The organism is Arthrobacter sp. AL05 (assembly GCF_029960715.1).
Classification (GTDB): Bacteria; Actinomycetota; Actinomycetes; order Actinomycetales; family Micrococcaceae; genus Arthrobacter.
On sequence record NZ_JASBRC010000004.1, the window covers coordinates 247,818 to 303,128 of the forward strand.

Genomic DNA, 55,311 nt, shown 5'->3' on the forward strand with positions numbered 1-55,311 from the left:
TCGGTGGCCAGCGAGATCGAGGCGCCCGCAACACTGAGCCGGCGCGGTTCGGCGGAGAAGTTCATGGCGACCTCCACACTGCCGCGGCGCAGGCGGAGCCAGCCTTCGGCCTCGCTGAAGGCGACAGCGGTGTCTTCGAAGCCGAGTCCGGCGAGCTCAGGCGTCGTGCGCCGCAGCGAGATCAGCTTGCGGTACAGCTCCAGCAGACGGGCATGCTCACCCGCGGCGGCTTCGGCCCAGTCGAGCTTGGAACGGGTGAAGGTTTCCGGGTCCTGCGGGTCGGGGACGACGGCGGGGTCCCAGCCCATCCGTTCGAACTCCCTGATCCGGCCCTCCGCAGTGGCTTTGCCGAGTTCCGGTTCGGGGTGCGAGGTGAAGAACTGCCAGGGTGTGGTGGCGCCGTATTCCTCACCCATAAAGAGCATCGGCGTGAACGGCGAAGTCAGGGTCGCGACGGCCGCCAGCGCCAGCTGACCGTATCCCAGCGTCTGGGACAGCCGGTCGCCGGTGGCCCGGTTGCCGATCTGGTCGTGGTTCTGGCTGCAGACCACCAGGGCCGCGGGATGCACCACACCGGTGTTGATCGGTCGGCCGTGGTGCCGCCCACGGAAGCTGGAGTAGCCGCCGTCGTGGAAGAACCCGTCCACCAGGACCTTGGCCAGGGCTTCAATGGACTCGAAGTCGGCGTAGTAGCCGGTGGCTTCGCCGCTCACGTTGACGTGCACCGCATGGTGGAAGTCATCGCTCCACTGGCCGGCCAGGCCGTAGCCGTTGATGCCGCGCGGGTAAAGCAGCCGCGGATCGTTGAGGTCCGATTCGGCGATCATGGTGGCAGCGCGTCCGGTTTCGGCGGAGATGCTGTCCGCAAGCGCACCGAACTCCTCCAGCAGGTGGACGGCCCGCTCGTCCTTGAGGGCATGCACGGCGTCGAGCCGAAGCCCGTCGACGTGGTAGTCCCGCAGCCACATGGCGGCGTTCTCCAGGATGTAACCGCGCACCACGTCGGACCCGGAACCGTCGAGGTTCACCGAGTCGCCCCAGGTGTTGCCCTCGCCCGATTTCAGGTACGGACCAAAGCGCGGAAGGTAGTTCCCGCTGGGTCCGAGGTGGTTGTAAACCACGTCCTGGATCACACCCAGACCGGCAGCATGGGCCGCGTCCACGAACCGCTGGTACGCGGCAGGGCCGCCGTAGCCCTCGTGCACGGCGTACCAGAGAACGCCGTCGTAGCCCCAGTTGTGGGTTCCATTAAAGCCGTTCACCGGCAGCAACTCCACAAAATCAATACCAAGCTCCGCCAGGTAGTCCAGCTTGCCGGCCGCGGCGTCCAGGGTGCCTTCGGGGGTGAAGGTCCCGATGTGGAGCTCGTAGATCACCGCTCCCTGCAGCCCGCGGCCCTGCCAGTTTCCGTCCGACCACGTGTGGCTGCCTGCGTCGAAGGTCCGGGAGAGCGAGTGCACCCCGTCGGGCTGCCGGCGGGACCGGGGGTCCGGCAGCGGTGTGGTGTCGCCGTCGAGCAGGTAGCCGTAGTCGACCTCCCCGCTGGCCGGGGCGTCCGGTGCGGTCCACCAGCCGTCAGCGGCATCGGCAGGTGCCCGGCGGGTCATCGGGTACTGCCGACCGTCGGCCAGCAGCGTCACGGCGGCCGGTTCCGGCGCCCAGAGGTCAAAGCGTTCATTTCCATCGGCAGGCAAAGTGATCACAGCTTTCCGTTCGCTTTTCGGAGGTTACGTCAGTGCTCGGCGGGAACCAGCAAGGCGACCGGGTAGCGGCCCAGGATGGCTGCCAGTTCCACGGCACCCGGGCCGAACGTGGCGCCGGTCAGTTCGTCGGTCATGGCTCCGGGCAGGTCAATGGCGGTCTCCCGCCAGCCGCCTTGCTGCTCCAGGGTGCGGGGCAGCCGGGTGGCGAGCGTCACCGCGCCCGGTCCCGCCGCTGAGCCGCGGTCAAAGCCGACCAGATGCCCCGCAGCCGGCCCTGCAGCCACCACGGGGCGGTACCCCGTGAACAGCCCGGGCCGGCCGCGGCGCAGCCGCAGCGCCCTCGAGGTGACCAGGAGTTTCGCCGCGTCATCGGTGTACGACGCCGGACGTTCGCCGGCGTCCAGCGCGGCCAGTGCGGCACGCCGCGCACCGTAGTCGAAGGGCCGCCGGTTATCCGGATCGGTCAGCGAGCGGTCCCAGAACTCGGTGCCCTGGTAGACATCGGGGACTCCGGGCATGGTCAGCTGGACCAGCTTGGCCCCAAGCGAATTGACGGCACCATAGGGATTCAGGAGCTGCACCAGGGATTCCAGTTCCGCCACAACCTCAGGGTTGTCAAAGGCCGCGTCGACGACGGCGGCCAGCTTCTCCTCGAAGCCCGCGTCCGGATCCAGCCAGTCGGTGGAGTTGCCGGCCTCACGGGCGGCCTTCAGTGCATAGGACTGCAAACGCTCACGGTCCGCGGGCCAGGCTCCGGCGATGGCTTGCCACAACAGGTTGGCCAGCGGTCCGTCCGGCAGCGGTGCAAGGTCCTGAAGCCGGGCCAGGGCAGCCCGCCATTCCGGTGCCAATTCGGCAAGCACAGAGATCCGTGCGCGGGTGTCTTCGCTGCGCTTGGTGTCGTGGGTGCTCAGCGTGGTCATGGACAAAGGGAGCTCCGCCTGCCGGCGCGCCATCCGGTGATGGAATTCTTCCGCTGCGAGGGAGAACTCGGTAGGGTCGGCGCCGACCTCCGTCAGGGTGCCCAGCCGGGTGTAGCGGAAGAACGCGGTGTCCTCCACCCCCTTGGCCATGACCATGCCGGAGGTCTGCTGGAAGCGGCGCCCCAGCTCGGCATCGGGCTCCGGGCCCGCGTCAAGCAGCAGCGGGAGCAGCATCGCAATGGCGTCGGCGAGGTCAGGACGCCGGCCGGCTGCGAGTTCGCACGCTTCCGCCAGGACGTCGGCGCCCACGGGCAGGTAGCTGCGGTAAACGGGGAAAGCGGCGATGATCTCGGACAGGGCGTCGGCGCTCTGGTCTGCCCTGAGACCGGTACCGGCCGGGACCAGCCGGGCCAGCCGAAGCATCTCGGAGTGCAGGATCCCGTCCGTGATCCGGCGCTTGGTCCCCCGGATCATGTCCTCGTAGTCCGCCGCCTGGCCGCCGCGCAGCCCGGTGTCGAGGGCGTCGAGGTCTGCCTGCCCGGCGGGGTCGACGAAGAGCCGGTCCACGTCCGCGAGGGCGTCGTACCCGGTGGTTCCGTCGCAGTCGAAGCCGGCTGGAAGCTGCTCTCCGGGCTCGAGGATCTTCTCGATCAGCAGGTAGCTGCCGCCGGTCACTTCGCGGAGCCGGTGCAGGTAACCCTCCGGGTCGGCCAAGCCGTCCGGGTGGTCGATCCGGAGACCGTCGACCAGGCCCTCGCGGAACCAGCGGACAATCTCGGCGTGGGCCTCATCAAAGACCTCCGGGAGCTCCACCCGGATGCCGGCCAGGGAATTGACGGCAAAGAACCTGCGGTAGTTCAGTTCGTCGTCGGCCCGGCGCCAGCCGATCAGCTCGTAGTGCTGCCGGTCGTGCACCTCGCGGGGGTCATCGGCGGAGGAGTCACCTGCGGTATACGTGCCTTCGGCAAGCGGGAAGCGGTGGTCGTAGTACCGCAGCTCCCCGTCCTTGATCTCCAGCGCGTCAACGTCGGAGTCCTCCCCGAGTACTGGGATCCGGATCCTGCCTGCCCCAAAGTCCCAGTCGACGTCGAACGCCGGGGCGTAACGGGACTGCTGTCCCTCCTTGAGCAGGGACCACCACCACGGGTTCTGGGCGGGGGTTGCGACGCCGACATGGTTGGGCACGATGTCAACGAGCACACCCATGCCGGCGTCCCGCGCCGCCTTCGACGCCGCGATCAGACCCTCGGTGCCGCCGCGGTCGGGGTCGATCGCGGCGGGGTCGGTGACGTCGTAGCCATGGTCCGATCCCTTTTCGGCGGTGAGGATCGGCGAGAGGTAGATCCAGTCCACGCCGAGCGATTTCAGGTACGGCACGGTCTCGGCAGCATCCTGGAGGGTGAACCCGGGCCGGACCTGCAGCCGGTAGGTGGAGACAGGAGTCCTCATTCGGCGGCAGCCTTCGAAGCGCTGGTAGCGGCGGCTTCCTCCTGGGACTCCACCATTTCCTCGAGGGCGTCCTCGTGCTCGGCCATGGAGGCCAGCGACGCGGCTGCGGAGTAGTCCACTTCCACCTCGGGACCGGAGTGGGCGCGGAGCACCACCATCGACTTGGCCGCGAGCTTCACCACCGCACCAGCCTTAAGCGGCTCCTCGGTGTCAGCCTGGTCTGCGGTGTCCACAAGCACGTCCCAGAAACGCGAGTACTCCGCGGACGGCAGTGCGAAGTCCACGTCGTCGTCGTGGGCGTTGAAGCACAACAGGAAGCTGTCGTCGGTGATGCGGCGTCCGCGGGAGTCCTGCTCCTGGATGCCGTCTCCGTTGTAGAACACACCGATGGTCCGCCCGAAGCCGCTGTCCCAGTCCTCCGGGAGCATTTCGGTGCCGTCCGTTTTCAGCCAGACGATGTCCGGGAGCTTCTCGCCCTCGCCGCGGCGGACCGGGCGGCCGTCGAAGAAGCGGCTGCGCCGGAACGTCGGGTGGTCGTGCCGGATCTTGTTGACGACGGCGGTGAACTCGACCAACGGCTGGTCCATCGCCTCCCAGTGGATCCAGCTCAGTTCCGAGTCCTGGCAGTAGGTGTTGTTGTTGCCCTGCTGGGTGCGGCCCAGTTCGTCGCCGTGCAGGAGCATCGGGACGCCCTGCGAAAGCAGCAGGGTGGCGATGAAGTTGCGCTGCTGGCGGGCGCGGAGGGTCAGTACGTGGTCGTTGTCCGTGTCCCCCTCCTCGCCGCAGTTCCAGGAGCGGTTGTGGGATTCGCCGTCGTTGTTGCCTTCGCCGTTGGCGTCGTTGTGCTTTTCGTTGTAGGAGACGAGGTCGCGCATGGTGAAGCCGTCGTGGGCGGTGACGAAGTTGATCGAGGCCACCGGGCGCCGGGCAGAGCTTTCGTACAGGTCCGCCGAGCCGGTCAGACGGGACGCGAATTCACCCAGGGTGGATGCCTCACCACGCCAGAAGTCGCGGACCGTATCGCGGTACTTGCCGTTCCATTCGGTCCACTGCGGCGGGAAGTTGCCCACCTGGTAGCCCCCGGGGCCGATGTCCCACGGCTCGGCGATCAGCTTCACCTGGGAAACAATCGGATCCTGCTGGATGAGTTCGAAGAAGGTGGAGAGCTTGTCGACGTCGTAGAATTCTCGGGCCAGGGTGGAGGCGAGGTCGAAGCGGAAGCCGTCGACGTGCATTTCCGTCACCCAATAGCGCAGGGAGTCCATCAACAGCTGCAGGGAGTGCGGGTGCCGGACGTTGAGGGAGTTTCCGGTTCCGGTGTAATCCATGTAGTGCTTCTGGTCGTCGTCAACGAGCCGGTAGTAGGCCTGGTTGTCGATGCCCTTGAAGGAGAGCGTGGGGCCCAGGTGGTTCCCTTCCGCGGTGTGGTTGTAAACCACGTCCAGGATCACCTCGATGCCGGCCCGGTGCAGATCGCGGACCATGGCCTTGAACTCCTGGACCTGGTGCCCGACGTCGCCGGAGGAGCTGTAGGTGTTCTGCGGCGCGAAGAAGCCGATGGTGTTGTAGCCCCAGTAGTTGTTGAGGCCCTTTTCCTCGAGCGTGCCGTCATTGACGAACTGGTGCACCGGCATGAGTTCGATCGCGGTGACGCCGAGCTTTTTCATGTGATCAATAACCGCCGGGTGCGCGACGCCGGCGTAGGTGCCGCGCTGCTCTTCGGGGATTTCAGGGTGCAGCTCGGTCAGGCCCTTGACGTGCGCCTCGTAGATTACCGACTGGTGGTAAGGGATCCGCAGCTGGCGGTCCCCGTCCCATTCGAAGTAGGGGTTGATGACCACACCGTGCATGGTGTGGGGAGCCGAATCGCTGTCGTTCCGGGAATCGGGGTCACCGAATTCATAGGTGAAGAGCGCCGGATCCCAGTCAATCTGGCCTTGGACTGCTTTGGCGTAGGGGTCCATCAGCAGCTTGTTGGCGTTGAAGCGGTTGCCGTTTTCGGGTTCATACGGGCCGTGGACGCGGTAGCCGTATTTCTGTCCGGGCTGGATGTGCGGCAGGTAGCAGTGCCACACATAGCCGTCCACTTCGGTCAGCTCAACCCGGGTTTCGGTCAGGTCATCAGCGAGGATGCACAGCTCCACCCGATCGGCGCGTTCGCTGAACAGGGCAAAATTGGTTCCGGTGCCATCAAAAGTGGCTCCCAGCGGATATGCCGTTCCGGGCCAGACTTCCATGTGTACTCCTCGTGCGTGGCGAAAATTCTCTAGAAAGACTACTTGTAAGTAAGGTTACTATCTGACGTGGCGCACTCTACGCGCGGTTATATTACATCCTCGACATAACCTCCCGCACGGCCTCCGCAACGTTCGACGCCGTCACCGGCCCGCCGCCCGATGCCAGGCTCCCGGCCCGGCCATGGACGCTGGCTGCCAGCGCCGCGATGGCGGCCCAGCGGTCGGCGGCCGGAATGCCGCGGCGCGCGAAAGCCCCGGCGTGCTCCGACAGCTGCGCCAGGAGGCCGCCGAGAACACCGGCCAGGACGTCTCCGCTGCCGGCCGTTGCCAGCCACGGTGTCGCTTCGGACTGGCTGAAGACGGTCCCGGACGGTGCGGCGACGAGGGTTGTGGCGCCCTTGAGCAGTACCGTGGCGCCGGTGAGGCCGCTGGCCCGCCGGACGGCCGCGAGCGTGGCGCTTTCCACCGCGGAACGGCCGGCTCCGTCGCCGTATCGCGCCAGCAGGGCGGCAAGTTCGCCGGCGTGCGGCGTCAGCACAACGTGCGGGGCGAGGGTCCGCGGCAAAGCAGGCAGCGCCCCGGCATCCGCGATGACCGGAAGGCCGGCGGCGGCGGCGTCGCTGACGCGCTCCAGTTGCGCGTGGGCTTGCTCATCAAGGCCCGGGCCCAGGAGCCACGCCTGGACGCGGGCATCAGCGACGCTGCCGGAGCCGCAGACAACTTCGGGGCAGGAACGCCGGACCAGGTCGGAGACCTCGGGCGGGCCGAGGTAGCGCACCATGCCCGCCCCTGCGGCCAGCGCTCCGCGGCAGGCCAGCACGGCGGCGCCGGGATAGCGCGTCGATCCTGCCACGACACCCAGGACACCGCGGGAGTACTTCTGGGAGCGCCGTTCCGGATACGGCAGGAGGGCGGACAGATCCCCGGCTTCGAAACGGCGCAGGGCCGGCTCCGGCAGGACATCGTCAATGCCGATGCGGACAAGCTGCACGCGGCCGGCGAAGTCCGCGCCGGGATCGGCCAGCAGACCGGCCTTGGCCGCCCCAAAGGTCACAGTGAGTTCGGCGCGCAGCACAGGTCCGCTGACTTCACCGGTATCGGCGTCTACGCCGCTGGGGAGGTCGCAGGCCACCACGAGTCCGGGCCGCGAGCCCGCCAGCTGCTCGAACAGCGCAGCGGCAGGGCCGCGGAGCCCGCCGCGGGCGCCGGTGCCAAGGACCGCGTCGATCACGACGCCGGAACCGGCGGCGTCCAGCGCGGCGGCGGCGGTGTTCTCCGACGACAGCCGCAGCACCCGGCCGCCTGCAGCTTCAAAGGCGGTGAGTGCCCCCGGATGGGCTTCTCCCCCCGTCAGGACGGCTGTCGTCCGCATTCCCCGGCCCGCCAGCATGGCTGCCGCGAACAATCCGTCCCCGCCGTTGTTGCCCTTCCCGGCCAGCACCGTGACGCTGGCGCCATAGAGCCGGCTGCCGCGGGACCGGAGCTCGCGGACTACCGCGTTGGCCAGCCCGTAGGCGGCCCGCTGCATCAGGACAGCGCCCGCGCGGGGTGCCCGGCTGGCGTGGAGAAAGCTCTCTTCAGCCGCACGAATCTGGCTTCCGGTGTAGGCGCTGATCATCGTTTCAGTCCGTTCGCGGTGCACTCGCTGCGGGTAGTCCGGTTCTGGTCAGGCGGGTAACGCTCAGCTTTCGGCGATGACCGTCGCCGTGGCAATACCGCCGTCGTGGCTCATCGACAGGTGCCAGCGTTTAACGCCCTTCGACTCCGCCACGGCAAGCACAGTTCCTTTGACCTGGACGGTGGGCCCGTGCTGGTCAAGTCCGATCCAGCAGTCCTGCCAGTTCATGCCGGCCGGAGCGCCGAGGACCTTGGCCACGGCTTCCTTGGCGGCGAACCGGGCAGCCAGTGAGCGGGTGTTCAGTTCGCGCTCCGCCGGCACAAACAGCCTGTCACGCAGCCCGGGGGTGCGCTCCAGCTGCCGGCCGAACCGTTCAATGTCTACGACGTCTACGCCAATGCCAACAATCATGGCGCTATTCTACGGTCACGCTCTTGGCCAGGTTGCGAGGCTGGTCCACGTCGTAACCCTTGGCGGAGGCCAGGGCAAGGGCAAAGATCTGCAGTGGAACGGTACTGAGCAGCGGTGCCAGCAGCGTGGGGGTCTCGGGGATGTAGAAGACATGCTCGGCGTATGCCTTGACAGCCTCGTCGCCTTCTTCCGCGATGACGATGGTCTTGGCGCCGCGGGCCCGGACCTCCTGGATGTTGGAGACAACCTTGGCGTGCAGCGAGTCGCGGCCGCGGGGCGAGGGAACCACCACGAACACGGGCTGGCCCTCTTCGATCAGGGCGATCGGGCCGTGCTTGAGTTCACCGGCGGCAAAACCCTCGGCGTGGATGTAGGCGAGTTCCTTGAGCTTGAGCGCACCCTCCATTGCCACGGGGAAGCCGACGTGGCGGCCCAGGAACAGGACGGATTTGGCGTCCGCCATGGACTGGCCGAGTTCCTTGATCTGTGCTTCGTTGTCGAGGATCTGCTGGATCTTGGCCGGGATCTTGTTCAGGTCCGCGAGGATGTCCTTGATCTCGCCCTGGAACTTGTTGCCGCGCAGCTGGGCCAAGTAGAGGCCCAGGAGGTAGGCGGCGGTGATCTGCGCCAGGAAAGCCTTGGTGGAGGCGACGGCGATTTCCGGCCCGGCGTGGGTGTACAGCACGGCGTCGGACTCACGCGGGATGGTGGACCCGTTGGTGTTGCAGATCGAGACCGTTTTGGCGCCCTGTTCCTTGGCGTAACGGACGGCCATCAGGGTGTCCATGGTCTCGCCGGACTGGGAAATCGAGACGATCAGGGTGTTCTCGTCCACAATCGGGTCGCGGTAGCGGAATTCGTGCGAGAGCTCCACCTCGGTCGGGATCCGGCACCAGTGCTCGATCGCGTACTTGGCGACCTGGCCGGCGTAGGCGGAGGTGCCGCAGGCGAGGACGATGATCTTGTTGACGTTCTTGAGCAGTTCCGGATCTACCCGGAGCTCGTCGAGGGTCAGCTTGCCGTTGATGTCCGAGCGGCCCAACAGGGTCTGCAGGACGGCGTCCGGCTGGTCGTGGATTTCTTTTTCCATAAAGGACGGGAAGCCGCCCTTTTCCGCCGAAGCCGGATCCCAGTTGACGTGGTATTCCTTGCCCTCGGCCGGGGCGCCGTAGAAGTCGGTGATTTCCACGGTGTCTGCGGTGATGGTGACGATCTGGTCCTGGCCGAGTTCGACGGCGCGCCGGGTGTAGTCGATGAACCCGGAGACGTCCGAGCCGAGAAAATTCTCGCCGTCACCGAGTCCGACGACGAGCGGGGAGTTCCGGCGGGCTGCCACCACAACATCGGGCTGGTCCGCGTGGACGGCGAGGAGGGTAAACGCACCTTCCAGGCGCTGGCAGGCAAGCTGCATGGCTTTGGTGAGGCCGCCCTTGGCGGGGTCGCCCTGGAGTTGGTTCCGGTAGATATCGCCCAGGAGTGCCGCAGCGACTTCGGTGTCCGTCTCGGAGAGGAAAGTCACTCCCTTGTGCACGAGTTCCAGCTTGAGTTCGGCGAAGTTTTCGATGATGCCGTTGTGGATGAGGGCCAGCTTGCCCCCGTCGGAGAGGTGCGGGTGCGCGTTCTGGTCCGTCGGACCGCCGTGGGTTGCCCATCGCGTGTGACCGATGCCGGTCAGCGAGTCAGGCAGCGGGTTGGCCTCAAGTTCGGCGATCAGGTTGCTCAGCTTGCCCGACTTTTTGCGCGATGAAATGGTTCCGTCCGCCACAACGGCGATCCCTGCAGAGTCGTAGCCCCGGTATTCCAAGCGCCGCAGTCCCTCAAGGACAACGTCCAGAGCATTGTGTCCAGTATTTACCCGGCCAGCGGAGTGGCCCACATATCCAACGATTCCACACATGGGCACAAGCCTAGCGGGTTTCCCGGGCCCCCGGCGTAGGATCAGCAGCCCGGCCCGCCACCCCCCTGCTGCGCGGCGGTCCGCTGACGGTCCATTTCGCTCTCGGCCCGGCGGAGGGCAGAATCTCTAGGGTGACTTTGCAACGCAATGATGCGAACGGCGACGGCGTCTCCCCGTTCGTGGAGCTGGACCGGCAGACCTGGTCCCGGCTCGCTGCCCAGATGGAGCAGCCCCTCAACCGGGAGGACGTGCTCCGTCTCCGTGGCCTCGGCGACCCCCTGGATATAAAGGAAGTCCGCGAGGTCTACCTCCCCTTGTCCCGGCTGCTGCATTTGTATGTCGAGGCGGCGGGCCAGCTCCATGCCGCGACCACGACGTTCCTGGGTGAGCAGACCCAGCGCACGCCGTTTGTGATCGGCGTCGCCGGCTCGGTCGCCGTGGGCAAATCGACAATCGCCCGGGTACTCCGCGAGATGCTCCGCCGGTGGCCCGGTACCCCCAACGTGGAGCTGATCACCACCGACGGTTTCCTGTACCCGCTGGCCGAACTCAAGCGGCGGCAGCTGCTGGAACGGAAGGGATTCCCCGAATCCTACGACCGCCGCGCCCTGCTCCGCTTTGTGAGCGAGATCAAGGGCGGGGCCGAAGAAGTCCGGGCACCCTGGTACTCCCATGTAACGTACGACATCGTCCCGGGCAAGGAAGTGGTGGTGCGCCGCCCCGATGTGCTGATCGTTGAGGGGCTGAACGTGCTGGCGCCGGCCAGGCCGCGCCAGGACGGCCGGCAGGGGCTGGCGCTGAGTGACTTCTTCGACTTTTCCATCTATGTTGACGCCAAAACCTCCTATATAGAGGAGTGGTACGTGGACCGCTTCCGCACCCTTAGGACCACGGCGTTCGCGCAGCCGGAGTCCTACTTCCACCGCTATGCCACGCTCTCGGATGCCGAGGCGGAACAGACTGCCCGGGATATCTGGAAACGCATCAACGAACCAAACCTCGAAGAGAACGTGCTCCCCACCAGGGGCCGTGCACAGCTGGTCCTCACCAAGGACGCAGACCACTCCATCCGCCGTATGCTGCTCCGCAAGGTGTAGCACACGTGTGCCATGACGGTTCGGCCGCGCCGCAGCCGGCACCGGAGTCAGCCGCCGGCCCCGGCAGGCGGGCTTTCAGCCGGCTCCTGCTGGCCGGCTCGGGCCTCGCGGTCCTCAGCGCCTGCGCTCCCGAAGGGATCCGGCCGCCGCCGTCCGTGTCGGCAACGCCGCCGGCAGCCACCGGGGGGACGGTTTCGGCGACGGCTGCGGCAGGGATTCTGCCGGACAGTCCCGCAGCCACCGAGCCAACAGCAGCAGCTCCGGCCCCGTCCCCGGCCCCCGCGGTGTCCACTGCGGCACCCCCGGCCCGGCACTCACTCACCGACCCGGCGAGCCCGTGGGTCATCGTGAACAAGCACCGGCCACTTTCCCCCGCCGACTTCGCTCCGGCCGGCCTCGTCCAGCCGCGCGTGCGCCTGGCCACCTCCGGCGAAGCGGCGCTACTGAACAGCACGACGGCGGCAGCAGCGGAAGAGATGTTTGCTGCGGCTGCGGCCGACGGCATCTCCATCACCCTGGCCAGCGGGTACCGCTCCTTCGCCACCCAGATCGCGACTTATAACAAGTGGGTGGCTGCGGAGGGGCAGGCCGGTGCGGATACCGCCTCCGCCCGGCCGGGCTATTCGGAACACCAGACGGGCTGGTCCTTCGACATCGGCGACGGCAGCGGGCAGGACAGCTTCACCCCCGCATTCGCCACGCAACCGGCAGCACTTTGGGCCAAGGCCAACGCCCATCGGTTTGGTTTTGTGGTGCGCTACCCGTGGATGTTCCACGAGCGAACCGGCTACTACTACGAACCCTGGCACCTGCGCTACGTGGGCGTGGAAGCGGCGGTCGATATGAACACCCGGGGCGTTGCGACTCTCGAGGAGTACTTCGGCCTCGAAGCGGCGCCGGGCTACCGGTAGGCCGGGTGCCTGGACCCGAGCTCCGGAGCGGCCGACCGACACGCTACGGGAACTAACCTCCCTGATACGGGGTGTTCACACAGGCGGGCTATTTTGAGTACATGCTAACCGGGTTCAAGAACTTTATTCTCAAGGGCAACGTCGTAGACCTTGCCGTCGCAGTCGTCATCGGCGCCGCTTTTGGCGCCGTGGTAACGGCACTAGTCCAGAGCGTGCTGATGCCGTTCATTGCAGGCCTGGTGGGTTCGCCCAACTTTGACAGTTTCGCCGTTGTTACCTTGAACGGAAATGACATCAAGTTCGGTGTGCTGCTGACCGCGATCGTCAACTTCCTCCTGATCGCGGCAGCTATCTACTTTGTTGTCGTCGTCCCCATGAACCACATGATCGAACGACGCAACCGCCGCCTCGGCATCAACGCCGACGTCAAGGCAGAAGCAGCCGAGGATCCCCAGATCGCCCTGCTCACCGAGATCCGCGACGCGCTCCAGAGCGGGCGCGCCAGCTAAAGGCGCCGCACGCAGTTGTGGCGTGTCCCCGCGGGGGACACGCCACAACTGCGTGCGGGAAAGCTCAGTCGGCGACGAGCTCCAAGGCCAGCTCGGTCCGGACCACCTGGGCAAGGCGCTCCGCGACGTGCTGGGCCGTGTCCTGGGACTCGGCCTCAACCATCACCCGGACCACAGCCTCGGTGCCTGAGGGGCGCAGCAGGACCCGTCCGGTGTCTCCGAGCTCGGCCTCAGCCCGCGCAACGGCTTCAGCCACTGCGCCGTCGCCCTTGACCCGCGCGCGGTCCACTCCCCTGACGTTGATCAGGACCTGCGGAAGTTTGGTCATCACCGCGGCCAGTTCCTTCAACGGACGGCCGGTCAGTGCCACCTGGGCGGCAATCTGCAAGCCGGTGAGGACGCCGTCGCCGGTGGTGGCATGGTCGGCGAAGATCACGTGGCCGGACTGCTCGCCGCCAAGGTTGTAGCCGCCTTCGCGCATCCCTTCCAGGACGTAGCGGTCGCCCACTCCTGTTTCGCGCAGGCTGATGCCGGCTTCGCGCAGCGCGATCTTGAGGCCGAGGTTGCTCATCACTGTCGCGACGAGGACGTCGTCCTTGAGCTTGCCGGAGGCTTTCAGCGCAACGGCGAGGATGGCCATAATCTCATCGCCGTCCACTTCACCGCCTTCGTGGTCAACGGCCAGGCAGCGGTCCGCATCGCCGTCATGCGCAATCCCGAGGTCCGCACCGTGCTCCAGGACTGCTTGCTTGAGCGGTCCCAGATGGGTGGAGCCAACGCCGTCGTTGATGTTCAGGCCGTCCGGTTCCGCGCCGATAACAACAACGTCAGCGCCGGCGTCCTTGAAGACCTGGGGGGAACAGCCACTCGCCGCACCGTGGGCACAGTCCAAAACGACCTTAAGACCGTCCAGGCGGTGTGGGAGGGTGCCGAGCAGATGGACGATGTAACGGTCCTCGGCGTCCGAGAAACGCTGGATCCGGCCAACATCGCCCCCGATCGGCCGGAATGGCTCTTTGCCGAGCTGTTCCTCGATGGCGTCTTCAACGGCGTCAGGGAGCTTCTGGCCGCCACGGGCAAAAAACTTGATGCCGTTATCCGGGGCAGGATTGTGCGAAGCGGAGATCATCACACCGAAGTCTGCGTCGAGATCTGCCACCAGATAAGCCGCGGCCGGGGTCGGCAGCACACCGGCGTCGTACACGTCGATCCCGGAGCTGGAAAGCCCCGCTTCGACGGCAGCTGCGATGAATTCACCACTGGCCCGGGGGTCCCGGGCGACCACGGCACGCGGCCGGGTCACGCTCGTATTACGGTCGTGGCCAAGCACCACTGCCGCGGCCTGGGCCAGCTGCATCGCCAGCTCGGCCGTCAGCAGGCCGTTCGCCAAACCCCGGACACCATCTGTTCCAAATAATCTAGACATCGGGTCAAGTTTAGACGATGGCGGGCCATCTTCCGCCCGTCGGGCCCCGCCGAGCCCGCGGCGCCGGCCGAATACCGGCCGTTGCGGAGGGCAAACGGCGAAAGCCCGCCCCGCCACAATGGGCGGAACGGGCTTTCGCGCCAGCGCAGTTTAGCGCTTGGAGTACTGCTGAGCCTTACGGGCCTTCTTGAGGCCGGCCTTCTTGCGCTCGATGACGCGGGCGTCACGACGCAGGTAACCGGCCTTCTTCAAGGTGGCCCGGTTGTTCTCGGTGTCGATCTCGTTCAGTGAACGGGCGATGCCGAGGCGCAGGGCACCGGCCTGGCCGGAAATTCCGCCACCGTGGATACGGGCGAAGACGTCATAGGCGCCATCAAGATCAAGGATCTTGAAGGGCTCGTTGACGTCCTGCTGGTGCAGCTTGTTCGGGAAGTAGTTGGCCAGTTCGCGGCCGTTGATGATCCACTTGCCGGTGCCGGGCACGATGCGAACGCGTGCGACGGCTTCCTTGCGACGGCCAACTGCTGCACCGGCAACCGTGAGGGCCGGGCGTTCCTTCTTGGGCGCTTCTGCTTCTGCAGGACCGCTTTCCGAGGTGTAGCTGGTCAGGTTTTCCTCAGCCACAACGGCCTCGGTGGTCAGTTCTTCGTTCTGAGCCACGATTCTCCTTGATAAAAAGTTGGTTGGTGGCCAGGACTACTGGGCGACCTGGGTGATTTCGTACGTCTTGGGCTGCTGGGCTGCGTGGGGGTGCTCTGCACCCTTGTAGACCTTCAGCTTGCCCAGCTGCTGTGCAGCGAGGGAGTTCTTCGGGAGCATGCCCTTGATGGCCTTCTCCACGGCGCGAACCGGGTTGGATTCCAGCAGCTCCGCGTAGGTGACCGAGGTCAGGCCGCCCGGGTAGCCGGAGTGGCGGTATGCGCGCTTCTGCTCCAGCTTGGCGCCGGTGAGGGCAACCTTTTCAGCGTTGATGATGATGACGAAATCGCCCATGTCCATGTGGGACGCAAAGGTGGCCTTGTGCTTGCCGCGCAGCAGGATTGCGGTCTGGCTGGCAAGACGACCAAGGACAACGTCGGTGGCGTCAATGACGTGCCACTGGCGGTTGATATCGCCGGGCTTCGGGGTGTACGTACGCACGGTGTTTGCCTCGTTCTTGTTCTGGCGTTCTTGTTTTAGGCGTCACACGAAGGTGCACCTACTATCTATGCGTTACCGGAACAGAGGTGAGGGCTCTATGTAACCAGTCATCCTGAGGTCTCGACTGTGCCCACCGGGTAGTCATCCTGCAACCGGATTCCCACGTGGGCACGCATCATCGAGAAGGACACGCACAACGACTACCAAGAATAGCCGAAGACGTGTCGCTGGGTCAAAATGGGGTGTCCCCGTGCACGGTGCACGGTCAGCCCGGCCCGCCCCCGTGCTGCTCCAGTCAGGGAGTCCTAGTGTCCTTATCAGGTATTGCAGCCAGCGCCGGGCCGCTCCTCGTCATTTCCGCGGGACTGTTCGGCCTGTTCGCGGCGATGCTCTCCGAGCTGGCGATCGCTCGCTCGCTCCCCCGCCTTGGCGTATTGCCGGCCAGATGGACACGAATTACGACGTCGGCCCTGACTGGCCTATTTTGCGTCGCCCTGGCACTCCGGTTCGGTGCGGTCTGGTCGCTGCCAGCCTTTCTGGTGCTTGGCGTGCTCGCCGTCCAGCTGGCCCGCATCGACCTCACTCTCCGCCTGCTGCCAAATCCACTCGTGGGCGCCTTGCTCGTGTCCGGCTTGGCGCTCTTCGCTGTCAGTAGCGTGGCCACGACCGATTGGTTCGGGTTTCTTCGCGCAGTGGCCGGGGCGGCGGTCTTGTTCGTTGTATTCCTGAGCCTGGCGCTCGTGTCGCCGCATGGCATCGGAATGGGCGATGTGAAGCTCGCCGCTCCTGTGGGCCTCCACCTGGGTTTCCTGGGTTGGAGCCAGGTACTTTACGGCGGCGCCCTGGGCTTCGTCATCGGGGGGATTGTCTCCCTAGTCGCGATCCGGCGGCAGGTACCGGGCCGAGCGGCTGAGGTTGCTTTTGGGCCCTCTCTGCTCGCGGCGGCCCTGGGGGTTGTTTTGTTCACGTCGTAGCCCGCGAGGAGCGCTCCATTTCCCAGCGTAGGCACAGGTCCAGCGCAGGAACAGCCCGTACGTCAAGCCTTTGCGCAGCTTGCGCGCAGCACCGGCCCGAAGCGTCCTGGCACGTTCTAACGTATATTCTGGAGCTGGCGCTGGGCCAGCCGCATCTCTCTTCAGGAGTCTTTATGTTCGCTCGTCTGGCAGCAAACCTGCACACCCTCGGTTTCACGCTCCAGTCCCGCCTTCGCAACGATGAAAAGGGCGCCACCGCGGTCGAATACGGCCTCCTGGTGGCCCTGATCGCCGTGGTCCTGATCGTCGGTGTCACCGCTTTCGGCAAAGACCTGAGCGCCTTCTTCACGGGCCTCAGCGCCAAGACCACGCTCAAGTAGCCGGCCCGGCCGGACAGCTGCCTCTCGAGGCGCTGCGGTGCCTCGGTTGATTGTGGCCGCATTCCCTACGTCTGCCGAAAGAAGCAATGGAACGATCATCCTCAGAGCGCGGCGCCGCCGCAGTCGAGTTCGCCTTGATCGTTCCGTTGCTTCTTTTGCTTCTTCTGGGGGTTATCGAGTTTGGCCGGGTCTTCAACGCCCAGCTGCAGCTGAGCGCCGCCGCCCGGGAATCGGTACGGGTGATGGCCATCCAGAAGCTGCCCGGCACGGCGATCAACACGGCGATCGCTGCGGCGCCAAACCTCAATCCCCGGCTCAACGCCGGGAACATCCAGGTCACGCCGGCGTCCTGCGCCGCCGCCACGGATGTAACGGTCACCATCACCTACTCCGTGGATCTGTTGTCCGGCCTCTTCGCCGACTCTGTCCCGCTGACCGGACGGGCGGTGATGCGATGCGGCGGCTGAACAGGCAGCTGAGGAACGGGGAAGACGGCGCCGTGGCCGTGATCATGGCAATTTTTATGGTGGTGTTGCTCGGCATGACCGCAATCGTGGTGGACGTCGGCATGATCTATGCGGAACGGTTCCAGCTACAGAACGGGGCCGACGCTGCGGCTCTGGCCATTGCTCAGGACTGCGCTGCGGGAAGATGCACCAATCCCGACGCCACGGCCACGCTGCTCGCCGGGAAGAACGCCCACGACGGGGTTTCCGCCGCCACGGCCGTCATTTCCGGGAACTCCGTGACGGTCCGGACCAGCACCGCCACCCCGGACGGCGGCAGCGCCGTCCGGCACTGGTTTGCCCCGGTCCTGGGCATCAAGTCCACCACGGTAGAGGCGGAGGCAAAGGCCTCGTGGGGCAGCCCGTCAAAAGCCACCGTTTTTCCGTTCACCGCCCCCCGTTGCATTTTCGATTCGGCACCCAAAGATGTTGAGCTTTGGATCACCAGTACCTCCACCTGCACCGGCGCAGGTGGCCAAACATTACCGGGCGCTTTTGGCTGGCTAGACGCAGACGCAAGGAATGACTGCCAGACTTCCGTCGACGTCCACCAGGTCATCGGCGGCGAGCCGGGCAAGAGCGGCCCCAAGGGATGCCACATTGATGGCACCACCATCCTCCTTCCGGTCTACGCCAGCGCCTCCGGCAACGGAAACAACGTGTCATACGTTATCGACGGTTTCGCCGCCCTCAAAGTGACCGCGCACAGCTGGCCGAGCGAGCAGCGATCGGAGGCTGGCTGCAATAAGTGCACGGGCGTCAAGGGCAAATTCATTACGCTGGTCTCCCTCGCGGATCTCCAGTCTTTCGGCGTTGAGGAGCTGGACGGAAAGTCCCTCAACGCCTTCTTCGTCGCGTTAACCCTGTAGGAGCAATCAGAGTGAACAGCAGAGTCCTGGCATCGGTAGCAGCCGTCGTGCTGGCAGTGGTCGGGAGCATCCTGCTGGTCTCCTACACCAACGGCGCAGAGCAGCGAGCTTTCGCTGGAGTCCAGACCTCCGAGGTGCTCATAGTCAGCGCGGCGGTGCCCGCCGGAACCCCTTCAGCCACGGTGCTGCAGAGCGCCACGCGGCAAGCTGTGCCCGCAAAGACTCTTGCGGCTGACGCCGTGTCCGATCCTGCAGCCATCAGCGGACTCGTCACAACCGTGGACCTGGTGCCCGGTGAACAGCTCCTGCGCACCCGATTCCGGGATCCGGCCACCACGACGGACCCGGGGACTGCCACTGTGCCGGCCGGGATGCAGGAGGTGTCGATCCTCCTGGCGCCGCAGCGCGCGGTGGGCGGACTGCTCAAGGCCGGGGACACCGTGGGGATCTTCATCTCCCTCGGTGCTGGCATAACCAAACCGCCGGCGGAAGTCACGCATCTGACGCTGCACAAAGTCCTAGTCACTGCCGTCCAGGGAGCAACCGCCCCTGTCACGGAAAAATCGAGCTCCGAAGCCAGCCCGGGGGCCGCATCCGAGAACTTGCTGGTGACCCTGGCACTGACCTCGGCAAACGCGGAGAAAGTTGTCTATGGACAGGAGTTCGGCACCATCTGGCTCTCCGGCGAACCCTCAACCGCCGGGGAAGACGGCACCCGCGAACTGAGCCGCGAGGGGATCTACAAGTGAGCCGTTACGTCGTCGTGACCGATGATCCTGGCCTGCCGGGCCGGATCGGGGCAGCCGCCACGGGGCCCTTGCAGGGGGACGTCCACCGCTGGCAGGGCGGCAGGCTTCCGGGGCGCCCTGCCGACGTTCGGAGCCAGTTGGAACGCCCCGCTGATCTCGAGGTTCTGATCCTTGGCCCGGGCATGCCGCTGGAGCTGGCGCTGACGCTCGCGACGGCGTTCGACGTAGAATGCCCCGAAGTGGCGGTACTCCTGGCGGCTCAGCCGGACCCCGGCGTTGTGCTGGCGGCGCTGCGCGCCGGAGTCCTTGACCTGCTGGAACCGGAGGCCGGTGCTGCCGAGATCGCGGCGCTGCTCCACCGTGCCGTGCGTAGCGCCGCTGTGCACCGCAGAGCTGTGCCCGTGGAACAGACCAAGGCTGCGACGCCTGCCGGGCGGGTCATCGCCGTCGTCTCACCCAAGGGCGGCGTCGGAAAGACGACTATCGCGAGCAATCTCGCAGTGGGCCTCGCCAGGTCAGCGCCGCACGGCGCAGTTTTGGTGGATCTGGATCTGCAGTTCGGCGACGTTGCCAGCGCACTCGCCATCTCCGCTGAACACTCGGTGTCCGACGCCGTACACGGTCCCGCGCGGCGGGACACCATGGTGCTCAAGACGTTCCTGAGCGCCCATCCCAGTGGTCTCTATGCACTCTGCGCCCCGGACTCCCCCGACGCCGCCGAGGGACTGACCGGCGAGGACGTTGCCCACCTGCTCGGCCAACTGGCCAGCCAGTACCGCTATGTTGTAGTGGACACCGCCCCCGGCCTGTCGGACCACACCCTTGCCGCCCTGGACCAAGCCACGGATTTCATCTTCGTCACCGGTCCTGATGTGCCGGGCGTCCGGGGCATGCGCAGGGAACTGGACGTGCTGGCCGAGCTGGGGATGCATCCGCTCAAGCGGCATATGATCCTCAACGGCGCGGACTTCAAGGCCGGCGTCTCACTGCGCGATGTGGAGACTGCGCTGGGAACCAGCGTGGACGTGGTGATACCGCGCTCCCGAGCGGTCGCTCTTTCCACCAACCAGGGATCCCCCCTGCTGAACGGAGCGGTCCGCGGACCGGCCACCAAAGCACTGCAAACATTGTTGGCCCGCTTCGTCGCCCCTGCAGTCCCGCCCCGGCGGTACGGGCCCCGGCACCGGGTAGGAGCCAAATGAACCTCGCCCAGCGCCTGCAGGCTGCCCGCGACACTGCCGGACAGCAGGCCCGTTACGAAGCACCCGCACGTCCTGACCGCCCCGCACCCGCATCCTCACTGATGCCCGCCCCGGACCCGACCTCTATCCCTGCCCCTGCGCCTGGCCCTGCACCGGTCCCGGTCCCGGTCAAGCGTGCGCCGGATGCCCGCTCCGTTCGCGCGGCAGGCACCACCCAGCCGGTTCCCCCGTCCGCCGCCGGGAGTCCCCGGAAGCCCGCGCCGGCGGAGGCCGCCCCGGCCCGGGACGCCCTGGCCAAGTTGAAAGATCGGGCCGGTTCCATTTTGTTCGAACGGCTGGGCACCCGGCTGATTGATACGTCCCTGACCGAGGATCAGCTGCACGCGCTGGTGCAGCAAGAGCTCATCGAGGTGGTCGAGGCCGAGCAGGTGCCGCTGACCAAGGATGAAAGACAACGCCTGATCAAGGGCGTCAGCGATGATGTCCTGGGCTACGGACCCCTGCAGCGCCTCCTTGACGACGAGAGCATCACGGAGATCATGGTCAACGGCCCGGACATGATCTACGTCGAACAGGATGGGAAACTGACCCGCAGCAGGGTCCGTTTCGCCTCCGAAGCGCACCTCCGGAAGGTCATCGAGCGCATCGTTGCGCGGGTGGGACGGCGCATCGATGAATCCTCGCCCTTGGTGGACGCCCGGCTGGCCGACGGATCCAGAGTCAACGCCGTTGTCCCGCCGCTGGCCGTCAACGGGTCGTCACTGACCATCCGCAAATTCGCCACCGACCCCTTCCAGGTCCACGACCTCATCAGCTTCGGCACGCTGTCCCCGGAAATGGCCGAGCTCCTCGACGCCTGCGTCAAAGCCCGCCTGAACATCATCGTCTCGGGCGGCACCGGGACGGGCAAAACCACGCTGCTCAACGTCCTGTCCAGCTTCATTCCGGAGGGCGAACGCATCGTCACCATCGAGGACGCCGTCGAGCTCCAACTGCAGCAGGACCATGTGGTCCGGCTGGAGAGCAGGCCCAGCAACATTGAGGGTAAAGGCGAAATCACCATCCGCGACCTCGTCCGCAACTCCCTCCGGATGCGGCCCGACCGGATCGTGGTGGGTGAGGTCAGAGGCGGAGAGACCCTGGACATGCTGCAGGCCATGAACACCGGCCACGATGGTTCCCTGTCCACGGTCCACTCAAACTCCCCCCGGGACGCCATCGCCCGGCTCGAAACCCTGGTACTGATGGCCGGGATGGACCTGCCGCTGCGCGCAGTCCGGGAACAGATCGCCTCCGCCGTGGACGTGATCGTCCAACTCACCCGGCTCCGCGACGGCACCCGCCGCGTCACCCATGTCACCGAAGTCCAGGGCATGGAAGGCGAGATCGTGACCCTTCAAGACGCATTTGTCTTCGACTACAGCGCCGGACTCGATGCCAACTGCCGTTTCCTCGGCAAGCCGATGCCCACCGGGGTCCGCCCGCGGTTTACGGACCGCTTCACGGAACTCGGCATAGAGCTCTCCCCCGGGATTTTCAATCCTGCTCCCGTATTGGCCCGGGCCCGATGACGAAGGCAAACTCATGGAAATGATCCTGGGATTTCTGTTGAGCTACGCGGCCCTGGGCGTTGCCGTTCTGTTCGTTGTGGCGCCGCGCCGACCGGCCACCCTGCTCAACCGGCGGGCCGCCACAGTTCCCGGCCGGAGTACCTTAGCCCGGGGTATGGGGGCCCGGGCAACTGCAGCCGTGGAATCCCTGTTGAAGAGGCGGAACTACACTGCAGCGGTGGCGGCATCGCTGGAACAGGCAGGCCTCAGTATGAAGGCCGCGGAGTTTGTGGTCCTCGGACTGGCCGGCGCGGCCATCATCGGCGCCGTAGCGCTGGCCGTGCTAGGTCCGCTTCCGGCGTTAATTCTCCTGCTACTCTCGCCGTTCGGTGCGCGCTTCATCCTGCGGTTCCTGGCATCGCGCCGCCGAGCAAAATTCGCCGCACAGCTCGACGAGACCCTGCAGCTTCTCGCCGGTGGCCTGCGCGCCGGCCACAGCCTGCTGCGCGCCATTGACGCGGTGGCCGGGGAAGCCGAGGCCCCCACCACCGCTGAGTTCGCACGGATCATCAACGAAACGAGGCTCGGCCGGGATCTGGGCGAGGCTCTGGACGACGCCGCCCTGCGCATGCGCTCGGAGGATTTTTCCTGGGTGGCCCAAGCCATCGCCATCCACCGGGAGGTTGGCGGCAACTTGGCTGACGTGCTGGACCAGGTGGGCCAGACCATCCGGGAGCGGAGCCAGATCCGCGGCCAGGTGAAGGCTCTCAGCGCCGAAGGGAAGATCTCGGCGCTGGTCCTGATGCTGCTGCCGGTGGCGATCACGGGAGCCTTGATGGTCATCAGCCCGGGGTACATGGATCCCATGGTGACCACACCGCTGGGCCTCACGATGGTCGGCGCCGCGGCAGTCCTCTTCAGTCTGGGCGGACTCTGGCTGCGCAAAGTCGTTCAGTTCAAGTTCTAGCGAAGGCCTGAGAGGAGAAGTTTCTTATGTCGGCAACGGCTATTGCAGCTATCGGATTGATCATGGCGGCTATTGCCCTGGCAACGTGGTCCGTCGTCGGCACCCGTGTCGCCGGGAAGGATTCCATCGTGGCAAACCTGTCCCGGGGGCTTGTTCCCGCCAAGAAGCCCGTCAAAGCGAGGAACTCGGTACTGGAGTCTTTCGCCGGACGGTTCACCCCCCGGCGTCTGGTGGCAAACCTGGACCGGCAGCTCGCCCTGGCGGGCCGTCCTCCCGCGTGGCCGCTCAAGCGCCTCATGGCCGCCAAATTCGCCGCCGCGGGCATCGCCGTCGTCGTCGGGTTACTGCTGATCAGAGGTGATCCCAGCGCCAAGACACTGTGGCTCTCGATCGCCGTAACCATGGTTGGCTATTTCCTCCCCGATCTCCTGATCTACAGCAGGGGGCTCGAGCGCCAGGCCACCATCGGACTGGAACTGCCGGATATGCTGGATCAGATGACCATCGCTGTGGAAGCCGGCCTGGGGTTCGATGCCGCCATGTCACGGACCGGCCAAAACGGAAAAGGACCACTGGCCGCCGAGCTGGTCCGGACCCTGCAGGATATGCACATCGGGATGTCTCGCCGCGAGGCGTACCTGGCCCTCGCGGACCGGACCGGCGCGCCGGACCTCCGTCGCTTCGTCAACGCCATCCTGCAGGCGGACCGGTACGGAATCTCGATTTCCGCGGTGCTCCGGACGCAGGCCAGCGAAATGCGGCGGAAGCGCCGGCAGCGGGCCGAGGAGCAAGCCATGAAGATCCCCGTCAAGGTCCTTTTCCCGCTCATGCTCTGCATCCTGCCCGTGCTCTTCATCGCACTGCTCGGCCCAGCCGTCATTAACGCCATCGCGACTTTCAGCGGCTTGTAAGGAGAAGTTCCTGCGGCAAGCCGAAAGGTTTCCGCAGGAACCCCCAGAACGCGGAGCGTGTCCGGGTGGAGGCAGTAACGTTGGGCACATGTGCATTACAAGTCCCCCAGAAGACGGCGGCGCGAACACTGCCCTCTCGGGCGAGGCCACCGCCAGCGGAGCCAGCCTGAACGTCCGCGAGGCGGCCGATCCAGCAGTTCCACCCCTCGTCGACCCTGCGGCGCTCCAGGATCTCGGTACCCAGCTGGACAGCCCTTCCGCAGCCAAAGGTTTCGCCAGAGACTACGCAAAGATGTGGGATCGCCGCTACAGCTGCCTGGCGTCGGCGCTGGGGCGCCGGGACCAGGCCGGCTCCCTGGAGGCTGTGCTGAGCCTTAGAACGTCCTCGGAGATGGTTGGCGGAGTACAACTGGCCGGGCTCGCCGCAGAACTTGAGGCTGCCATCCGAGCCGGCGACATGGACCGCGCCCGGTCCCTCCTGGCCGAAGTTGCCGAGAGCGGCAGCGACACCGTGGACGAACTGCAGTCCGGCTTCGTCCTCCGGGAAAGCTAGCCGCGCTGGGGTGCCAGCCGGTACCCCACACCGCGGATCGTCTGAAGCCAGCGCGGCTGCAGCGGATCCTCGCGCAGCTTCCGCCGAAGATTCCCGATATGGACCTCAACGGCCCGCTCGTCGGATTCACCGATATACGCGTCCGCGGCGTAGTACTCGCCCCGGACCACGCGGACCAGGTCAGACTTGGAGCGGACGGCACCGGCTCCCTTGAGCAGGGCATGCAGTAGATCGAACTCGCTGCGGGTAAGGCTGGTGGCCGCGCCGTCCACGGTGACCGTCCGGCTGTCCGGGTTAAGTTCCAGACCGTTGTGCCGGAGCATGGAATCCTGCGGCACAGCCGGGGCGGCGAAACCCGCAGCGACCGCAGTGCCGAGTGGTGCGCTGATAGTGTTCTGCCGGGGCCGCCGCATCATCGCCGCCACCCTGGCACGGAGTTCGCGGGGCCTGAAGGGTTTGGTCAAAAAATCGTCGGCGCCGGTGTGCAGCGCGGTGAGTGTGTCCATCTCGTCCGTTCGCGCTGTCAACATCACGACGTACGCATCACTGAACAGGCGGATCCGGCGCAGTACTTCGAAGCCGTCGATGTCGGGCAGCCCAACGTCCAAGGTGACGACGTCAGCGTCCAAGCGACGGACGACGTCCACCCCTTCCCGGCCGCGGGCTGCCAAATGGACGTCGAATCCCGCCTGGCTCAGTACGGCTTCGATCAGGTTTCGAACGTCTTCGTCGTCCTCAACGACGACAGCGACTCCAAGGTCAGTCATGGCGCCCCTCACATCAGGTCCTGCTCCATCTTCCGACGCGGACGCGCCGGCAATGCTGATCACACCGGCCCCCACCGGCATTGTCAGGATACCCACGGGGACGCGGAAAAGACGGTTCCGGCGCAGGAATAGAAGCCCAATTCCTAAGTGTTGAGTCAATCTTGTGTGACAGGAGGTGTAAAACTGGAGCAGCGAGGAAGGAGTAAGGCTTCAGTGAGTGAACAGCAACTGGTCCGAAGGGTGGACGGCTACTTCAGTGCCTTGGGGCCTCGGGTGCGGTCGCTGGCCTGCCAGCTGCCGCTGGCGGTGGCCATGGTCGCCGTCGTCCTGGCATCACCCGCCGGCTGGCAAGTGCTCTTCAGTGATCCGGTGTTTCTTTTCGCCGTGGCACTGCACACGGTGGCCCTGCTGGCATGCGTTGTGGTGCCGTGGGAACGTCTCGGACGGCTCGCCCCGCTGATGATCCCGCTTCTGGATCTCGTCGCGATCGGGTTCAGCGGCAGCCCCGCGGGCCTGTCCAGCGTCGGCGTGCTTTCCATCCTGCCGGTGGTCTGGATCTCCAGCTCCGGCTTGCCCACAGCTGCCTGCCTGTCCATCAGCTTCTTCGGGCCGCTTCTGGCCGTCCTGCCGTGGATCCCGGCCAACGCCGCCGGGCCGGACCGGATCGCAGTGCTGCTGCTCCTGCCGGGCACGGCGCTTGCCGTGTCGGTTGCCCTGCGATATGCCCGCCTGCGGGTGCACCAGGAGCAACGGCGAATCGAAGCCAAGGAGTCCCAGCTGCAGGCCTTGCTCGCTGCCAGCAGGGCACGCGAGCGGCTTCTCAAAACCATCCTGGACACTGTCGATGTTGGCATCGTCGCCGTCAACGCCGCGGGCGGGCGCCTGCTGACCAACAGCTGGCAAACGGCGTTGGAGGAATCCGCCACCCCTGCCGGCGCCGCGAAGGGTACGGACGAGTCACGGCTGCTGCTCACCGGGCAGGACCCTGAGACACCCCTCGCCCCGGAACGACGGCCGCTGCGGCGGGCGGCCTCCGGCGAGTGTTTCGCGGACTACCTGGTGCGCTTTGGCGAAGCCCCCGGCAACCGCGTGGTCTCCACTGGCGCGCGGCCGCTCAGGGACGACGACGGCGGATTCTGCGGCTCCGTCGTGGTGTTCACCGAGGTCACCGGACTGGTGGAGGCCCTCGCCGTCAGGGACGACATCGTCTCCACCGTCTCACATGAGTTCCGCACCCCGTTGACCTCGATCATCGGCAACCTGGACTTGGTCCTCGGTGATTCCGCGGAGCTCTCCACCACCACCGTGCGGCGGGTCGAAGTGGCCCAACGCAACGCCGAGCGCCTGCTGGCCCTTGTCTCGGACCTGTTGATGTCCGCGACCGCGACCGTCTACGTCCATCCGCGCCGGACTGACCTGACCAGCCTTGTGGAAGCGAGCCTCGGCTCGGCCCAAGCCCACGCCCACGCGTCCCGGGTCTTGCTGACCATGGACCTGCCGGACCCGCTCTGGGCCGATGTTGATCCGCTGCGGATCAGCCAGGCCCTGGACAACCTCGTCTCCAATGCCATTAAGTACTCACCCGGCGGCGGCAGCGTCCACGTCTCCGCCAGTACGGCGGAGGGGCTGGTGCTGCTGCACGTGGAGGATGCCGGAATGGGGATGACCGCCAGCGACGCCGAACGGATCTTCACCCGGTTCTTCCGCAGCCCCGCGGTTCGTGAGGGCCCGATCCCCGGGGCCGGGCTGGGCCTGTCCATCACCAAGGCGATCATTGAGGGCCACGGCGGTTCCCTTAGCTGCAACACGCGTCCGGGCTGCGGGAGCACCTTCACCATGGTCCTGCCCGCCGAGGCCGCCCCGCCGGCCTTCTAATCCACTGCGGGCTGCTCTCGGCGCCGCGCCCGGGTCAACTCGGCCCTAGCCAGCAGCCCGCTTGCCGAAGGGTAGGCCACTTCCTCCAGCACCAGTGGATGCGGGGCGGCCAGAACGGATTTGGCATCACGCTGGCGGGCCACCAGCCGCTCGAAGAGCCAGTCCGGCGTCTCGATGCCGGCCCCCACGAACAGCGCTGATCCAACCAACGACCGGACCATGTTGTGGCAAAACGCATCAGCCTGGACCGTGGCCACTAGTACCCCGTCGGCACCGCGGGCGAACTCGAAGCGCTGGAGCTCCCGGATGGTGGTGGCGCCCTGCCGCGGTTTGCAGTACGAACGGAAATCCTGGAGGCCCAGCAACTGGGAGGCACCCTCGTTGAGCAACACGACGTTCAACTGTTCCGGGTGCCACAGGGTGGAGCTCCGCCCCAATGGATCCCAGAGCGCCGGCCCGTCAGCAATCCGGTAGCTGTAGCGGCGCCAGAGCGCTGAGAACCGGGCGTCAAAGCCCTCCGGGGCGATGGCGACCCTATGGACCTCAATGGCGCCGGTGAGGTCGCCGAGACCACGGCTTAGGGAGCCGCGGAGGCGGCGGAGCAGGGCCACTGCGGGGTCCAGTTCCACGCCGCGGTTCAGGCCCGTCCACTCTGCCGCACTGAGGTCAACGTGCACGACCTGTCCGCGGGCGTGCACCCCGGCGTCGGTCCGCCCGGCGACGGTGACCCTGACGGGCCGGCGGATCAGCATCGCAATGGCGTCCTCGAGCGTGCCCTGGACAGTTCGCCGGCCGGGCTGGACGGCCCACCCGCTGAAGGGCCCGCCGTCGTACGCAAGATCCAGCCGGATACGCAAAAACCCGCCGCCCCCTCGGACGGGGGCAACGGGTTTCTGGTCGTTCATAGACTTAAGTCTAGGCGAAGAAGTCAGCGAATTACTTCGCGTCCTTGGACTCTGCGGCGGCTTCCTCAGCGGCCGGAGCCTCTTCGGCAGCAACTGCTTCCGTCTCGGTGACCTCGGCGGCCGGAGCCTCTTCTGTCTCGGCAGCGTCGGTCTCAGCAACCGGGGCCGCCTTGTCGGCGTCGCGCTTGGCGGCGGAGGTAGCCTCGGCTACGACTGCCTGCTTCGCGGAAACCGGCTCGAGAACCAGTTCAATGACAGCCATGGGAGCGTTGTCGCCCTTACGGTTGCCGATCTTGGTGATGCGGGTGTAGCCGCCGTTGCGGTTCTCCACTGCCTGCGCAATGTCGGTGAACAGCTCGTGGACGATGCCCTTGTCGCTGATCAAGCCGAGTACACGGCGGCGGGAAGCCAGGTCGCCGCGCTTGGCGAAAGTCACCAGGCGCTCGGCGTACGGCTTCAGTCGCTTGGCCTTGGTCACCGTGGTGGTGATCCGCTTGTGCTCGAACAGTGCGGCGGACAGGTTCGCGAGCATCAGGCGCTCGTGACTTGCTCCGCCTCCGAGGCGCGGACCCTTAGCGGGGGTAGGCATAATAGTTTCTCCTCATATGGAAGCCGTTGGGCTGCGCACCGTGGTGCATCCAGCCGGCAGGCCAAGATCTGTTTGTTAGAGCTCGTCGTCGCTGAACGCGGCGTCGTCCTCTTCAATTGCTGCGGCGCGTGCTGCGAGGTCAAATCCGGGAGGGGAGTCCTTGAGGGACAGGCCCAGTTCAACAAGCTTTGCCTTGACCTCATCAATGGACTTCGCACCGAAGTTACGGATGTCCATCAGGTCAGCCTCGGAGCGGGCAACGAGTTCACCCACGGTGTGGATGCCCTCACGCTTGAGGCAGTTGTAGGAACGGACGGTGAGGTCCAGATCCTCGATCGGCAAGGCCATGTCTGCTGCCAGCGCAGCATCCGTCGGCGACGGGCCAATCTCGATACCTTCAGCTGCGGTGTTCAGCTCGCGGGCCAGACCGAACAGTTCCACCAGGGTGGTACCTGCCGAAGCAACCGCATCGCGCGGGGCGATGGCCTGCTTGGTCTCGACGTCGACAATCAGCTTGTCGAAGTCAGTGCGCTGCTCAACACGGGTAGCTTCCACGCGGAAAGTAACCTTCAGCACCGGCGAGTAGATCGAGTCGACCGGGATGCGGCCAATCTCGGAGTCGCCGGACTTGTTCTGAGCGGCCGAAACGTAGCCGCGGCCGCGCTCGATGGTCAGTTCGAGTTCGAACTTGCCCTTCGAGTTCAGTGTGGCAATGTGCAGATCCGGGTTGTGGAATTCGACGCCGGCCGGCGGAGCGATGTCCGCGGCCGTGACGACTCCCGGGCCCTGCTTGCGCAGGTAAGCAACAACCGGCTCGTCGTGCTCGGAGGAGACCGAGAGGTTCTTGATGTTAAGGATGATCTCAGTGACATCTTCCTTGACACCCGGAACCGTGGTGAACTCGTGCAGCACGCCATCGATCCGGATGCTCGTGACAGAGGCACCGGGGATGGAGGAGAGCAGGGTACGGCGGAGGGAATTTCCGAGGGTGTATCCGAAGCCGGGCTCCAACGGTTCAATGATGAAACGGGAGCGGTTGTCGGAGACGACCTCTTCGGAGAGGGTGGGGCGCTGTGCAATGAGCACTTAGGTTTCCTTTCGGCGAGCATCCGCTATATGACGCAACACAGGTGGTGGAAAGATCGGTCTGAGGACTTAACGCCGCCGGGCTTGCCCGGACCATCGAAGGTCCGGGCAAGCACCGGTGCGTTGGAAAGCCTTAGACGCGGCGGCGCTTCGGCGGACGGCAACCGTTGTGGGCGCTGGGGGTTACATCCTGGATGGATCCAACCTCAAGGCCAGCGGCCTGCAGTGAACGGATAGCCGTTTCGCGACCCGAACCCGGGCCCTTGACGAATACGTCAACCTTGCGCATACCGTGCTCCTGCGCACGCTTTGCGGCGGCTTCGGCGGCCATCTGGGCTGCGAACGGGGTGGACTTACGTGAGCCCTTGAAGCCAACCTCACCGGAGGAAGCCCAGGAGATGACAGCACCGTTCGGATCCGTGATGGAAACGATGGTGTTGTTAAAGGTGCTCTTGATGTGCGCCTGGCCCAGCGCGATATTCTTTTTGTCCTTCTTACGCGGCTTGCGAACCGCGCCACGAGTCTTCGGGGGCATTATTTCTCCTACAGAAAGTTATCGGGTGGAAGACGAGCGGTTTAGCGCGTCTTCTTCTTGCCTGCGACGGTGCGCTTCGGGCCCTTGCGGGTACGTGCGTTCGTCTTTGTACGCTGTCCGCGCACTGGCAGGCCCTTGCGATGGCGAATACCTTCATAGCTGCCGATTTCCACCTTGCGGCGGATATCTGCTGCTACTTCGCGGCGAAGGTCACCTTCAACCTTGTAGTTGCCTTCAATGTAATCACGCAGCTGGACGAGCTCGGCGTCGGACAGGTCCTTGACCCGAACGTCCGCGCTGATGCCGGTGGCAGCCAGGGTTTCGTGTGCACGGGTCTTGCCCACGCCGTAGATGTAAGTAAGCGCAATTTCCAACCGCTTTTCGCGGGGAATGTCTACGCCAGCGAGACGAGCCATAGAGGCAGTGCTCCTTGAATAAACCGGAGGTCGTAGGCAGTACACCCGCACGGTGCGTGCGGCCCCAGCCTCCGACCGGGGGTTAGCTGTCCGGGCCCATACGTCCCAGATCAGCTTGTGCTGCCTTTTATTTACTTGCGTGGGTTAGCAACCCAGGATTTCCCGAAAGGGAAATTAGCCCTGGCGCTGCTTGTGGCGCGGGTTCTCGCAGATCACCATGACCCGGCCATTACGGCGGATCACTTTGCACTTTTCGCAGATCTGCTTGACGCTCGGCTTGACCTTCATGGCGTTCCTTTGCGTGTTGCAGTGGTCAGCTGGACCGGCCTTCGGCTGTCGCCTTGGCCGTCCAGTGTTTACTTGTAGCGGTAGACGATACGACCACGTGTCAGGTCGTACGGGCTCAGCTCCACCACTACCCGGTCCTCAGGGAGAATCCTGATGTAGTGCTGGCGCATCTTTCCAGAGATGTGTGCCAGAACGACGTGCTTGTTGGTGAGCTCAACGCGAAACATCGCGTTAGGCAGCGCCTCAGTCACAACGCCCTCGATCTCAATGACCCCGTCCTTCTTGGCCATACCCTCCGCTAACTGTTGTTTGCCGCAGCCCTTCCGGTTGCACCGGAAATGACCACGGACGTTTTTGATTGATTGGCTGATGCCTCCCGGCCACAAAAGGGCACAACAGGGCAGACAACCAACAGACAACACTACGGCATTGCCGCCGAAATGTTAAATCCAGCAATCGTAGCGCACTCAGCGTCCGTATGCACCAAAGTGGCCCGACGGAGTGCTCACGGCCCGCGCGCTGGCGATCCCGTCCAGGATCGCCAGGCGGACGACGTCGGCAGCCGCACTTTGCAGGCTGATCAGGCTCCCCTGCCGAGCCGCCTCGCTGCTGCGGTCCAGCGACAGGGCGCCGGTGGCGAGGCAAAAGACGGTGTCGCCGTCGGCCAGGGTGTGGCTGGGATACAGTGCCCGCGCCAGGCCGGCATGCGCCGCCGAAGCGGTGCGTTTGCATTCGGCTTTGTCCAGGACCGCATTGGTGGCTACAACGGCAAGGGTGGTGTTGAGCGGCGGCGCAGCCGTGACTTTCGCTTGCCGATCAGTGATCGCGCCGGAACCCTCGTAGGGCAGGCCCAGGGCGTTAACTACGGCGAGGGCCCCGACCACGACGCCGTTCTCCAGCGTGATCGAGGCTGTGCCTATGCCGCCCTTATAGGTCCCCCGGCCAATGAGGGCGCCGGTGCCAGCGCCTACGTTGCCTCGTTCGACGGCGTGCCCTTCAGTGCGGCCGGCCGCGTCCGCTGTGGCCGCATAGCCCATGGCGGCGTCCGGGCGGGCAGCAAAGTCGCCGCCGCGGCCAAGGTCGAAGATCGCCGCCGCCGGCACGATTGGGACCAGTCCGCCGGGCACGGTGAACCCGCGGCCGTGCTCCTCGCACCAGCGCTGGGCCCCGCCGGCGGCGGCCAGGCCGTAGGCGCTCCCTCCGGTGAGTACGACGGCGTCAACGGTGCGGGTCAGGGTTGTGGGGTCCAGCGCGTCGGTTTCATGCGTTCCTGGGCCGCCGCCGCGGACGTCGACGGAGCCCGCAGTGCCGGCCGGAGGGAGCACCACCGTCACCCCGCTGAGCCACCCGGCGGCCGTCCTTTCCGTGTGGCCCACCCGGATTCCCGGCACGTCCGTAATCGCTGTCATGGTCCTATTGTGCTCCCGGCAAACCCAAAGCCGGCCGCCGCGGCCTCGCCGGCCCCAAACGAACGTTGTGTAATACCGCCACGAATACCGGGTAAACGGAAACGGAAGTCTGGCGTAACAAAGGCCCGCCGGGGTCCTGTGCGGGATTCAGCCCACCACCTGTGTGGTGAAGTGTTGTTGATCCCCCGCCCACTTGCCTGCCATCGGCAGGCCCGGATCCGTTAGAGACCCCTATGACACGACAATTGACCGAGAGTCCTCCGGCTATCGCCAGGACTGTCGCACCGGACCCGCGCCGGGGACGCTGGTCCAACCGGACCCGCCGGGATTTTATGGTCTTCCTGGCGCTGGCCCTGCCAAACCTTGCACTGATAGCGGTGTTTACCTACCTGCCGCTGATCAATAACATCTACTACTCCACGCTTGACTGGACCCTTGGCTCCGCTTCCGCCACGGTCGTCGGCTTCGACAACTACATCAACTTCTTCACCAGCGCCGACGCCGCCAAGGTCCTGGGGACCACCGCCGTCTTTACCGTTATCACCGTTGGCGGCTCCATGGTCCTCGGTTTGCTGGTAGCCCTCGCGTTGAACTCCAAAGTCCGCGGAACCACTTTCGCCCGGTCCGCCGTCTTTGCCCCCTACGTGCTCAGCGGTGTGGGCGTTGGGCTGGTCTGGCTGTTCATCTTTGATCCCGGCTACGGCGTGCTCGCCTGGCTGCTGCGAGGCTTCGGCCAGCAGAGCCCCCAGTGGATCAACGACCCGCAACTGTCCCTGGTGATGGTCATCATCGTCTATGTCTGGAAAAACCTCGGCTACTGCGCCGTCGTCTACCTCGCCGGGTTGCAGTCGCTCCCCCAGGACGTGATGGAGGCCGCCTCCCTGGACGGCGCCAACGGTTTCCGCCGCTTCGTCAGCATGTCGGTTCCGCTGCTCTCTCCCACAACCTTCTTCCTGCTGATCACCACAATGCTCAGCTCCCTGCAGGCCTTCGACCTGATCCGGATCATGACCCCGCTGGGCAACGGCACCAGCACCCTGATTTACGAGGCATACCTGCAGGCTTTCGGTGCCTTCAACCGGGCCGGCTACTCCGCCTCAATCTCCGTGATCCTCTTTGGCATCCTGCTCATCATCACCGTGCTGCAGGTGCGGTTCGTCGAACGGAAGGTGCACTACTCGTGAGCACACTCTCGCCCGTGAATCCCGATCCCCCGGCCGCAGCCGCCTCCGGCACCGAGGCTGAGGTGCCGCGCCAGCGGCCGTTTTCCCGCGCCAACCTGGTGCAGACAATCGCCGGCGGCTACGTCCCCCTCATCCTCGGCACCCTCGTCGTGGTCCTGCCACTGCTATGGATGGTCCTCAGTTCCCTCAAGCAACCCGGTGAAATCATCACCATGGACCTCAAGCTCCTGCCGGAGAGCGTAAACCTGGACAACTACCGCGTTGCGATGACCACCGTGCCGTTTGCCCAGTTCTTCCTCAACAGCCTGATTGTGACTACCGTGGGCGCCACCGTGAAGGTGATCCTGGCCATCCTGACCGCCTACGCCCTGGTTTTTGTGCGCTTTCCCTTCAAGAACGCCATTTTCATTCTTATCCTGGTCGCGCTGATGGTGCCGCCGCAGGTTTCGATCCTGCCCAACTACATCCTGATCGCGGGCATGGGCGGAAAAAACACGCTGTGGGGCATCATCCTGCCCGGACTCGGCACCGCCTTCGGCACCTTCCTGCTGCGCCAGCATTTTATGACGCTGCCCGGCTCCATCCTGGAGGCTGCCGAGATCGACGGCGCGGGCCACTGGCGCCGGCTGTGGCAGGTCGTTGTCCCGGTCTCCGGCCCCTCCATAGCTACCGTCGCCCTGGTCACAGTGGTGAGCGAATGGAACGACTACATCTGGCCCCTTATCATTACCGACCGGCCGGAAACCATGACACTGCCCGTCGGCCTGACGCTGTTGCAGAACTCGGAAGGAAACGGCTCCGGCTGGGGCATCCTGATGGCCGGCGCCGTACTGGTCATTGTGCCCATCCTCTTGGTCTTTGCCGCCCTGCAGCGCTATATCGTCGCCGGCCTCACCCAGGGCAGCGTCACCGGATGACACAGCGCTCGAAAGTTCCCCTGCCCACAACGTCTACACCGTTCAACGAGTCAGCATCATCGAGAGGATCCACCATGGCATCGAATCTTGGCCGAAGGCACTTCCTGGGACTGGCCGGCGCAGGCGCCGGCGCCGCTGCGCTGTCTGCCTGCGGCGGCCCGTCCACCGGCGGCACTGCGGCAGCAACCACCGCCGCCGACATCGACTTCAACGGCGTCAAGCCGGCAGCTTCGATCGATTTCTGGAGCAACCACCCGGGCAAGTCCCAGGACGTGGAAAAAGCCATGATCGACAAGTTCCAGGCCAAATTCCCGGAGATCAAAGTCAACCTCGTCACCGCCGGGGCGAACTACGAGGAAATCGCACAGAAGTTCCAAACATCCCAGGCCGCCAAGTCAGGCCTTCCGGGCCTTGTGGTGCTCTCCGATGTCTGGTGGTTCCGCTACTACACCAACGGCAACATCATCCCGCTGGACAGCCTGGTCAAGCAGCTGGACATCAAGGTGGGGGATTTCCAAAAGTCCCTGGTCGCCGACTACCAGTACGAGGACAAGCAGTGGGCGCTCCCCTACGGCCGCTCCACCCCGCTGTTCTACTACAACAAGGACCACTTCAAGGCAGCCGGGCTGCCGGACCGCGCGCCGAAGACGTGGCAGGAATTTGCCGAGTGGGCCCCTAAGCTGCAGGCCAGCTCCGGCGCCCAGTATGCCTACATTTACCCGGCCCTGGCCGGGTACGCCGGCTGGACACTGCAAAATAACCTGTGGGGTTGGGGCGGCAGCTGGTCCAATGAATGGTCCATCAACTGCGATTCCGCCGAGTCGGTCGCCGCGCTGCAGTGGGCCCAGGACTCCATCTTCAAGGACAAGTGGGCAGGCGTCTCCTCCAAGGAAGCTGCCGACGACTTCGCCGCGGGCATTACCTCATCAACGATCTCCTCAACGGGTTCGCTGCTGGGGGTCCTGAAGTCCGCGAAGTTTAATGTCGGCGTCGGCTACCTCCCGGGCGGACCCAAGAACGAGAGCCCTGTGTGCCCCACCGGCGGTGCGGGATTGGGCATCCCCAGCGGCGTCAGCAAGGAGGTCCAGCTCGCAGCAGCCATGTTCCTGAAGTTCATTACGGAACCGGAAAACACGGCAGACTTCTCCGCGGCCACCGGCTACATGCCCACCCGGACGTCCGCGGACATGACCGCTGTTCTCGCTGCCACCCCGCAGATCAAGACAGCCATGGACCAGCTCGCCGTGACGCGCGTGCAGGACAACGCGCGGGTGTTCCTGCCCGGCGCCGACCAGGAAATGGCCAAGTCCGCCGCGGCGATCCTCACCCAGCAGGGCGATGTCCAGGCGACAATGACGGCACTCAAAAGCACCTTGGAAGGGATCTACACCAAGGACGTGAAGCCTAAACTCAAGAGCTAAGTCCCTCCCACCCAACTGGCTCGCAGTTGTGGCCGTTTTGAGCACTCATAACGGCCACAACTGCGAGCTACTTGGGTTAAGCGGGTTTAGGGAATCGGGACGGGCACGACGCCGAACGGTTCCAGCTTCGCCGCTCCCCCGTCCGGCGCGGACAGAACCCAGATGCCCTTCTCGTGGACCGCAACGGAATGTTCCCACTGGCAGGACCGTTTGCCGTCGGTGGTCACGACTGTCCAGTCGTCGTCCAGGACAGCGGTTTCGATGCTGCCCCGGACCAGCATGGGTTCGATGGCCAGGCACAGCCCGGGACGGATCTTCGGTCCGCGGTGAGTGGTGCGGAAGTTCGGTACGTCCGGGGCCATATGCATTTCGGAACCGATGCCGTGGCCCACATAGTCCTCGAGGATGCCCAAGGCCTTGCCGGGCACGGAGGAAACGTAATCGTCGACGGCGTTCCCGACGTCGCCGACGAACTTCCCGGTCGCGAGGGCGGCAATCCCATGCCACATTGCGCTCTCGGTGACGTCGGAGAGCCTCTGGTCCTCAGGATCGGCCGTGCCCACGATAACGGTTCGCGCGGAGTCCGAGTGCCACCCGTCCAGGATCGCGCCGCCGTCGATCGAAAGGATATCCCCGTCCGCCAGGACGCGGCCGCCGGGGATGCCGTGCACTACTTCCTCGTTGACCGAGGTGCAGATGGTCGCGGGGAACCCGTGGTATCCGAGGAAATTCGATGTGGCACCAGCGTCCTTGAGGACGGCGGCGAACACAGCGTCAAGGTCTTTGGTGGTCTTCCCCGGGGCGGCCGCCGCTGTCGCGGCGTCAAGGGCCCGGCTGAGGACGAGCCCGGCCTGGTGCATGGAACGCATCTGGGCGTTGGTCTTGTATTCGATGCGTGGCTGGCCGAATGCCATTCGCAACTTCCTTTCGGTGGGGCCGGCCGCCCCGATGGGCGGATGGCCAAATGGCTGAGGCCCCTCCCGGTTCACGGGAGGGGCCTCAAGGTTCATGATCCGGTCAGGCCGACTGGGCCGCTTTGATCGCTTCCATCACACGGTCGGTGACCTCGTCGATGCCGCCAATGCCATCAACACGGGTCAGGATGCCACGCTCGGCGTACTTGGCGACGACGGCTTCCGTCTGGCCGTGGTAGAGGTCGAGGCGGTGCCGGATGACGGCTTCGTTGTCGTCGGAGCGTCCGGTTTCCCTGGCGCGGCCCAGCAGGCGGGTGACAAGCTCCTCGTCGTCGGCCGTCAGCTGCAGGACGACGTCGAGCTTCTGGTCCCCTTCGGCGAGGATCCCGTCGAGGTAGTCGACCTGCGCTGTGGTCCGCGGGTAGCCGTCGAGGAGGAAGCCGTTCCCGACGTCGCCCTCCTGCAGCCGGTCGCGAACCATCTTGTTGGTCACGCTGTCCGGGACAAAGTCGCCGGCGTCCATGTACTTCTTGGCTTCGATGCCCAACGGCGTCTCACCCTTGACGTTGGCGCGGAAGATATCTCCCGTGGAGATCGCAATAACGCCGAGGCGCTCAGAAATGCGTTCCGCCTGCGTACCCTTGCCGGATCCGGGAGGTCCGATAATCAACATTCTCGTCATCGCAAAAGCCCTTCGTAGTGACGCTGCTGTAGCTGCGCGTCAATCTGCTTGACGGTCTCCAACCCGACGCCGACCATAATCAGGATCGACGTACCACCGAACGGGAAGTTCTGGTTGGCGTTGATCAGGACCAGGGCGACCAGCGGGATAAGTGCCACAAAAGCGAGGTAAATGGCACCGGGAAGCGTGATCCTGGCAAGCACGTACTGCAGGTAATCTGCAGTCGGCTTGCCGGCACGGATACCCGGAATGAAGCCGCCGTACTTCTTCATGTTCTCAGATACTTCTTCAGGGTTGAAAGTGATCGCAACATAGAAGTAAGTGAAGAACACAATCATGGCGAAATAGAGCGCCATGTAGACGGGGTGGTCACCGCGGACCAGGTTGTTGTTGATCCACTCCACCCAGGGGGCCAGCTGCTCGCCGGGCTTGGGCTGGTTGAACTGCGAGATCAGGCCCGGCAGGTACAGCATCGACGAAGCGAAGATGACGGGAACGACGCCGGCCATGTTCACCTTGATCGGGATGTAGGTACTGGTGCCCCCCACGGTGCGGCGGCCGATCATGCGCTTGGCGTACTGCACCGGGATGCGCCGCTGGGACTGCTCCACAAAGACCACGGCGGCCACCGTCAGCAATCCGATGACCAGGACCAGGAAGAAGGTGCCCGGACCCTTGGAGGTCCAGATGGCACCCAGGGAGCCGGGGAAGCTGGAGACGATCGAGGTGAAGATGAGCAGCGACATGCCGTTGCCAACACCCTTTTCGGTCACAAGCTCGCCCATCCACATGATCAGGCCGGTGCCGGCCGTGAGCGTGATGATGATCAGGATGGTGGTCACGATGCCGGTGTCCGGGATGATCGGCAGCTGGCAGTTGGGCAGCAGTTGGCCGGAGCGGGCCAACGACACCAGGGTCGTGGCATTCAACAGGCCCAGCGCGATCGTAAGGTAACGCGTGTACTGCGTCAGCTTCGATTGGCCGGAGGCACCTTCTTCGTACAACATCTGGAACCGGGGAATAACCACCCGGAGCAGCTGGACGATGATACTGGCCGTGATGTAGGGCATGATGCCCAGGGCGAAGACGGACACCTGCAGCAGCGCACCGCCGCTAAACAGGTTGACGAGCTGGTAGATACCGCCCGAGGTCTGACCGTTCTGCAAGCATTGCTGGACATTCTGGTAGCTCACACCGGGCGAGGGGACAAAGGCACCCAAGCGGAAGATGGTGATGATTCCCAGCGTGAACAACAACTTGCGTCGCAGATCAGGCGTGCGAAAGGCCCGGCCAAATGCGCTAAGCAAGCGTCCTCCTGAGTATTAAGTAAAGTCGTGTGAGGCAGGTCAAATAAACCCAACAACCGAGTCTAACGGGTGGACGCGCCCTGCGAACAATCGCCGGACCGGGAAACGAGAAAAACTCCCGGCAGCCGGGGCCGAAGCCCCGGCTACCGGGAGTTTTCACAACGGGCAACTGCCCCGCCGCCTCCTTAGAGGGCGGTGGTGCTTCCGCCTGCTGCGGCAATCTTCTCTGCGGCGCTGGCCGAGAATGCGTGCACGGTGACGTCAACCTTGACGGTGATGTCACCGGTGCCCAGCACCTTGACGGGCTGGTTCTTGCGAACCGCACCCTTTTCGACCAGGTTCTCCACGGTGACTGCGCCACCTTCCGGGAACAGCTCGTTGAGCTTGTCCAGGTTTACTACCTGGAACTCAACCCGGAACGGGTTCTTGAAACCGCGCAGTTTCGGCAGGCGCATGTGCAGCGGCAACTGGCCGCCGGCAAAGCCAGCCTTGATCTGGTAGCGGGCCTTCGTACCCTTGGTACCGCGACCAGCGGTCTTACCCTTGGAACCTTCGCCACGACCAACACGGGTCTTGGCGGTCTTGGCACCCGGGGCGGGACGCAGGTGGTGAACCTTCAGTGCGTTCTGCTTCTCAGCAGCGGCGCCCTGTGCCTTTTCGGCGGTGTTCTTCTCTGCCATTTACTTCGCCTCCTCTACCTTTACCAGGTGCGGAACCGTGTTGAGCATTCCGACGGTCACGGCGTCGGCGGTGCGGACAACGGTGTGTCCGATCCGCTTCAGGCCGAGGGACCGAAGGGTGTCGCGCTGGTTCTGCTTGCCGCCAATGGCGGACTTGATCTGAGTGATCTCCAACTGTGCGTCGGAGACAAGCACGTTCTTAGCCAAGACTCAGACACCTGCCTTCTGGTTCAAAAGCGCCTTCACCATTGCCGGCGGAGCGATCTCGTCGAGCGGGAGGCCGCGGCGTGCTGCCACTGCTGCCGGCTCTTCGAGGCGCTTCAGCGCGTCAACGGTCGCGTGCACGATGTTGATGGCGTTGGAAGATCCGAGCGACTTGGAGAGGATGTCGTGGATGCCCACGCACTCCAGTACTGCACGGACCGGACCGCCGGCGATCACACCGGTACCGGCGGAAGCCGGACGCAGCATAACAACGCCTGCGGCGGCTTCACCCTGAACGCGGTGCGGGATGGTGCTGCCGATGCGGGGGACGCGGAAGAAGGACTTCTTGGCTTCTTCGACGCCCTTCGCGATGGCGGCAGGAACTTCCTTAGCCTTGCCGTAGCCAACGCCGACCATACCGTTGCCGTCACCGACGACGACGAGGGCGGTGAAGCTGAAGCGACGACCACCCTTGACGACCTTGGAAACACGGTTGATGGTTACGACGCGCTCTACGAACTGGCTCTTTTCGGCTTCACGGCCACCATCGCGGCCACCACGGCCACCACGGTCGCCACGGCCCTGGCCGCGGTCGCCACGCTCGCCGCGACGAGCGCCACCACGGGCGCCGTCAGCGGCAGCAGCAGGCGCAGCGGTCTCAGTTGCCGGAGCAGCTACAGCTTCAGTCACCTGAATGTCCTTTTCGTTATTTTCGGTCACAGTGCCAGCCCACCTTCACGTGCGCCGTCAGCGACGGCGGCGATCCGGCCGTGGTACTTGTTACCACCGCGGTCGAAGACAACTGCTTCGATACCGGCAGCCTTGGCACGCTCGGCGACGAGCTCGCCAACGCGCTTGGCCTTGGCAGTCTTGTCACCGTCGAATGCACGAAGGTCGGCTTCCAAAGTGGAGGCGCTCGCTACGGTCAGGCCCTTGCTGTCATCAACAACCTGGACGAATACGTGGCGTGCGGACCGGTTGACGACCAGACGAGGACGTACAGCCGTTCCGGAAATGCGCTTGCGGATACGAAGCTGGCGACGGCTGCGCTGGGCAGACTTGCTCTTGTTCGTACGCTTCTTGTTAATTGCGATCGCCATGGTTACTTACCAGCCTTTCCGACCTTGCGGCGGATGACTTCGCCTGCGTAGCGGATGCCCTTGCCCTTGTAGGGGTCCGGCTTCCGCAGCTTGCGAATGTTGGCAGCAACCTCGCCGACCTGCTGCTTGGAGATACCTGAAACAGAGAGCTTGGTCGGGGTCTCTACTGCAAAGGTGATGCCGTTCGGTGCCGTGATGTTAACCGGGTGGCTGTAGCCCAGAGCGAACTCCAGGTCAGTTCCCTTTGCCTGAACGCGGTAACCGGTACCGACAATTTCAAGCTTCTTCTCGTAGCCTGCGGTGACACCCTGGATCATGTTGGCGATCAGGGTGCGGGTCAGGCCGTGCAGCGAACGTGAGGCGCGCTCATCGTTCGGGCGGGCGACGGTCAGGGTGCCATCTTCCAGGGAAACCTCGATCGGGCTGGCCACAGTGTGGCTCAGCTCGCCTTTGGAACCCTTGACGCTGACGACAGAGCCGTCAACCTTGACCTCAACGCCGGCAGGAACGGTGATGGGGAGACGTCCAATACGTGACATTATTCTCTTCCTTTCCCGTTACCAGACGTAAGCGAGGACTTCGCCGCCCACGCCCTTCTTGCCGGCCTGCTTGTCAGTCAAGAGGCCGGAAGAGGTGGACAGGATTGCGACACCCAGGCCACCGAGCACGTGCGGCAGGTTGGTGGACTTTGCGTAAACGCGCAGTCCCGGCTTGGAAATACGACGAACGCCAGCGATTGAACGCTCGCGGTTCGGACCGAACTTGAGCTCGAGGGTCAGCTTCTTGCCAACCTCCGCGTCTTCTTCTTTCCAGGAGGCGATGTAACCCTCGGCCTTCAGGATGTCGGCAACGCGTGCCTTGAGCTTGCTGTACGGCATAGACACGGATTCGTGGTATGCCGAGTTTGCGTTGCGCAGACGCGTAAGCATGTCTGCGACGGGATCTGTCATTGTCATGGTGGGCTCTTGCCCTTCCTCATAACGGTTTCCACCGTGCTGGGCAGCCGAACAAGTTCGGGACCAGCACGGACGGACCTTTTACGTAGCTAGATTAATCTTCGGTCTTGAACGGGAAGCCAAGCGCCTTGAGCAGCGAGCGGCCTTCGTTGTCGGTCTTGGCAGTGGTCACGACGGTGATGTCCATGCCGCGAACGCGGTCGATGGAATCCTGGTCGATCTCGTGGAACATAACCTGCTCGGTCAGACCGAAGGTGTAGTTGCCGTTGCCGTCGAACTGCTTGCCGCTGAGGCCCCGGAAGTCGCGGATACGCGGCAGAGCCAGCGTGACCAGACGGTCCAGGAATTCCCACATACGGTCCCCACGCAGAGTTGCGTGTGCACCGATCGGCATGCCTTCGCGCAGCTTGAACTGTGCGATCGACTTGCGGGCTTTGGTTACCTGCGGCTTCTGGCCGGTGATCAGGGTCAGATCGCGGACAGCGCCGTCGATCAGCTTGGAGTCCTTGGCGGCATCTCCAACACCCATGTTCACAACGACCTTCACCAGACGGGGAACCTGGTTGACGTTCTCGTACTTGAATTCCTCAACGAGCGTGCTCTTGATGGAATCCGCGTACTTGGTCTTCAGACGAGGAACGATCTTGCTTGCCGGAGTCTCGAGAGTCTCAGTCATTAGATGTCCTTCCCTGAGCTCTTGGCCACGCGGACACGCACTTCGCGCTTCACGCCATCGCGCTCAACGGTCTCGGTGCGGAAACCGACGCGGGTGGGCTTTTTGGTGGACGGGTCAACCAGTGCCACGTTGGAGATGTGGATCGTAGCCTCGACGACTTCGATGCCACCGGTCTTGGTGCCGCGCTGCGACTGACCGACCTTGGTGTGCTTGGTTACGCGGTTGATACCTTCGACCAACACGCGGTTGGACTCGGGGTATACGCGCAGAACCTTGCCCTGCTTGCCCTTGTCACCGCCGCGCTCAGCCTTGGCACCGGTGATGACCTGAACCAGGTCGCCCTTTTTGATCTTAGCCATGGACTAAAGCACCTCCGGAGCCAGAGAAACGATCTTCATGAACTTCTTATCGCGAAGTTCACGACCAACCGGTCCGAAGATGCGGGTACCGCGGGGGTCACCGTCAGCCTTCAGGATCACAGCTGCGTTCTCGTCAAACTTGATATAGGAACCATCCGCACGGCGGCGTTCCTTCTTGGTACGGACGATGACAGCCTTGACGACGTCGCCCTTCTTTACGTTGCCGCCCGGAATTGCGTCCTTGACGGTAGCGACGATTACGTCGCCAATGCCTGCGTAGCGACGGCCAGATCCACCGAGAACGCGAATGGTAAGGATTTCCTTAGCACCCGTGTTGTCGGCGACCTTGAGTCGCGACTCCTGCTGAATCACTATTTACTCCTTGCGTCGCGCGGGTTCTCAGACCGAAAGTCTTCCTACGGAATGAGCCTTGCGGAACGGTTGATCGGGGTGTCTCTTGACCTGCCTGGATTTTGCCAGACCAGGCCTAAACTCCCGTGCCAAAAACATTTGCTTCCCTAATGAATCCCGACGGGTCGGGGCAGAAGGGGGCACTATGCCGTGGCACGCTTGTTTACGAGGTTGATGACAGCGCACAGAGGGCGCCATACAAACTCAAAATCTTAGCACGTTTCGGGCGTATCCCCATATCACGGCAGCGACGCCGGCGGGAAACGGAGAAACCCCCGCGCCCAGAAGGGAACGGGGGTTTCTCGACTCACAGCGAGGCTGCAGGTGTTACTTGGCCTTCTCGAGGATCTCCACCAGACGCCACCGCTTGGTAGCGGAGAGCGGGCGGGTCTCGGCGAGGAGAACGAGGTCGCCGATGCCGGCGCTGTTCTCTTCGTCGTGAGCCTTGATCTTCGTGTTGCGGCGAAGGACCTTGCCATAGAGGGCGTGCTTCACACGGTCCTCGACCTGGACAACGATGGTCTTTTCCATCTTGTCCGAGACCACGTAGCCGCGCTTCGTCTTACGGTCACCGCGCTCGTCAGCCGTAGCTGCGCCGGAAACAGTTTCCGTCACGTTCTCGTCCTTTTCACTCACTTGGTGTCCTCCTCAGTCTCAACCGTTTCAGCCTTGTCGGCCTTCTTGGTTGCAGCTTTCTTGGACTTCTTTTCTTCCTTGGCTTCCACAACCGGTGCGGCAACCTCGGCACGAATGCCCAGCTCGCGCTCACGGAGAACGGTGTAGATGCGGGCGATGTCCTTCTTTACCGCGCGCAGCCGACCGTGGTTCTCCAGCTGACCGGTGGCGGACTGGAAACGCAGGTTGAACAGCTCTTCCTTGGCCTTACGGAGTTCCTCAACGAGTCGCTCGTTGTCGAAACCGTCCAGCTGTGCGGATGCAAGTTCCTTGGATCCTACTGACATTTCTATTCACCACCTTCGCGACGCAGAATGCGTGCCTTCAACGGGAGTTTGTGGATCGCCAGGCGCAGTGCCTCGCGGGCCGTTTCTTCATCGACCCCGGAGATCTCAAAGAGAACCCGGCCCGGCTTGACGTTTGAGACCCACCATTCCGGAGAACCCTTACCGGAACCCATACGGGTTTCGGCCGGCTTCTTCGTCAGCGGACGGTCCGGGTAGATGTTGATCCAGACCTTGCCGCCACGCTTGATGTGGCGGGTCATCGCGATACGGGCAGACTCGATCTGACGGTTGGTGACGTATGCCGGGCTCAGAGCCTGGATACCCCACTCACCGAAAGAGACCTTCGTGCCGCCCGTTGCAGCGCCGGAACGACCCGGGTGGTGCTGCTTACGGTGCTTGACTCGACGTGGGATAAGCATTTAAGCCTGTCCTCCTTCTACTGACTGCGCCGTGCCTGCGGCTCCGGCTTCAACAGCCGGAGCTTCGGCAGCAGCGGGTGCAGCCTCAGCCGGGCGATCGTTACGACGACGGCGGTCACCACGGTCAGCGCCACCCGGGCGGCCCGGACGATCGCTGGCACCACGGCCGCGGGACGGAGCAGCAGCAGCCTGCTGAGCCAGTTCCTTGGCGGTGACGTCACCCTTGTAGATCCAGACCTTCACGCCGATACGGCCGAAGGTGGTCTTGGCCTCGTAGAAGCCGTAGTCGATGTTCGCGCGGAGGGTGTGCAGGGGCACACGGCCTTCGCGGTAGAACTCCGAGCGGGACATTTCTGCGCCGCCCAGTCGACCCGAGCAAGCGATCCGGATGCCCTTGGCACCGGCACGCTGTGCGGACTGCATGGCCTTCTTCATCGCACGGCGGAAAGCCACGCGGGAAGTCAGCTGCTCAGCAACGCCCTGGGCAACAAGCTGGGCTTCCATCTCGGGGTTCTTGACCTCGAGGATGTTCAGCTGAACCTGCTTGCCGGTGAGCTTTTCGAGCTCGCCGCGGATGCGGTCTGCTTCTGCACCGCGGCGGCCGATAACGATGCCCGGACGTGCAGTGTGGATATCCACACGGACACGGTCGCGGGTGCGCTCGATTTCAACCTTGGCGATACCGGCGCGCTCCATGCCCGTGGACATAAGCTGGCGGATCCGGATGTCTTCGCGAACGAAGTCCTTGTACCGCTGGCCGGGCTTGGTGCTGTCAGCAAACCAGTGCGATACGTGATCGGTGGTGATGCCGAGTCGGAACCCGTGCGGGTTAACTTTCTGTCCCACTTAGCGAGCCTCCTCTTTCTCCGGGGTAGCGACTACCACGGTGATGTGGCTCGTGCGCTTCTTAATCTGAAATGCACGACCCTGGGCTCGCGGCTGAAACCGCTTCATGGTCGGGCCTTCATCAACATACATTTCGCTGATGATGAGGTCACCCTCGTCAAACGCCACGCCGTCGCGGTCCGCGAGGACCCGGGCGTTGGAGATTGCCGACTGAACTACCTTGAATACCGGCTCCGAAGCTGCCTGCGGGGCAAACTTCAGAATTGCCAGAGCCTCATTCGCTTGCTTACCACGAACAAGGTTGACGACGCGCCGGGCCTTCATAGGCGTTACGCGGATGTGACGCGCAATTGCCTTGGCTTCCATTGCTTTCCTTCTCTCGTCTTTGACGTAAGTGCAGGCGCCTAGCGGCGCTTGCCCTTACGGTCGTCCTTGACATGGCCGCGGAATGTCCGCGTGGGAGCGAATTCGCCGAGCTTGTGCCCGACCATCGACTCAGTGACAAACACGGGGATGTGCTTGCGTCCGTCATGTACGGCGATCGTGTGACCGAGCATGTCGGGGACGATCATCGAACGGCGGGACCAGGTCTTGATGACGTTCTTGGTGCCCTTTTCGTTTTCCCTGGCTACCTTTACAAAGAGGTGCTGGTCAACGAAAGGACCTTTTTTCAGGCTGCGTGGCATGTGTCCAGGCTCCTATCGCTTGTTCTTGCCAGTACGACGGCGACGAACAATAAGCTTGTCGCTCTCTTTGTTGGGACGGCGGGTGCGGCCTTCGCGCTTACCGTTCGGGTTGACGGGGTGACGTCCACCGGACGTCTTACCCTCGCCACCACCATGGGGGTGGTCGACCGGGTTCATGGCGACACCACGGACGGTCGGGCGAACGCCCTTCCAGCGCATACGGCCGGCCTTACCCCAGTTGATGTTCGACTGCTCGGCGTTGCCGACCTCGCCGACGGTTGCGCGGCAGCGCACGTCAACGTTGCGGATTTCGCCGGAAGGCAGACGCAGCTGGGCGAAGCGGCCTTCCTTTGCCACGAGCTGGATCGATGCGCCGGCAGAGCGGCCCATCTTGGCGCCGCCACCCGGACGCAGTTCAACTGCGTGGATTACGGTACCTACCGGGATGTTGCGCAGCGGAAGGTTGTTGCCGGGCTTGATATCAGCGTCGGCACCTGCTTCCACCGTGTCACCCTGGGACAGCTTGTTCGGGGCGATGATGTAACGCTTGGTGCCATCAACGTAGTGGAGGAGTGCGATGCGAGCCGTGCGGTTCGGATCGTACTCGATTTCGGCAACGCGGGCGTTGACGCCGTCTTTGTCGTGGCGACGGAAGTCGATCAGACGGTACTGGCGCTTGTGTCCACCACCCTTGTGACGGGTCGTGATCTTACCGGTGTTGTTACGGCCACCCTTTTTCGGGAGGGGACGTACCAACGACTTTTCCGGCGTCGACCGCGTGATTTCAGTGAAGTCCGCTACGCTCGAGCCGCGACGGCCCGGGGTAGTCGGCTTATATTTACGGATTCCCATAATTTATTTCCTCGTTAAAGTGGTCTCCGCTACGAGAGCGGACCGCCGAAGATGTCGATAGTGCCTTCTTTGAGGCTCACAATTGCACGCTTGGTGTTCTTGCGGGTACCCCATCCGAATTTGGTGCGCTTGCGCTTACCGGCACGGTTGATGGTGTTGATCGAGTCGACCTTGACGGAGAAGATTTTCTCCACGGCCAGCTTGATCTCGGTCTTGTTCGAGCGGGGGTCCACCAGGAAGGTGTACTTGCCCTCGTCGATCAGGCCGTAGCTCTTTTCCGAGACGACGGGTGCAAGCACAACGTCGCGCGGATCCTTGAGGGTGGCTGCACTCACTTGGCATCCTCCTGGTTCTTTGCCACTGCCCGGTCAGCAACGAATGCTTCGTAGGCAGCCTTGGTGAAGACAACGTCATCGGAGACGAGAACGTCGTAGGTGTTCAGCTGGTCTGCGTACAGAACGTGAACATCCGTGAGGTTACGCACGGAGAGTGCAGCAACGTCGTTGGCGCGCTCGATGACAACGAGCAGGTTCTTACGCTCGGAGACACCTCGCAGGGTTGCCAGTGCAGCGCTGGAGGACGGCTTGGTGCCGGCTACCAGTTCAGCGACGACGTGGATGCGGCCGTTACGGGCGCGGTCAGAGAGAGCGCCGCGCAGTGCAGCAGCAATCATCTTCTTGGGGGTGCGCTGGCTGTAGTCACGCGGCGTGGGGCCGTGGACAACGCCACCACCGGTCATGTGAGGAGCACGGATTGAACCCTGACGGGCGCGGCCGGTGCCCTTCTGCTTGAACGGCTTGCGACCTGCACCGGAAACCTCGGCGCGGGTCTTGGTCTTGTGGGTACCCTGGCGAGCAGCAGCGAGCTGGGCAACGACGACCTGGTGCAGCAACGGCACGTTGGTCTGTACGTCGAAGATCTCTGCAGGCAGGTCAACCTTGACAGTGCTAGTCATTGAACTAGGCTCCCTTCACGGCGGTGCGTACGAGTACGACCTGGCCGCGGGCGCCGGGGACGGCGCCCTTGATCAGGAGCAGCGACTTCTCGACGTCAACCGCGTGGACCGTGAGGTTCAGCGTGGTGTGACGAACGGCGCCCATGCGGCCGGCCATTTTCATGCCCTTGAAGACGCGGCTCGGGGTGGATGCGCCACCGATGGAACCGGGCTTACGGTGGTTCTTGTGTGCACCGTGGGAAGCACCAACGCCGTGGAAGCCGTGACGCTTCATTACACCGGCGAAGCCCTTACCCTTGGTGGTGCCAACGACGTCGATCTTCTGGCCGGCTTCGAAGAGCTCTACGGAGAGCTCCTGGCCCAGCTCGTAAGAGTCAGCATCTGCAGTGCGCAGTTCGACGACGTGGCGGCGAGGCGTGACGCCTGCCTTTTCAAAGTGACCAGCCAGCGGCTTGGTGACCTTGCGGGGATCGATCTGGCCGTAGCCGATCTGAACGGCGACATAGCCATCAGTGTCTGCATTGCGCAGCTGCGTGATGACGTTGGAGTCAGCCTGGACCACAGTGACGGGGATGAGCTTGTTGTTCTCGTCCCAGACCTGGGTCATGCCGAGCTTCGTGCCCAGCAGGCCCTTTACGTTACGGGTTGCGGTCATAGTCTCTCAGCACCTCCCTAGAGCTTGATTTCGATGTTCACGTCGGCCGGCAGGTCGAGACGCATAAGCGAATCAACAGCCTTGGGCGTGGGGTCGATGATGTCGATCAGACGCTTGTGAGTACGCATTTCGAAGTGCTCACGGCTGTCCTTGTACTTGTGCGGAGAGCGGATGACGCAGTAGATGTTCTTCTCCGTCGGCAGCGGCACAGGGCCTACTACCGTGGCGCCTGCGCGCGTGACCGTCTCAACGATCTTCCGTGCTGAAACGTCAATGACCTCGTGGTCGTATGACTTCAGCCGGATGCGGATTTTTTGTCCCGCCATGTCGCCTGACTCTCTTTCAGTTAGTGCTGCTCCAGTGAGGGCTGCTCTGTTTACTTGCGTGTTGCATGTGGCTGCCGAGGCAATTGAAGTCGTAACTACCACCCGCCGCACAAGCTGAATCCGGACAAATCCGGGTTCCTCAACCTGCCGGCGTAACCGACCCCCGCGGTCGGGCGTGTCGCGCTTTTCACGCATACACATCCGCAGTTCCATGGGGAGTGGGTTATGTTTGGTCTCCTACTTGGACCCTGGCACCCGGCATTATCCGGATCGGGACGCGAAAGAGCGCTTGAACAACTCATCTAGTATGCCGGAATTTATGGGCAGAAGCGAATCGGCAGCCGCAGCGGGCGGTCCGGGCACCGCGCCGGCGGCAGTCTTTCGGCCCGGCCGACGCCGGAACGGATGGACACTCATTGCCTTCAGCAGGGAGCGTGGGGATGATGGGCAGATGACCGTGCAGGATGCTGTGGCGCTGCAGGCTCTTGCCGACCGCTTGAGCCCGGATTTCCTGTTGGGCGTCGCCTCGGCCGCCTTCCAGATCGAAGGTTCGCTGGACGCCGGCGGCCGCGGCCCCTCCGGCTGGGACGCCTTTGTTCAGAAACCCGGCAGCATCCGGGACGGCCACTCCCCCGCCGTCGCCTGCGACCACTACAACCGCACTCCCGAAGACGTCGAGCTGATGCGCACTCTCGGCGTCGATTCCTACCGCTTCTCGCTCTCCTGGCCCCGCATCCAGCCGGAGGGGTCCGGGCCGTTCAACACCGAGGGGCTGGACTTTTACGACCGGCTCATTGACCAGCTGCTCGCGGCCGGTATCGCTCCGATGGCGACCTTGTACCATTGGGACACCCCGCTGCCGCTCGAACACCGGGGCGGCTGGCTGAACCGTTCCACAGCGGAGCGCTTCGCGGAGTACAGTGCGGCCGCCGGCCGCCGGTTCGGTGATCGTGTAACACAGTGGGTAACGCTGAACGAACCGGCATCCGTGACGCTCAACGGCTACGCCCTGGGGGTGCACGCGCCCGGCCGGGAGCTGCTCTTTGACTCCCTGCCCGCCGTCCACCACCAGCTCCTGGGCCACGGCCTCGCCGTACAGGCGCTGCGGGCCGAGGGAGTCGCCGGCGCCGTGGGTGTCACCAACCTGCACTCACCGGTGCGGCCGGCCGGCCGCTCGGTCACGGACCGGATGCTTGCCGACATCTTTGACCTGGTGCTTAACCGGGTCTATGCGGATCCGATCCTCCTGGGGCGGTACCCGAAGGTCCCGCTGATCGCGAGGCCCTGGTTCCGCGCACTCGGCAATGCCTCCGACGAAGACCTCCGGACCATCCACCAGCCCCTCGATTTTTACGGGCTGAACTATTACTATCCGGTGAAGGTCGCGACCGGACGCGGCCAGGGCGACACCCCCGCGGGCAACGTGGACGCCATGCTGAAGATGCCCTTCCACCTGGTGGCATTCCCGGAGTACCCGACCACTGGCTTTGGCTGGCCGGTGGCACCGGAGCACCTGGGCCTGCTGCTCCGTGAGCTGAAAGACCGCTATGGAGCAGCGCTGCCCCCGCTGTATATCACCGAAAGCGGCGCCAGCTTTCCAGAGCCCGACCACGTCTCCGGCGCCATAGCGGATGCCGACCGGATCGATTACATCGCGGCCCATCTGGGCCACGCCCTGGATGCCACGGCGCCTGGCGGCGTCGCCGAGGACGTTGAATTGCTTGGCTACTACGTGTGGACCCTGATGGACAACTTTGAATGGGCGGCCGGCTACTCCCAGCGCTTCGGCCTGATCCACGTGGATTTTGACACCCAGGAGCGCACGCCCAAGGACTCGTTCTACTGGTATCAGGCACTAAGCCGGGCCCGGAAAAGTCGATCCGAGCCCTAGCCCGCCGGCGCGGCTACTGGCGCTTGTTGGCGCGGTCGATCCGCTTCGCCCGCTCGATTTCGTGCCGGAAGTACCTCTTGGCCCACAAGCCGCCCACGACGACAGCGAGCACAACCACGAGGAAAATGATCCATTCCATGCCGGACTCCTCTCTTCACCTGCAACGGTAGCAGGACGTTAAAAGGAACAGCCCCGCTGCACTGCAGCGGGGCTGTTCCTTGCTTCACGGCGGCCGTCAGGCGGCCGGACCGGTCAGCGACTAACTTGGATCAGCAAGTATTACTTGAGGATCTTGGTAACGCGTCCCGAACCAACTGTGCGGCCGCCTTCGCGGATAGCGAAGCCGAGGCCGTCTTCCATGGCGATGGGCTGGATGAGCGCAACGCTCATTTCAGTGTTGTCGCCGGGCATAACCATTTCCGTGCCTTCCGGCAGGGTGATGACGCCGGTTACGTCCGTGGTGCGGAAGTAGAACTGCGGGCGGTAGTTGGAGTAGAACGGGTTGTGACGCCCGCCTTCGTCCTTGGAGAGGATGTAGACGTTAGCCTCGAAGTCGGTGTGCGGGGTGATGGAACCCGGCTTGACGACAACCTGGCCACGCTCAACATCGTCACGCTTCAGACCGCGGAGCAGGAGGCCACAGTTCTCGCCGGCCCATGCTTCGTCGAGCTGCTTGTGGAACATCTCGATACCGGTAACCGTGGTCTTCTGGACCGGGCGGATGCCGACGATCTCGACCTCGGAGTTGATGGCGAGGGTTCCACGCTCGGCGCGGCCCGTAACAACGGTGCCACGGCCGGTGATCGTGAAGACATCTTCGATCGGCATCAGGAACGGCTTGTCACGGTCACGGACGGGGTCCGGAACGGACTCGTCGACAGCTTCCATGAGGTCCTCGACGGACTTGACCCAAACCGGGTCGCCTTCGAGGGCCTTCAGACCGGAAACGCGCACAACCGGGGCGTTGTCGCCATCGAAGCCCTGAGCCGAAAGCAGCTCGCGAACTTCCATTTCGACGAGGTCGAGGAGCTCTTCGTCATCGACCATGTCCGACTTGTTCAGCGCGACCAGCAGGTAGGGAACGCCAACCTGGCGGGCCAGCAGAACGTGCTCGCGGGTCTGAGCCATCGGGCCGTCAGTGGCGGCAACCACAAGGATCGCACCGTCCATCTGTGCGGCACCGGTGATCATGTTCTTGATGTAGTCAGCGTGACCCGGAGCGTCTACGTGTGCGTAGTGGCGCTTCTCGGTCTGGTACTCAACGTGGGAGATGTTGATGGTAATGCCGCGCTGACGCTCTTCGGGAGCAGAGTCAATGGACGCGAAGTCGCGCTGCTCGTTGAGAGTCGGGTACTTGTCGTACAGCACCTTGGAAATCGCGGCCGTCAACGTCGTCTTACCGTGGTCAACGTGACCAATGGTGCCGATGTTAACGTGCGGCTTAGTCCGCTCGAACTTTGCCTTTGCCACAGGTTCCTCCTAGAACGTTTTCAAATGACTTACCCTTCGACCGCGCTTGTCGCGGCGAAACTTCAGTAAGTCTACTTGGGGGGCTTTGGATTGATGAAATTGCAGATTCAGGAACTAATACTAGTCCCTTGAGCCTGTCGGTGCTGGTGGCCGGTCCGGCGGACCGAAGCCGGCCACCTGCACCAGGTGAATTTCCGGAACCGGAAACGCACCCGAGTTTGTTGCTGCGGAAGCCTTGGAGGCTACTCGCCGCGGTTCTTCTGGATGATCTCGTCGGCGACTGCCTTCGGGACCTCGGCGTAGCTGTTGAACGTCATGGAGTACACAGCACGGCCCTGGGTCTTCGAGCGCAGGTCACCGATGTAGCCGAACATGCCGGACAGCGGGACGTGCGCACGGATGACCTTAACACCCTGTGCGTCTTCCATGGACTGCATCTGGCCGCGGCGGGAGTTGAGGTCACCGATAACTTCACCCATGTATTCCTCAGGGGTGCGGACCTCGACATCCATCAGCGGTTCGAGCAGAACGGGGTTCGCCTTGCGTGCAGCTTCCTTGAAAGCCATCCGCCCGGCGATCTTGAACGCCATTTCCGAGGAGTCAACGTCGTGGTACGCGCCGTCAATCAGCGTGGCCTTGATGCCGACAACCGGGTAGCCGGCCAGGACGCCGTCGTTCAGCGCAGACTGGATGCCAGCGTCAACCGAGGGAATGTATTCGCGCGGAATGCGGCCGCCGGTGACCTTGTTCGAGAACTCGTACATCTCGCCCTCGGACGTGTCCAGCGGCTCGATCGCAATCTGGATCTTAGCGAACTGGCCCGAACCACCGGTCTGCTTCTTGTGTGTGTAGTCGTGACGCTCCACAGCACGCTTGATGGTTTCGCGGTAAGCGACCTGGGGCTTGCCCACGTTCGCCTCGACCTTGAATTCGCGGCGCATGCGGTCCACCAGGATATCCAGGTGGAGTTCGCCCATGCCGGCGATGATGGTCTGGCCCGTGTCCTCGTTGAGGGAGACCTGGAAGGTCGGGTCCTCAGCGGAGAGCTTCTGGATGGCCGTGGAAAGCTTCTCCTGGTCGCCCTTGGTGTTCGGCTCGATCGCAACAGAGATCACGGGCTCCGGGAAGCTCATGGACTCCAGGACGATCTGGTTCGAAGAGTCACACAGGGTGTCGCCCGTGGTGGTGTCCTTCAGACCGATCGCTGCGTAGATGTGGCCGGCGGTAGCGCCCTCAACGGGCATTTCCTTGTTGGCGTGCATCTGGAACAGCTTGCCGATGCGCTCCTTCTTGCCCTTGGTGGAGTTGACCACCTGGGAGCCTGCCTCCACGTGACCGGAGTACACGCGGATGAATGTGAGCTGACCGAAGAACGGGTGCGTTGCGATCTTGAACGCCAGAGCCGAGAACGGCTCCTCGGAAGACGGCTTGCGCGTCAGTTCCTTCTCTTCGTCGCGGGGATCGTGACCGATCATCGGCGGGACGTCGAGCGGGTTCGGCAGGTAGTCCACCACGGCATCGAGCATCGGCTGGACGCCGCGGTTCTTGAACGCGGAGCCGCAGAAGACCGGGTACAGCTCGGAGTTGATCGTCATCTTTCGGATGCCGGCCTTGAGTTCATCGGTGGTGATTTCTTCACCTTCGAGGTACTTCTCCATCAGCTCTTCGGAGGACTCCGCTACGGTCTCAACGAGCGTTGCGCGGTACTCCTCGGCCTTTTCCTGGAGGTCCGCCGGGATCTCGCGGATCTCGTACTTGGCACCCATGGTGACGTCACCCTTGGAGTCGCCGGGCCACACCAGTGCGCGCATGTAGAGCAGGTCGACGACGCCGACGAAGTCGTTCTCGGCGCCGATCGGCAGCTGCATAACCAGCGGCTTGGCGCCGAGGCGGCTGATGATGGTATCTACGGTGAAGTAGAAATCAGCACCGAGCTTGTCCATCTTGTTGACGAAGCAGATGCGCGGGACGTTGTACTTGTCCGCCTGGCGCCAGACAGTCTCAGACTGCGGCTCCACACCTTCCTTGCCATCGAACACGGCAACGGCACCGTCGAGGACGCGCAAGGAGCGCTCCACCTCAACAGTGAAGTCAACGTGCCCGGGGGTGTCAATGATGTTGATCTGGTTGTTCTCCCAGAAGCAGGTCACGGCGGCAGACGTGATGGTAATGCCGCGTTCCTTTTCCTGTTCCATCCAGTCAGTCGTCGAAGCGCCGTCGTGCGTTTCGCCGATTTTGTGGTTCACACCTGTGTAAAACAGGATGCGCTCGGTAGTAGTGGTCTTGCCGGCATCAATGTGGGCCATAATGCCGATATTGCGGACCTTGCTAAGGTCAGTAAGCACGTCCTGTGCCACGGTGTCTCCCTTTCGGATGGACTGCACGTCCGCCGCCGGCTCGGTTGAGCCGGCGGCGTCCGGGAAGTATTACCAGCGGTAGTGTGCGAAGGCCTTGTTGGACTCGGCCATCTTGTGGGTGTCTTCGCGGCGCTTCACAGCGGCACCGAGACCGTTGGAGGCATCCAGAATTTCGTTCTGGAGGCGCTCGGTCATCGTCTTCTCGCGGCGGGCCTTGGAGTACCCAACCAGCCAGCGCAGGGCGAGGGCGGTGGAGCGGCCCGGCTTGACCTCAACCGGAACCTGGTAGGTAGCGCCACCGACGCGGCGGGAGCGGACCTCGAGGGAAGGCTTGACGTTCTCCATGGCCTTCTTGAGGGCTGCAACCGGGTCGCCGCCGGACTTGGCACGAGCACCTTCGAGTGCACCGTAAACGATACGCTCGGCGGTGGACTTCTTGCCGTCAACGAGCACCTTGTTGATCAACTGGGTGACCAGCGGGGAGCCGTAAACGGGATCTAGAACTAGCGGCCGCTTGGGGGCCGGACCCTTGCGAGGCATATTACTTCTTCTCCATCTTTGCGCCGTAGCGGCTACGAGCCTGCTTACGGTTCTTGACACCCTGGGTATCGAGGGCACCACGGACGATCTTGTAGCGGACACCCGGAAGGTCCTTAACGCGACCACCACGGACGAGCACAATGGAGTGCTCCTGCAGGTTGTGGCCCACGCCGGGGATGTAGGCGGTAACTTCAACGCCACCGTTGAGGCGGACACGTGCAACCTTACGCAGAGCCGAGTTCGGCTTCTTCGGGGTTGTTGTGTAGACGCGGGTGCAAACACCGCGGCGCATCGGGCTGCCGTTAAGCGCGGGGGCCTTGGTCTTCTTGACCTTAGGCGTGCGGCCCTTGCGGACCAGCTGGTTAATCGTAGGCACTCTCGTGTTCTCCGTTTTATCCGGAGCGGCCGTTGGCGGCCGCTCTCTTGTCGCTGCGCCCCGCCGCTCGAGCTTTGAAGTTCTCTCCAGAGCAGCTGAGGCGAAGCCTTAATAGTCGGGCCGCACGCCGGGATCCGCGGACTAATGTCCGCCCTTGCCCCTAGGCATGCGAAAATGTGGCATACGTTGCACAAGAACCCTGCAAACCGGAAACGTCGTCCTGGCCCAGCCTTTCAGCTGTAACCGGCGCACTCATCCACTGCCACAATAACAATTAGTTTCAAGTCTAACACGGCCCGCTGCCAGCCCTTAA

General features: G+C 64.0%; 64 protein-coding genes (1 of these 64 cut by a window edge). 18 read left to right on the forward strand and 46 right to left on the reverse strand.

Features of this window, described 5'->3' with window-relative positions:
* From treZ to glmS, 6 genes are all read right to left on the reverse strand, one after another.
* Positions 1-1,700, reverse strand: partial view of a malto-oligosyltrehalose trehalohydrolase gene (treZ, locus tag QK287_RS07485; protein WP_282359801.1) — the 5' portion only. It extends 70 nt beyond the left edge of the window; the window shows 1,700 of its 1,770 coding nt (coding positions 1-1,700); its start codon is at positions 1,698-1,700; its stop codon lies beyond the left edge, outside the window.
* 32 nt (positions 1,701-1,732) lie between these two features.
* Entirely contained in the window at positions 1,733-4,075 is a 2,343-nt protein-coding gene (treY, locus tag QK287_RS07490; protein WP_282359727.1) for a malto-oligosyltrehalose synthase, read from the reverse strand.
* Entirely contained in the window at positions 4,072-6,312 is a 2,241-nt protein-coding gene (glgX, locus tag QK287_RS07495; RefSeq protein WP_282359728.1) for a glycogen debranching protein GlgX, read from the reverse strand. Before glgX ends, treY begins: the two co-directional genes overlap by 4 nt.
* 91 nt (positions 6,313-6,403) lie before the next feature.
* A complete protein-coding gene (locus QK287_RS07500) occupies positions 6,404-7,930 on the reverse strand; it encodes an NAD(P)H-hydrate epimerase (protein WP_282359729.1) in 1,527 nt (508 codons plus the stop codon).
* 63 nt (positions 7,931-7,993) lie between these two features.
* The gene (locus tag QK287_RS07505) at positions 7,994-8,341 is read right to left on the reverse strand and encodes a holo-ACP synthase (protein ID WP_226774612.1); all 348 of its coding nucleotides are present in this window, start codon (positions 8,339-8,341) and stop codon (positions 7,994-7,996) included.
* A gap of 4 nt (positions 8,342-8,345) precedes the next feature.
* Positions 8,346-10,238, reverse strand: a complete 1,893-nt coding sequence (gene glmS, locus QK287_RS07510; RefSeq protein ID WP_282359730.1) for a glutamine--fructose-6-phosphate transaminase (isomerizing) — start codon at positions 10,236-10,238, stop codon at positions 8,346-8,348.
* A gap of 131 nt (positions 10,239-10,369) precedes the next feature.
* Here glmS and coaA point away from each other — a divergent pair, with 131 nt between their 5' ends.
* The 3 genes from coaA (at position 10,370) to mscL (ending at position 12,755) form a co-directional block, all read left to right on the forward strand.
* Positions 10,370-11,335, forward strand: a complete 966-nt coding sequence (coaA, locus tag QK287_RS07515) for a type I pantothenate kinase (RefSeq protein ID WP_226774610.1) — start codon at positions 10,370-10,372, stop codon at positions 11,333-11,335.
* 5 nt (positions 11,336-11,340) lie between these two features.
* Positions 11,341-12,246 (forward strand): M15 family metallopeptidase, encoded by a 906-nt coding sequence (locus tag QK287_RS07520; RefSeq protein WP_282359731.1) that lies wholly within the window; start codon positions 11,341-11,343, stop codon positions 12,244-12,246.
* Between the two features lie 101 nt (positions 12,247-12,347).
* Entirely contained in the window at positions 12,348-12,755 is a 408-nt protein-coding gene (gene mscL, locus QK287_RS07525; protein WP_253032200.1) for a large conductance mechanosensitive channel protein MscL, read from the forward strand.
* A gap of 64 nt (positions 12,756-12,819) precedes the next feature.
* Here mscL and glmM read toward each other — a convergent pair whose 3' ends face one another.
* The 3 genes from glmM to rplM all read right to left on the reverse strand — a co-directional run bounded on the left by glmM (position 12,820) and on the right by rplM (position 15,321).
* Positions 12,820-14,181: a phosphoglucosamine mutase gene (gene glmM, locus QK287_RS07530; RefSeq protein ID WP_282359732.1), complete on the reverse strand. Its 1,362-nt coding sequence runs from the start codon at positions 14,179-14,181 to the stop codon at positions 12,820-12,822.
* Between the two features lie 150 nt (positions 14,182-14,331).
* Complete coding sequence (gene rpsI / locus QK287_RS07535; protein WP_069949264.1) at positions 14,332-14,841, reverse strand: 30S ribosomal protein S9; 510 nt, start codon at positions 14,839-14,841, stop codon at positions 14,332-14,334.
* Positions 14,842-14,877: 36 nt separating this feature from the next.
* The gene (rplM, locus tag QK287_RS07540) at positions 14,878-15,321 is read right to left on the reverse strand and encodes a 50S ribosomal protein L13 (RefSeq protein WP_024367145.1); all 444 of its coding nucleotides are present in this window, start codon (positions 15,319-15,321) and stop codon (positions 14,878-14,880) included.
* A 308-nt stretch (positions 15,322-15,629) separates the two neighbouring features.
* Here rplM and QK287_RS07545 point away from each other — a divergent pair, with 308 nt between their 5' ends.
* The 10 genes from QK287_RS07545 to QK287_RS07590 all read left to right on the forward strand — a co-directional run bounded on the left by QK287_RS07545 (position 15,630) and on the right by QK287_RS07590 (position 23,982).
* A complete protein-coding gene (locus QK287_RS07545) occupies positions 15,630-16,295 on the forward strand; it encodes an A24 family peptidase (protein WP_282359735.1) in 666 nt (221 codons plus the stop codon).
* A gap of 173 nt (positions 16,296-16,468) precedes the next feature.
* Positions 16,469-16,675, forward strand: a complete 207-nt coding sequence (locus QK287_RS07550; protein ID WP_226774605.1) for a Flp family type IVb pilin — start codon at positions 16,469-16,471, stop codon at positions 16,673-16,675.
* 86 nt (positions 16,676-16,761) lie between these two features.
* Positions 16,762-17,142 carry a TadE family protein gene (locus tag QK287_RS07555; protein WP_226774604.1) on the forward strand — a complete coding sequence of 127 codons (381 nt, stop codon included), beginning with the start codon at positions 16,762-16,764 and terminating at the stop codon, positions 17,140-17,142.
* Positions 17,130-18,050, forward strand: coding sequence for a pilus assembly protein TadG-related protein (locus QK287_RS07560; protein WP_226774603.1), 921 nt, complete (start codon positions 17,130-17,132; stop codon positions 18,048-18,050). Before QK287_RS07555 ends, QK287_RS07560 begins: the two co-directional genes overlap by 13 nt.
* 11 nt (positions 18,051-18,061) lie before the next feature.
* Positions 18,062-18,799 carry a Flp pilus assembly protein CpaB gene (locus QK287_RS07565; RefSeq protein ID WP_226774602.1) on the forward strand — a complete coding sequence of 246 codons (738 nt, stop codon included), beginning with the start codon at positions 18,062-18,064 and terminating at the stop codon, positions 18,797-18,799.
* On the forward strand, positions 18,796-20,001 hold the full coding sequence (locus tag QK287_RS07570; protein ID WP_282359736.1) for an AAA family ATPase: 1,206 nt from the start codon (positions 18,796-18,798) through the stop codon (positions 19,999-20,001). Before QK287_RS07565 ends, QK287_RS07570 begins: the two co-directional genes overlap by 4 nt.
* Entirely contained in the window at positions 19,998-21,572 is a 1,575-nt protein-coding gene (locus QK287_RS07575; RefSeq protein ID WP_282359737.1) for a CpaF family protein, read from the forward strand. The genes QK287_RS07570 and QK287_RS07575 overlap by 4 nt, the downstream gene beginning before the upstream one ends.
* 13 nt (positions 21,573-21,585) lie before the next feature.
* A complete protein-coding gene (locus QK287_RS07580) occupies positions 21,586-22,518 on the forward strand; it encodes a type II secretion system F family protein (RefSeq protein WP_282359738.1) in 933 nt (310 codons plus the stop codon).
* A gap of 26 nt (positions 22,519-22,544) precedes the next feature.
* A complete protein-coding gene (locus tag QK287_RS07585) occupies positions 22,545-23,429 on the forward strand; it encodes a type II secretion system F family protein (protein ID WP_282359739.1) in 885 nt (294 codons plus the stop codon).
* Between the two features lie 88 nt (positions 23,430-23,517).
* On the forward strand, positions 23,518-23,982 hold the full coding sequence (locus tag QK287_RS07590) for an Hpt domain-containing protein (RefSeq protein WP_282359740.1): 465 nt from the start codon (positions 23,518-23,520) through the stop codon (positions 23,980-23,982).
* Here QK287_RS07590 and QK287_RS07595 read toward each other — a convergent pair.
* Positions 23,979-24,749, reverse strand: coding sequence for a response regulator transcription factor (locus QK287_RS07595; RefSeq protein ID WP_282359741.1), 771 nt, complete (start codon positions 24,747-24,749; stop codon positions 23,979-23,981). The two genes, QK287_RS07590 and QK287_RS07595, sit on opposite strands and share 4 nt — an antisense overlap.
* Before the next feature lie 213 nt (positions 24,750-24,962).
* Between QK287_RS07595 and QK287_RS07600 the strand changes: the two genes are divergently transcribed.
* The gene (locus tag QK287_RS07600; protein WP_282359742.1) at positions 24,963-26,624 is read left to right on the forward strand and encodes a PAS domain-containing sensor histidine kinase; all 1,662 of its coding nucleotides are present in this window, start codon (positions 24,963-24,965) and stop codon (positions 26,622-26,624) included.
* On the opposite strand, the gene QK287_RS07605 is transcribed toward QK287_RS07600, so the two are convergent.
* The 8 genes from QK287_RS07605 to QK287_RS07640 form a co-directional block, all read right to left on the reverse strand.
* Positions 26,621-27,529 (reverse strand): tRNA pseudouridine synthase A, encoded by a 909-nt coding sequence (locus tag QK287_RS07605; protein WP_282359743.1) that lies wholly within the window; start codon positions 27,527-27,529, stop codon positions 26,621-26,623. The genes QK287_RS07600 and QK287_RS07605 overlap by 4 nt on opposite strands.
* Before the next feature lie 31 nt (positions 27,530-27,560).
* Positions 27,561-28,118 (reverse strand): 50S ribosomal protein L17, encoded by a 558-nt coding sequence (rplQ, locus tag QK287_RS07610; RefSeq protein WP_253032186.1) that lies wholly within the window; start codon positions 28,116-28,118, stop codon positions 27,561-27,563.
* A 75-nt stretch (positions 28,119-28,193) separates the two neighbouring features.
* Entirely contained in the window at positions 28,194-29,204 is a 1,011-nt protein-coding gene (locus QK287_RS07615; protein WP_024366109.1) for a DNA-directed RNA polymerase subunit alpha, read from the reverse strand.
* 133 nt (positions 29,205-29,337) lie between these two features.
* Entirely contained in the window at positions 29,338-29,739 is a 402-nt protein-coding gene (gene rpsK / locus QK287_RS07620; protein WP_018773682.1) for a 30S ribosomal protein S11, read from the reverse strand.
* Positions 29,740-29,780: 41 nt separating this feature from the next.
* Positions 29,781-30,155 (reverse strand): 30S ribosomal protein S13, encoded by a 375-nt coding sequence (gene rpsM / locus QK287_RS07625; protein ID WP_024366110.1) that lies wholly within the window; start codon positions 30,153-30,155, stop codon positions 29,781-29,783.
* A 174-nt stretch (positions 30,156-30,329) separates the two neighbouring features.
* Positions 30,330-30,443: a 50S ribosomal protein L36 gene (gene rpmJ / locus QK287_RS07630; RefSeq protein ID WP_009358722.1), complete on the reverse strand. Its 114-nt coding sequence runs from the start codon at positions 30,441-30,443 to the stop codon at positions 30,330-30,332.
* Positions 30,444-30,511: 68 nt separating this feature from the next.
* A complete protein-coding gene (infA, locus tag QK287_RS07635; RefSeq protein ID WP_011775571.1) occupies positions 30,512-30,733 on the reverse strand; it encodes a translation initiation factor IF-1 in 222 nt (73 codons plus the stop codon).
* A 177-nt stretch (positions 30,734-30,910) separates the two neighbouring features.
* Positions 30,911-31,852: a P1 family peptidase gene (locus tag QK287_RS07640; RefSeq protein WP_282359748.1), complete on the reverse strand. Its 942-nt coding sequence runs from the start codon at positions 31,850-31,852 to the stop codon at positions 30,911-30,913.
* A 233-nt stretch (positions 31,853-32,085) separates the two neighbouring features.
* Here QK287_RS07640 and QK287_RS07645 point away from each other — a divergent pair, with 233 nt between their 5' ends.
* The 3 genes from QK287_RS07645 (at position 32,086) to QK287_RS07655 (ending at position 35,374) form a co-directional block, all read left to right on the forward strand.
* Positions 32,086-33,036: a sugar ABC transporter permease gene (locus QK287_RS07645; protein ID WP_226774745.1), complete on the forward strand. Its 951-nt coding sequence runs from the start codon at positions 32,086-32,088 to the stop codon at positions 33,034-33,036.
* A 62-nt stretch (positions 33,037-33,098) separates the two neighbouring features.
* Entirely contained in the window at positions 33,099-33,953 is an 855-nt protein-coding gene (locus QK287_RS07650; RefSeq protein ID WP_282359802.1) for a carbohydrate ABC transporter permease, read from the forward strand.
* A gap of 74 nt (positions 33,954-34,027) precedes the next feature.
* On the forward strand, positions 34,028-35,374 hold the full coding sequence (locus QK287_RS07655) for an ABC transporter substrate-binding protein (protein WP_226774746.1): 1,347 nt from the start codon (positions 34,028-34,030) through the stop codon (positions 35,372-35,374).
* Between the two features lie 86 nt (positions 35,375-35,460).
* Here QK287_RS07655 and map read toward each other — a convergent pair whose 3' ends face one another.
* The 23 genes from map to rpsJ form a co-directional block, all read right to left on the reverse strand.
* Positions 35,461-36,288 (reverse strand): type I methionyl aminopeptidase, encoded by an 828-nt coding sequence (gene map / locus QK287_RS07660; RefSeq protein WP_226774747.1) that lies wholly within the window; start codon positions 36,286-36,288, stop codon positions 35,461-35,463.
* A 103-nt stretch (positions 36,289-36,391) separates the two neighbouring features.
* A complete protein-coding gene (locus tag QK287_RS07665; protein WP_226774812.1) occupies positions 36,392-36,961 on the reverse strand; it encodes an adenylate kinase in 570 nt (189 codons plus the stop codon).
* Between the two features lie 5 nt (positions 36,962-36,966).
* Entirely contained in the window at positions 36,967-38,277 is a 1,311-nt protein-coding gene (secY, locus tag QK287_RS07670) for a preprotein translocase subunit SecY (protein WP_253032183.1), read from the reverse strand.
* A gap of 185 nt (positions 38,278-38,462) precedes the next feature.
* Positions 38,463-38,957, reverse strand: a complete 495-nt coding sequence (rplO, locus tag QK287_RS07675) for a 50S ribosomal protein L15 (protein WP_058931722.1) — start codon at positions 38,955-38,957, stop codon at positions 38,463-38,465.
* On the reverse strand, positions 38,958-39,164 hold the full coding sequence (gene rpmD, locus QK287_RS07680; RefSeq protein WP_160664304.1) for a 50S ribosomal protein L30: 207 nt from the start codon (positions 39,162-39,164) through the stop codon (positions 38,958-38,960).
* 3 nt (positions 39,165-39,167) lie between these two features.
* Complete coding sequence (rpsE, locus tag QK287_RS07685) at positions 39,168-39,851, reverse strand: 30S ribosomal protein S5 (protein ID WP_226774750.1); 684 nt, start codon at positions 39,849-39,851, stop codon at positions 39,168-39,170.
* A 26-nt stretch (positions 39,852-39,877) separates the two neighbouring features.
* Positions 39,878-40,261, reverse strand: a complete 384-nt coding sequence (gene rplR / locus QK287_RS07690; protein ID WP_024366121.1) for a 50S ribosomal protein L18 — start codon at positions 40,259-40,261, stop codon at positions 39,878-39,880.
* 2 nt (positions 40,262-40,263) lie between these two features.
* Complete coding sequence (gene rplF, locus QK287_RS07695; RefSeq protein WP_226774751.1) at positions 40,264-40,800, reverse strand: 50S ribosomal protein L6; 537 nt, start codon at positions 40,798-40,800, stop codon at positions 40,264-40,266.
* Positions 40,801-40,818: 18 nt separating this feature from the next.
* Positions 40,819-41,217, reverse strand: a complete 399-nt coding sequence (gene rpsH / locus QK287_RS07700) for a 30S ribosomal protein S8 (protein WP_024366123.1) — start codon at positions 41,215-41,217, stop codon at positions 40,819-40,821.
* A 94-nt stretch (positions 41,218-41,311) separates the two neighbouring features.
* Positions 41,312-41,893, reverse strand: a complete 582-nt coding sequence (gene rplE, locus QK287_RS07705) for a 50S ribosomal protein L5 (RefSeq protein WP_226774752.1) — start codon at positions 41,891-41,893, stop codon at positions 41,312-41,314.
* A complete protein-coding gene (gene rplX / locus QK287_RS07710) occupies positions 41,893-42,252 on the reverse strand; it encodes a 50S ribosomal protein L24 (protein ID WP_226774753.1) in 360 nt (119 codons plus the stop codon). The genes rplE and rplX overlap by 1 nt, the downstream gene beginning before the upstream one ends.
* 3 nt (positions 42,253-42,255) lie before the next feature.
* Complete coding sequence (gene rplN, locus QK287_RS07715; protein WP_024366126.1) at positions 42,256-42,624, reverse strand: 50S ribosomal protein L14; 369 nt, start codon at positions 42,622-42,624, stop codon at positions 42,256-42,258.
* 366 nt (positions 42,625-42,990) lie between these two features.
* Positions 42,991-43,299 (reverse strand): 30S ribosomal protein S17, encoded by a 309-nt coding sequence (gene rpsQ, locus QK287_RS07720; RefSeq protein WP_136321879.1) that lies wholly within the window; start codon positions 43,297-43,299, stop codon positions 42,991-42,993.
* Positions 43,296-43,625, reverse strand: coding sequence for a 50S ribosomal protein L29 (rpmC, locus tag QK287_RS07725; protein ID WP_269461899.1), 330 nt, complete (start codon positions 43,623-43,625; stop codon positions 43,296-43,298). The genes rpsQ and rpmC overlap by 4 nt, the downstream gene beginning before the upstream one ends.
* A gap of 2 nt (positions 43,626-43,627) precedes the next feature.
* A complete protein-coding gene (gene rplP / locus QK287_RS07730) occupies positions 43,628-44,044 on the reverse strand; it encodes a 50S ribosomal protein L16 (protein ID WP_024366129.1) in 417 nt (138 codons plus the stop codon).
* The gene (gene rpsC, locus QK287_RS07735) at positions 44,045-44,890 is read right to left on the reverse strand and encodes a 30S ribosomal protein S3 (RefSeq protein ID WP_226774754.1); all 846 of its coding nucleotides are present in this window, start codon (positions 44,888-44,890) and stop codon (positions 44,045-44,047) included. It abuts the gene before it with no gap.
* On the reverse strand, positions 44,891-45,256 hold the full coding sequence (rplV, locus tag QK287_RS07740) for a 50S ribosomal protein L22 (protein WP_069949298.1): 366 nt from the start codon (positions 45,254-45,256) through the stop codon (positions 44,891-44,893).
* Positions 45,257-45,294: 38 nt separating this feature from the next.
* Positions 45,295-45,576 (reverse strand): 30S ribosomal protein S19, encoded by a 282-nt coding sequence (gene rpsS / locus QK287_RS07745; RefSeq protein WP_018773666.1) that lies wholly within the window; start codon positions 45,574-45,576, stop codon positions 45,295-45,297.
* 12 nt (positions 45,577-45,588) lie between these two features.
* On the reverse strand, positions 45,589-46,428 hold the full coding sequence (gene rplB / locus QK287_RS07750; protein ID WP_226774755.1) for a 50S ribosomal protein L2: 840 nt from the start codon (positions 46,426-46,428) through the stop codon (positions 45,589-45,591).
* Between the two features lie 29 nt (positions 46,429-46,457).
* Entirely contained in the window at positions 46,458-46,763 is a 306-nt protein-coding gene (gene rplW, locus QK287_RS07755) for a 50S ribosomal protein L23 (protein WP_056425233.1), read from the reverse strand.
* The gene (gene rplD / locus QK287_RS07760) at positions 46,760-47,383 is read right to left on the reverse strand and encodes a 50S ribosomal protein L4 (RefSeq protein ID WP_056425230.1); all 624 of its coding nucleotides are present in this window, start codon (positions 47,381-47,383) and stop codon (positions 46,760-46,762) included. Before rplD ends, rplW begins: the two co-directional genes overlap by 4 nt.
* 4 nt (positions 47,384-47,387) lie before the next feature.
* A complete protein-coding gene (gene rplC / locus QK287_RS07765) occupies positions 47,388-48,038 on the reverse strand; it encodes a 50S ribosomal protein L3 (protein ID WP_024366134.1) in 651 nt (216 codons plus the stop codon).
* A 17-nt stretch (positions 48,039-48,055) separates the two neighbouring features.
* The gene (gene rpsJ, locus QK287_RS07770; RefSeq protein WP_038464699.1) at positions 48,056-48,364 is read right to left on the reverse strand and encodes a 30S ribosomal protein S10; all 309 of its coding nucleotides are present in this window, start codon (positions 48,362-48,364) and stop codon (positions 48,056-48,058) included.
* 451 nt (positions 48,365-48,815) lie between these two features.
* On the opposite strand from rpsJ, the gene QK287_RS07775 reads away from it, so the two are divergent.
* A complete protein-coding gene (locus QK287_RS07775) occupies positions 48,816-50,255 on the forward strand; it encodes a GH1 family beta-glucosidase (protein WP_282359751.1) in 1,440 nt (479 codons plus the stop codon).
* Between the two features lie 13 nt (positions 50,256-50,268).
* Here the strand turns inward: QK287_RS07775 and QK287_RS07780 are convergent, their stop codons facing one another.
* The 5 genes from QK287_RS07780 to rpsL form a co-directional block, all read right to left on the reverse strand.
* A complete protein-coding gene (locus QK287_RS07780) occupies positions 50,269-50,394 on the reverse strand; it encodes a hypothetical protein (RefSeq protein WP_282359752.1) in 126 nt (41 codons plus the stop codon).
* Between the two features lie 140 nt (positions 50,395-50,534).
* Complete coding sequence (gene tuf, locus QK287_RS07785; RefSeq protein WP_226774757.1) at positions 50,535-51,725, reverse strand: elongation factor Tu; 1,191 nt, start codon at positions 51,723-51,725, stop codon at positions 50,535-50,537.
* Positions 51,726-51,967: 242 nt separating this feature from the next.
* Entirely contained in the window at positions 51,968-54,082 is a 2,115-nt protein-coding gene (gene fusA / locus QK287_RS07790; RefSeq protein ID WP_226774758.1) for an elongation factor G, read from the reverse strand.
* A 69-nt stretch (positions 54,083-54,151) separates the two neighbouring features.
* Positions 54,152-54,622, reverse strand: a complete 471-nt coding sequence (gene rpsG / locus QK287_RS07795) for a 30S ribosomal protein S7 (protein ID WP_011692813.1) — start codon at positions 54,620-54,622, stop codon at positions 54,152-54,154.
* A gap of 1 nt (position 54,623) precedes the next feature.
* Positions 54,624-54,998 (reverse strand): 30S ribosomal protein S12, encoded by a 375-nt coding sequence (gene rpsL, locus QK287_RS07800; protein WP_011692814.1) that lies wholly within the window; start codon positions 54,996-54,998, stop codon positions 54,624-54,626.
* Between the last annotated feature and the right edge of the window lie 313 nt (positions 54,999-55,311).

Excerpts from the sequence above, each read along its gene's own strand:
- treY (WP_282359727.1), bottom strand. The coding sequence starts at position 4,075 with ATGAGGACTCCTGTCTCCACCTACCGGCTGCAGGTCCGGCCCGGGTTC.
- glgX (WP_282359728.1), bottom strand. The coding sequence starts at position 6,312 with ATGGAAGTCTGGCCCGGAACGGCATATCCGCTGGGAGCCACTTTTGAT.
- QK287_RS07500 (WP_282359729.1), bottom strand. The coding sequence starts at position 7,930 with ATGATCAGCGCCTACACCGGAAGCCAGATTCGTGCGGCTGAAGAGAGC.
- QK287_RS07505 (WP_226774612.1), bottom strand. The coding sequence starts at position 8,341 with ATGATTGTTGGCATTGGCGTAGACGTCGTAGACATTGAACGGTTCGGC.
- glmS (WP_282359730.1), bottom strand. The coding sequence starts at position 10,238 with ATGTGTGGAATCGTTGGATATGTGGGCCACTCCGCTGGCCGGGTAAAT.
- mscL (WP_253032200.1), top strand. The coding sequence starts at position 12,348 with ATGCTAACCGGGTTCAAGAACTTTATTCTCAAGGGCAACGTCGTAGAC.
- glmM (WP_282359732.1), bottom strand. The coding sequence starts at position 14,181 with ATGTCTAGATTATTTGGAACAGATGGTGTCCGGGGTTTGGCGAACGGC.
- QK287_RS07550 (WP_226774605.1), top strand. The coding sequence starts at position 16,469 with ATGTTCGCTCGTCTGGCAGCAAACCTGCACACCCTCGGTTTCACGCTC.
- QK287_RS07555 (WP_226774604.1), top strand. The coding sequence starts at position 16,762 with ATGGAACGATCATCCTCAGAGCGCGGCGCCGCCGCAGTCGAGTTCGCC.
- QK287_RS07560 (WP_226774603.1), top strand. The coding sequence starts at position 17,130 with ATGCGGCGGCTGAACAGGCAGCTGAGGAACGGGGAAGACGGCGCCGTG.
- QK287_RS07575 (WP_282359737.1), top strand. The coding sequence starts at position 19,998 with ATGAACCTCGCCCAGCGCCTGCAGGCTGCCCGCGACACTGCCGGACAG.
- QK287_RS07580 (WP_282359738.1), top strand. The coding sequence starts at position 21,586 with ATGGAAATGATCCTGGGATTTCTGTTGAGCTACGCGGCCCTGGGCGTT.
- QK287_RS07585 (WP_282359739.1), top strand. The coding sequence starts at position 22,545 with ATGTCGGCAACGGCTATTGCAGCTATCGGATTGATCATGGCGGCTATT.
- QK287_RS07590 (WP_282359740.1), top strand. The coding sequence starts at position 23,518 with ATGTGCATTACAAGTCCCCCAGAAGACGGCGGCGCGAACACTGCCCTC.
- QK287_RS07595 (WP_282359741.1), bottom strand. The coding sequence starts at position 24,749 with ATGACTGACCTTGGAGTCGCTGTCGTCGTTGAGGACGACGAAGACGTT.
- QK287_RS07605 (WP_282359743.1), bottom strand. The coding sequence starts at position 27,529 with ATGAACGACCAGAAACCCGTTGCCCCCGTCCGAGGGGGCGGCGGGTTT.
- rplQ (WP_253032186.1), bottom strand. The coding sequence starts at position 28,118 with ATGCCTACCCCCGCTAAGGGTCCGCGCCTCGGAGGCGGAGCAAGTCAC.
- rpsK (WP_018773682.1), bottom strand. The coding sequence starts at position 29,739 with ATGCCCCCGAAGACTCGTGGCGCGGTTCGCAAGCCGCGTAAGAAGGAC.
- rpsM (WP_024366110.1), bottom strand. The coding sequence starts at position 30,155 with ATGGCTCGTCTCGCTGGCGTAGACATTCCCCGCGAAAAGCGGTTGGAA.
- rpmJ (WP_009358722.1), bottom strand. The coding sequence starts at position 30,443 with ATGAAGGTCAAGCCGAGCGTCAAGCAGATCTGCGAAAAGTGCAAAGTG.
- infA (WP_011775571.1), bottom strand. The coding sequence starts at position 30,733 with ATGGCCAAGAAGGACGGGGTCATTGAGATCGAGGGCGTTGTGACTGAG.
- QK287_RS07640 (WP_282359748.1), bottom strand. The coding sequence starts at position 31,852 with ATGACAGCGATTACGGACGTGCCGGGAATCCGGGTGGGCCACACGGAA.
- QK287_RS07645 (WP_226774745.1), top strand. The coding sequence starts at position 32,086 with ATGACACGACAATTGACCGAGAGTCCTCCGGCTATCGCCAGGACTGTC.
- QK287_RS07655 (WP_226774746.1), top strand. The coding sequence starts at position 34,028 with ATGGCATCGAATCTTGGCCGAAGGCACTTCCTGGGACTGGCCGGCGCA.
- map (WP_226774747.1), bottom strand. The coding sequence starts at position 36,288 with ATGGCATTCGGCCAGCCACGCATCGAATACAAGACCAACGCCCAGATG.
- QK287_RS07665 (WP_226774812.1), bottom strand. The coding sequence starts at position 36,961 with ATGTTGATTATCGGACCTCCCGGATCCGGCAAGGGTACGCAGGCGGAA.
- rplO (WP_058931722.1), bottom strand. The coding sequence starts at position 38,957 with ATGGCAGAGAAGAACACCGCCGAAAAGGCACAGGGCGCCGCTGCTGAG.
- rplR (WP_024366121.1), bottom strand. The coding sequence starts at position 40,261 with ATGGCGATCGCAATTAACAAGAAGCGTACGAACAAGAGCAAGTCTGCC.
- rplF (WP_226774751.1), bottom strand. The coding sequence starts at position 40,800 with ATGTCACGTATTGGACGTCTCCCCATCACCGTTCCTGCCGGCGTTGAG.
- rpsH (WP_024366123.1), bottom strand. The coding sequence starts at position 41,217 with ATGACAATGACAGATCCCGTCGCAGACATGCTTACGCGTCTGCGCAAC.
- rplE (WP_226774752.1), bottom strand. The coding sequence starts at position 41,893 with ATGACTGAGACTCTCGAGACTCCGGCAAGCAAGATCGTTCCTCGTCTG.
- rplX (WP_226774753.1), bottom strand. The coding sequence starts at position 42,252 with ATGGCTAAGATCAAAAAGGGCGACCTGGTTCAGGTCATCACCGGTGCC.
- rpmC (WP_269461899.1), bottom strand. The coding sequence starts at position 43,625 with ATGTCAGTAGGATCCAAGGAACTTGCATCCGCACAGCTGGACGGTTTC.
- rplP (WP_024366129.1), bottom strand. The coding sequence starts at position 44,044 with ATGCTTATCCCACGTCGAGTCAAGCACCGTAAGCAGCACCACCCGGGT.
- rplV (WP_069949298.1), bottom strand. The coding sequence starts at position 45,256 with ATGGAAGCCAAGGCAATTGCGCGTCACATCCGCGTAACGCCTATGAAG.
- rpsS (WP_018773666.1), bottom strand. The coding sequence starts at position 45,576 with ATGCCACGCAGCCTGAAAAAAGGTCCTTTCGTTGACCAGCACCTCTTT.
- rplB (WP_226774755.1), bottom strand. The coding sequence starts at position 46,428 with ATGGGAATCCGTAAATATAAGCCGACTACCCCGGGCCGTCGCGGCTCG.
- rplD (WP_056425230.1), bottom strand. The coding sequence starts at position 47,383 with ATGACTAGCACTGTCAAGGTTGACCTGCCTGCAGAGATCTTCGACGTA.
- rplC (WP_024366134.1), bottom strand. The coding sequence starts at position 48,038 with ATGACCGCAACCCGTAACGTAAAGGGCCTGCTGGGCACGAAGCTCGGC.
- rpsJ (WP_038464699.1), bottom strand. The coding sequence starts at position 48,364 with ATGGCGGGACAAAAAATCCGCATCCGGCTGAAGTCATACGACCACGAG.
- QK287_RS07775 (WP_282359751.1), top strand. The coding sequence starts at position 48,816 with ATGACCGTGCAGGATGCTGTGGCGCTGCAGGCTCTTGCCGACCGCTTG.
- QK287_RS07780 (WP_282359752.1), bottom strand. The coding sequence starts at position 50,394 with ATGGAATGGATCATTTTCCTCGTGGTTGTGCTCGCTGTCGTCGTGGGC.
- rpsG (WP_011692813.1), bottom strand. The coding sequence starts at position 54,622 with ATGCCTCGCAAGGGTCCGGCCCCCAAGCGGCCGCTAGTTCTAGATCCC.